A 57,671-nucleotide genomic window follows, 5' to 3' on the forward strand; every position below is an offset into this window, starting at 1 on the left:
ACCAAATTACCGGAGAGTCGAGGATCAGATCCCGTAAAGTGCCGCCTCCTATGGCTGTCACAGTGGCCAGCACTATCACGCCAAAGCCATCCATTTGTTTTCGCCAGGCAGCCAAAGTGCCAGATATAGCAAATACAGCTATACCTAATAAATCAAACCAATGGAAATAGAGTTCCATAGCACACCAAGAAATGAGATGAATAACGTTAAATTAACAGGCTTTTACATTGAATCACAGGTTCAGGCAGGTGTTTTATTTTCTGCTCATGCTAGTATGACGTCGTTAGTTTTGTTGAAGGAAAAGGGAATATGGGTAAAAAGGTTTGGCTAGGGGCTGCGTTATTTGTATCGGCCAGTGCTTTGGCAGGTTTTTTTTATGCCAACCATCATGCGGAAGAACTGATGGCAGGACATATAGAGCGCAGTAATCAGCAGTACCTGCAATTGGCTGAATATGGCGATATGCCGCCTATTCATATGAGTTACAGCAAACTGTCCGCTAACGTCATTACCTCAAGCTATAAAATCCAGGATTTGCATATTGGTATTGCCGGTATGGGGGATTTAGTCACTATAGGTCAGGTCGAGCTTATTGGTTTACAGCGTGATGGTTTACCTGAAGACGGAGCTGCCCGACTCAAAGACTTAAAGCTGGCACCACAGGCTTTGGCTTCTTTGCCTCCTGAATTAGCGACTTATCTGGGTACTTTGTTGATGGAGCTGAGTTATCAGTACAAATACAAAGCGAAAACAGGTGAGTTGTCTTTTCAGCAAGAATTGCGTGTTAATCACCATTTTAACCTGAACTACCGTTTTGCTTTAACTGGGGTCACGGATCTGTGGCATTTCGCTGAAGAAGTGAAACAGCAGACTCCTGAACAGCAGCAGCAGCGGTCTGAGCAGCCTGAGTATTTACCTGATCTGATGAAAAAGGTGGGGTTGATAGCTATAGCCAATGGTTCGGTTGAAGTGGAAAACAAAGCCTTTTTACAGCAATTCTTTGATCAACTGGCTAAGTCACAAATCACCGCAGATTACACTGGCATGCAACAGCAATTAACTGCTGCTTTGCAACAGAATCCACAAATTCCGGCTCAAATTAGCGAGCCTGTGCTGGATTTTCTGCAGCAACCGGAACGCTTAAAACTCAGCTTTGAGTTTCAACAACCCCCTACTTTCTCCCAGATGCAGGATGGCTCGGCAATGGCGGGAATTGATACGGCGGAAGATTTTATCAGCTTTGCCAGTTTAACCCTGAAAGCAAATTCAAACTAAAACCTGACTAGTGTTTCATTCGGCACGTGACTAAAACGGCTCCTCAAGGAGCTGTTTTAGTCAATGATACTCTTGATAGTACAAGTCACTTAGGGGCTGGGGTTATTTCAGCCCAATAAGCTTCTATTGCGAAGAGGCTCTATTAATCCTGGCCGATACGGGCTTTAATATCGTTAATCAGTGGAGATGCGGCTAAACCGTTAGCTGCAGCCCAGGCTTCCAGGTCTTCTGCTACTAAAGCTTTAGCTGGCATCTGTTTTACAAAAAACGAACCAGTTTCATAAGCGTCACTGCGCATCGCAAATTTAATCAATGAATCACCATTGCATTGAATCGCGTCATAGACTTTACGAACGTTCACTTTGTTATCTGATAATACTTTACGTACGCGGTTTTTATCGTCTGCTTTAGTGTATTCACATAAAGAAGTGGCCCATTGGTCTTGTGCTAACGCCGCTGGCGCCGCTGCGAAATAAGCAGTTGCTACTACTGCTAATGTAACGAGCTTTTTCATAAAAATACCCCTTAGAGGTTTATAGGTGAACTGGTAAATTTGATAATAATGAAACTATATACTGTCGGGTACTACTTTGCCAAGTATTACCTGTATTTTCTGAGAAGCAAGTAGTCGATATAAATCAGTAGTTTATGGCTAGATGGCTGGCAGGTGAAGGCACTGTATTGGTTATGTCAATATTGGGTTATGAAACAAGGTGTTGTATAGGGAGGGGCTTGTCTCCTCCCGTCTATAGGGTACCGAGGTGCCCATAGACGGGCCGGGACAAACCGCGGCCCCTAAAGCCTGCACTAAAACCTGGTTAACCTAACCAGGGTTGTGCTGTGGCACGTTGTGTTTCATAGCTGGATATTTGTGGTTCAAACTGTTCGCTGGCACCGATAAAATCCAGGCCACTTAATAAACGCTGCTTAATGTCAGGGTCTATCTGAAAACCTACGGCAGCATTATTACCCAGAATAATCTGCTGGCCTGCCAAATCAATTTTCCATTCCTGCGTACCTTGCTGGCATCGACTGAATAAAAACTCGATATTGGATGCGCTTAGGCTGATCAGTAACATGCCGTTGTTAATGCTGTTATTAAAGAAAATATCGGCAAAACTCTCGGCAATCACCACGTTAAAACCATACTGCTGAATAGCCCAAGGCGCATGTTCACGGCTTGAACCGCAACCAAAGTTAGCCCGGGTCAGCAGAATAGAAGCTCCTTTGTATTGAGGCTCGTTTAACACAAAATCCGGGTTAGGTTGTTCATTGGCCAGATAACGCCAGTCATAAAACAAAGCTTCGGCAAAACCGTCGCGGCTGACCGAAGTTAAAAACTGCTTCGGAATAATCTGGTCGGTATCGACATTATTTTTATCTAAAGGGCAGACCAGCCCTTGTGCAAAAATCTGGCTCATGAGTAACTCCCTTCAGCGCGCTCTACATAAGAAATATCGACAAAATGACCGGCAATAGCTGCAGCTGCTGCCATAGCGGGGCTGACCAAATGAGTGCGGCTGCCACGGCCCTGACGGCCTTCAAAGTTGCGGTTTGAGGTGGAAGCACAACGCTGACCTGCTTCAACACGATCGTCGTTCATGCCTAAGCACATAGAGCAGCCTGGCTCACGCCATTCAAAACCAGAAGCTTTAAAAATATCAGCCAAACCTTCAGCTTCGGCCTGACGTTTCACCTGACCTGAGCCTGGTACTATTAAAGCGCGAACACCGGACGCTACTTGTTTGCCTTGCACCACAGCGGCGGCCTGGCGCAAATCTTCAATCCGGCTGTTGGTACAGGAACCAATAAAGACCACATCGACTTTCAGGTCGGTTAACTTCTGGCCCGCTTCAATACCCATATAAGCTAAAGCACGGCGCGCCGCGTCGGCCTTAATTAAATCGCTGAACGACTCAGGGGACGGAATAGGTTGATCTACAGCTATGACCTGCTCTGGGTTCGTCCCCCAGGTCACTTGTGGTCTGATGTTTTCTGCGGCAATAGTCACTGTTTTATCAAACACAGCATCAGCATCTGAATACAGGCTTTGCCAATACTGCACTGCGGCGTCCCAATGTTCTGCTTGTGGTGCGTGAGGTTTGCCTTTTAAATAGCTAAAAGTGACGTCATCCGGTGCTATTAAACCTGCTTTAGCACCCATTTCAATGCTCATATTACACAGCGTCATACGGCCTTCCATGCTCATGCCACGAATAGCAGAGCCACAGAATTCAGCCACATAACCATTACCACCAGCTGTACCTAACTGGCCTATCACTGCCATAATCACATCTTTGGGTGTAACAAAAGGCGATAAAGAACCTGTGACTTCCACTTTTAAGGTTTTTGCCACTTGCTGCTGCAAAGTTTGGGTCGCCAGCACGTGTTCTACTTCAGAAGTACCAATACCAAAGGCGATAGCGCCAAAAGCACCATGAGTGGAGGTGTGAGAATCACCACAAACAATAATCATACCCGGCTGAGTTAAACCCAGTTCAGGGCCAATCACATGCACTATGCCTTGATCCGGGTGCATTAAATCCAGCAAAGGCACATTAAATTCTTTGCAGTTGGTCGCCAATGCTTCCAGCTGTTTACGTGAGGTTTCCCCTGCCGCATCTATGCTACGCAGCTGAGTCGAGACGTTATGGTCCATAGTGGCATAAGTTAAATCAGGACGGCGTACAGTGCGGCCAGCCTGACGCAAACCAGCAAAAGCCTGAGGGCTGGTGACTTCATGTATTAAATGCCGGTCAACAAACAACAAATCTGTGCTGCCATTCACTGGAGCCACCACATGGCTTTGGTAAATTTTCTGATATAAGGTTTTGGCCATCATTAAGCTCTCTTTGTATCAATAGCGTTTAAGGCGGCAATCACTGCAGCGCCTACATCTGCTGTGCCATAACTGGATGCTGAGTTAATATCGCGCGTCACTATGCCTTGCTCTAAGGTACTGGCAACGGCCTGCTCAATGGCACGGGCTGCTGCTTCTTCGGCAAAACTGTACCGCAGCATTAAAGCCGCACTTAAAATCTGAGCTATAGGGTTGGCAATACCTTTGCCTGCGATATCGGGAGCTGTGCCACCCGCTGGCTCGTACAAACCAAAGTTAGAACCGTTTAAGCTGGCAGACGGCAATAAACCTAAAGAGCCGGCAATGGCGGCAATTTCGTCTGACAAAATATCGCCAAACAGGTTGTCGCATAACAACACATCAAAATGCTGCGGCGCCCGAATAAGCTGCATAGCCGCGTTGTCGATATACATGTGCTCCAACTGCACTTGTGGGTAGTCTTTGGCGACACGTTCTACTACTTCACGCCATAACACACTGGTCGCCAGTACATTGGCTTTGTCGATGGACGTCACTTTATTACGGCGTTTAGTCGCGGCTTCAAAGGCTACCCGGCTGATGCGTTCAATTTCGCTGACACTGTATTTTTGTGTATCAAAAGCTGCGTCTTCAGTACGGCCTTTTTCACCAAAATAAATACCACCTGTCAGTTCACGCACACATAAAATATCCATGCCCTGGCTGCTGATTTTTGGATGCAAAGGTGATAACTCGGCAAAAGCCGGGTAAATCTGACCTGGGCGTAAGTTACAGAACAAATCAAAGGTTTTACGAAGTGGCAATAACGAAGCGCGTTCTGGCTGCTGAGCCGGTGGCAGGCTGGTCCACTTAGGGCCGCCTACTGAACCAAATAAAATAGCATCACTGCTTTTGCATAAATCCAGTGTCGCGTCCGGCAAAGCCACGCCCGTTGCATCAATAGCAGCGCCACCAATTAAAGCTTCAGTGCTTTGAATGTTGAAACCAAATTTATCTGACACTACAGCCAGTACTTTTAACGCCTGAACCATCACTTCAGGGCCTATACCATCTCCGGCCAATACGGCAATTTTATAGTTTTTCATTGTTACTTCTCTGTCTGTGATTCAGATAAACGTCTGGCCTGCTTGGCGGCGTCTACCTGTTTACTACGTTCAATTAAATTTAAGACGTGCACATAAGCTAAAACTGAAGATCGCACTATGTCAGTGGCTAAGCCTGCACCGTGATAACGGCGGCCCTGATGTTCGGCAATAATATCCACTTGCCCCAAAGCATCTTCACCGCTGCCTTTAGCCTGTAAGTTAAAGTCGACCATTGTGACTTCTGTGCCAACAATACGCTGAATGGCCTGAAACGACGCTTCAACAGGGCCATTTCCTGTGGCTGCTTCAGTATGGGTTTCGCCATTAATGCTGATGCCCACAGTAGCGCTGGCCACATGGCCGGTATGGGTGGAAGAACTTAAAAACTCCAGTTTATACGGCTCGTTGGTGTCCTGTAAGTTCTGGAAAAACACCAGCGCTTCTAAGTCGTAATCAAAGACACGGCCTTTTTGATCAGCTAAGGTAACAAAAGCTTGGTAGATTTCGTCTAAGTTGTAATCTTCGTTGGTGTAACCCATTTCGCTTAAACGATGCTGGATCACAGCGCGGCCAGAGCGGGAGGTCAGGTTTAATTCGTTCTGACGAATACCAACCTGCTCAGGCGACATAATTTCGTAGGTGTTTTGCGCCTTTAATACGCCATCCTGGTGAATACCTGAGGAGTGGGCAAAAGCGTTTTCACCGACAATAGCTTTGTTTGGCTGAATCGGCATATGGCAAATCTGGCTAACCAAATGACTGCTGCGGTAAATTTCAGTGCTTTTAATGTCGGTGTAAAACGGCAGAATGTCCGGGCGGGTTTTGATAATCATCGCCACTTCTTCTAACGAACAGTTACCTGCGCGTTCGCCGATACCGTTGACCGTACATTCAATCTGACGGGCACCGGCCTGAACTGCTGTAATACTGTTCGCCACAGCTAAACCTAAATCGTTATGGCAGTGCACACTTAAAATGGCCTGATCAATATTGGGCACTTTATTGCGCAGGTCAGTAATGATGCGGGCAAATTCATTCGGAATGGTGTAGCCCACAGTGTCTGGAATATTAATGGTGCGGGCACCGGCCTTAATAGCGGCTTCGACAATACGGCATAAATCATCAATAGGAGTGCGGCCTGCATCTTCACAGGAAAACTCGACATCATCTGTGTAACGACGCGCCAGTTGAATAGCTGCAACCGCCTGTTCAGTGGCTTGTTCTAAAGTGCGGCGTAATTTGTACTGTAAATGCAAAGGCGAGGTGGCGATAAAGGTGTGAATACGGCGACGTTCTGCATTAGCCAAGGCCTGACCACAGGCTTCAATATCAGCGCTGACAGCGCGGGCCAGACCACAAATAATAGGGCCCTTGACCTGGGTTGCTATGCTTTGCACCGATTCAAAGTCACCTGGCGATGACACAGGAAAACCCACTTCCATCACATCAACATTTAAGCGGGCAATAGCATGAGCCAGCTGAATTTTTTGCTTGTGGCTTAAACTGGCACGCAACGCCTGCTCGCCGTCTCTTAAGGTAGTATCAAAAATCCAGATTTTGTCCTGACCACTCATCACATTTTCCTCATTCATTGATTAAAACCCGTTTTGGTGGCCTTGGTTAAAACAAAAAACCCCGGCCTGTGGCACGGGGTTTTTGGTTTACTGGTACAGTCGTTTTACCAATGCACAAAGCCCCGTGGCCTGTTGAGGAGCACGAGGAGAGTGAGCAGGTTAGCGAAACGCTGATTTAAATTCATTGTTGTTGGGTCTTCATTGGGTTTAATTTATACAACTGCTATTAGTAATATCACGGCACTTTTGGCTTTGCAACAGTATAGACGGCTAAATATCTAAGTATTTTTGTTCGGTGTTGCTTGGCGAGGCGGTGTTTTTTGCAGCAACAGCAGAGAAATACAGTTGTTTTTGTTGAAAAATTAGGCGGTTGATGCGTTTTTTTAGTTTTTTTATGAAAAACACATGACGAATGCCTGTTATTCAGCATAAAATGCGCCCCGTTCTGCCAGTGTTATCAAACACGCTCTGCTCATGCCCGGGTGGTGAAATCGGTAGACACAAGGGATTTAAAATCCCTCGCTCGAAAGGGCGTGCCGGTTCAAGTCCGGCCCCGGGCACCATTTCTTCTCTGTAATACCTTGCTCATTCCCTTTTAAATTCCTGTTCTACCACTAAACTGCTATAACTAAAACACCTTGTTAATTTACAGGTTTATTCTGTTATGCATTTTTACTCTATTGATTTTATTAAAGAAATGCCAAAGTCCGATCTGCATTTGCATTTAGACGGCAGCTTACGTTTAGACAGCCTGATTGAGATGGCCGCCAAAGCCGGTGTGAAACTACCCAGTCAGACAGTGGAAGGTTTAAAAGAGCTGGTGTTTAAAGACAGCTATCAGAACCTGGGTGAATACCTGCATTGTTTCCAATACACTTGTGCAGTGCTGCGCGACATGGACAATCTGGAGCGCGCAGCTTACGAGCTTGCCATCGACAACCAGCTTGAAGGCGTAAACTACATCGAAGTGCGTTTTGCGCCTCAGTTATTAATCGACCTGCCAACAGGCATAGATTTTGACCGGGTTATGCATGCGGTCAACAATGGTCTGAAACGAGCGCAGCAGGAATACAACAGTCAGGCTGCGATTCTGAACGGCGACAAACCACCTTTTGCTTACGGCATCATTAACTGCGCTATGCGGATGTTTGGCGACAAAGGCTTTTCTCCTTATTACACCAATTTATTCCAGTTGATGCGCGATTTCAGCCCTATTGAAGTTATTAAGCTGGCGGCTATGGAATTAGTGCGCGCCAGTGTGCGGCTGCGGGATGAAGCTGGCATTCCAATAGTGGCTTTGGACTTAGCAGGGCAGGAGTCTGGTTATCCGGCCAGTAAATTTAAAGAAGTGTATGAGTTTGCTCATCAGCACTTTTTACTGAAAACCTTACATGCCGGCGAAGCTTATGGCGCTGAAAGTGTGTTTGAGGCTATTACCGAATGCTACGCCGACCGCATAGGCCACGGTTATTCGTTGTTTGTGCCGGAAATGATCCAGGATCCGGCCATCAAAGATAAACAAAAGTACATTCGTGAATTGGCTTCTTATATAGCCGACAAACGTATCGCTATTGAAGTCTGTTTAACCAGCAACCTGCAAACCAACCCAGGCATCAGCGACATCAAAGCGCATAAACTCGGCGATATGCTGGATCACCGTATTGTCACTGTAATTTGCACTGACAACAGATTGGTGTCGAACACCACAGTCAGCCGTGAATACAAACTGGCGCTAGATAACTTTGATATTCCACTGAAGCGCTTAAAAGATATGGTGGCCTATGGCTTTAAGAAAAGCTTTTTCCCAGGCAGCTATGTAGAAAAGCGCCAGTACGCTAAACAATGTTTAGAGTACTTCGATAAAGTTGCGCAAAAATACGGCTTTATTAACTAACCTGAAAATGGGGTCATATCACATTGTTAACAGTTAACAATGTGATATGACCCCAAAGTCCCTTAGCTAGTCTCAAATGCCCTCATTTTTTCTAATTTTAAGTTATTGAATTAATAAAGAATTATCACTTCTTAATAAATCCAGGCAAAACTGTCGCAAAAAGCATACATCCTAAGTTATTGAAATATATAGATATTAAATTAACCCTTGTTTTGCTGTTGCTAATTAGCGACAGATCTTTTGGGGTTTCTGTTCAGTTTCAAAAGAAAGTGAAAATAAAATTACTTAAGTTATTGATATTTAATGGTTAAAAAATAATTTTCAAACTTGGCACGGACTCTGCATTTATTGGTTCGTAACGGTAAATTAGGTAAGAGGTACGATGTTGTTACTCTTACCTAATTTACCGGCAGGCTCAGCAAAACGCTGAAATGAACAGTAGTAAAGACGGGGTGAATTATGGACTTATTTTTAATCGCAGCTATCGCATTCTTTATGGTTAACGCTTTTGTATTCGTAACCTACATGCGCAAAATTGATTTAAACGGCAATGCAGTTTTAGAGTTAGAGCGTGTTCAAGCCGCTGATGCTTATGCCCGCACTGCTGCTAAAGTACGTAAAGCACGCACTGCAGTTGCATTGGAACAAGCCACTAACTAATTAGTTGCTTTGAATTGATGAAAGCCAGTCTCCGACTGGCTTTTTTTATTCGCTGCCATCCATGGCGCTCACCCACATTGGATTGGAATTTGAGACGGGCGGGGACAAGCCCACGCCCCTACGGGTTAAAAATCGTTCCAGACGATTTTTTTACCTGCCTGTTTAAATCCGTTATGATAAGCGCCTGATTTTTCGTGGAACCCTGTCCTGATGCGAATGCCTGTTCAGCCCGCTTCCCTGCGGCAGTTTGTTTTACTCAGCTTTTTTATGGCGTTAATTCCACTTGGGGTTTTGTTGTGGCAAAGTCATAGCGCCTTATCTGATGTCAGCCGTTATGCCATAGCTGAAGCCGAAAGTTCGGTTGCTAATGTACGGCGTGCTGAAAATATGCAAAAGCTGGTGAATGACATTGAACGTTCAGTGTTGCAGTTCAGCATTCTGAAAACCGATGCCTTGTCACAGCTGGCTGCCACTCACTTAACTAACTATCAACAGAATCTGGCTTCTGTTTGCCTGAATTTGGCTCAGCCTGTGCTTTGTGCGCAACAACAGCAACTCCTGGAATTGTTGTTTAATAGTTATCTGCTTGAAAGTAATGAAGAACTAAGCCCTATTCTGCAAAAGATCCGTCAGCAGCAAGTGCAATTAACCCAAGTGATCTGGGCTTTACTGGAACAACGATTACAGCAGCAGCAAGTCTATGCCGAAAAAGCGCAAAGCCATCTCGCCTGGCAAACAGTGGCTTTAGTGGTACTGACCTTATTGATGGTACTTTGGGCTTCGGCCCGTATTACAGCTCCGGTGAAAATGCTCGATACCATGATCCGTTCTATTGGCCAGGCAAGTCATCATTTCCCACATGATAAAGTGGATGGCCCACGTGAACTGACCGAACTGGGTGAGCAGTTGCGTTGGCTGGCATCACGTTTACAGCAATTAGAAGCGCTACGACTGATTTTATTACGTCATGCATCCCATGAATTAAAAACGCCTTTGTCCAGTATTCGCGAAGGCTGTGCGTTATTGAGTGAACAGTTAGTCGGGCCTTTGAACCCTCAGCAAAAGGAAGTGGTCAGTTTACTCAATGGCAGTGCGGACAGATTAAGTGTGCTGACCGAGCAATTACTGGATTACAACAAGTTATTGCAACAAGCCAAGCCTGAGTTTGGCTGGCACGACAGCGAAACTCTGCTACAAAACTGCTTTAATGACCATGCGTTATCTTTGCAGCAGCGAGAGCAAAAAATAGTGCTGGATTGTCAGTTAGCCCGTATTTACACCGACTCTATGTTGTTCAGACGTATTCTGGACAATTTGATCAACAATGCGCAGGCTTATGGTGCTGAGGGCAGTAATGTCTGGGTCAATTTACGCCAGCATGACAAATTTATGCTATTGGATGTGGCGAATAACGGCACCCCTATTCCTGCTGAATTGCGGGCTAAATTGTTTGAGCCCTTCCAGCGTGGTAAAGCCCCTCGTTTTGATGCGGTGCAAGGTTCTGGTTTAGGTTTATCTATTGTTGCCGACTGCGCCCGTTTATTAGGCGGTCTGGCAGAAATTATCGATGTCAGTTACGCCGATGTGTGTATTCAGGTGCGTTTGCCTTTAGTTGAGGATGCGGTATGAAAGTTTGGTTAAGTCTTGGCCTTTGTCTGGTATTAACAGCCTGTCAGGGTGTTAAACCTGTGACTCCAGTGGTTAATAAAACTATTCCAAAAGTGGAACCAGCACAAACTCAACTGGTGGAAGCGCCTAAACCAGTGAAAGCGGAACTGGCTATTGCCGATGATGCATTAACCTTGCAGGCTTGGCGTGATTTCCGCGCACAATTACTGTTGATGCCTGTAGCGGAGCGGGATTTATTGTTACGGAGTTTCAAAACCAGTCCTGTCACTACCTTACAAACCTTATTGATCAAACTGCATCCGGACAGCCCTTATGCTGTGCGTTTTGCTGCTCAAACTCAGTTGAACGACAAACTGACCACTTTACCTAAAGGCCTGGCTGATCTATTGCGTTGGGATTTAGCCTACAACCAAAAGCTATTAGAAAGTGAGTCCGCAGTCACAGCCTTATCTCGTCTGAATGCCCAGCAGCAAGAACAGTTAGATAAGCTGCGAAAGCAAAGCAAAGACTTACAAAAGAAAATTGATGCACTGACTCAAATTGAAGCCAAACTAAACCAGACAGGAAACTAAATCATGAGCAATGGCGCCCGGTTATTGCTGGTGGATGATGATCCCAGCTTATTACGTTTACTGACGTTACGGCTTGAAGGGGAAGGTTATCAGGTGATCAGTGCAGACTGTGCTGAAACTGCCTTGGTATTGCTTGGCAAAAATAAAGTGGATGTGGTGCTGAGTGACCTGCGTATGCCGGGTTTAGATGGCATGGCCTTGTTTGATGAAATCGCTAAGAGGCATCAGGGGTTGCCTGTGGTGTTAATGACAGCACATGGTTCTATTCCGGAAGCCGTAGCAGCCACTCAGCGTGGTGTTTTTGGTTTCTTAACCAAGCCACTGAACAACAACGACTTACGTGATATTTTAGCTCAGGCTGTCCATCAATCTCATGTGCCAAGTAAAGATGAATGGCGCACTGACATCATTACTCGCAGCAAAGTGATGGAACAGGTGCTGGATCAGGCGTACCGCGTTGCACAACGTGACGTCAGTGTACTGATCACAGGTGCCAGCGGTACAGGTAAAGAAATGCTGGCCAAAGCCATTCATAAAGCCAGCCCTCGTGCCAAAGGCCATTTTGTCGCTATTAACTGTGGCGCTTTACCGGAGCATTTGTTGGAATCCGAACTTTTTGGTCATACCAAAGGGGCTTTCACCGGTGCTGTGACTGAGCATTTAGGTTTGTTCCGCGAAGCAGATGGTGGCACTTTATTCCTTGATGAAATTGGCGATATGCCGATGCCATTGCAGGTGAAGTTATTGCGGGCTTTGCAGGAGCGGCAAATTCGTCCTGTCGGCAGCACTAAAACCATTGCTATAGATGTGCGGGTATTGTCGGCAACTCACCGGGATTTAAAGCAGGCAATGCAGGAACAAAGTTTCCGCGAAGATTTGTATTACCGCTTAAACGTGGTGAATTTGCAGTTACCGACTTTAAGAGAGCGGGCTGAAGATATTCCGTTATTAGCCCGTCATGTGCTGCAACAAAATGCAGAACGTCATGGTGTGCAGGTCAACCGCTTTTCCGAAGATGCTATGCAAGCATTGGTCACAGCTCAGTGGCCTGGCAATGTGCGTCAACTGGTGAATGTGGTTGAACAATGTGTGGCTTTAACTCACAGCCCTGTGCTGAGCGTTGCTTTAGTGGAGCAGGCGTTATCACAGAACCGCAGTTTTTGGCCCACCTTAAGCGAAGCCCGGGATCAGTTTGAGCGTCAGTATTTAATACGTGTATTAAAAATGGCGGAAGGCAACGTCACCCGGGCTGCGGAATTAGCCGGACGCAACAGAACAGACTTTCATAAACTGCTGAAGAAACATGAACTCAGCGCTTCTCAGGTGTCAGAGCAAAGCGACGAACTTGAATAGCAAAGCGATGAATTGGAATAACGAAGAGATTGATTGATGCACGAAAATTTTGAAGTAGAACCCGATGTACTGAAAGCTAAAATCATCAGTGAAACCGCGCGGATCCACTGGCTGGAGCTGCAGAAGTTTTATGCCGCAGGCTCTGTGGTTCAGGTTTCTGCACAACTGGATTTGGTCGATGTGGCTTTTGCTTTTAGTCAGGATGATAAAGCCGCTGTGCAACACTGGTTGCAGGCAGGTTTGGTAGACAGAGTCAATGATACACAAGCTCAGCTGTGGGTAGAGCAACAGGCCGAGCTTTGGGCTGTGGTAATTTCTCCCTGGATTTTGGTGCAGGATAAAGCTGCTCAAGCTACTCATTAATCAGGCAGGTCACAGCTTATGTTCGCAGAAAATTTCCAGTTAGAGCCTTACCTGAAACGTATTGGCTATCAGGGGCCTTTGGATCAAAACGCCGAGACGTTAAAACAACTGATGCGCGCCCAGCTTTTTAACGTTGCCTTTGAAAACCTCGATGTGCAGGCCGGTAAGATTGTCTCCTTAGTGCCAGAACAGATTGTCGATAAAATAATTGGGCAAGGCCGTGGTGGTTATTGTTATGAGGTGAATGGCCTCTTTGCCATGGCACTGCAGGCTTTAGGGTTCAGCTATAAGTTTGTGGCTTGTCGTCCTATGTTTTATCCGGTGCGCCGACCTAAAACTCATATGGTGTTATTGGTTGAAGCCGATGGCGATGAATGGATCTGTGATTTAGGCTTCGGCAGCTACGGTATTCGCGCTCCCATCGCTTTATCCTCTTTGGAACAAATCCAGCAACAAGACTTCGACCAGTTCCGTTTAACCACTGAACAGAGCGGTGCTTATGTAGTGCAGGCGATGGTGGATGGCCAGTGGTTAAGTCAGTTTGGCTTTGAACCTTATGCCAGCGAGTGGGTGGACTTTATGCCAGCTAACTATCTGAACAGCACCCATCCGGATACGATTTTTGTGCAGAAGTTATTGGTGATTAAACACCATGCACAAGGTCGCGATATTCTGCTCGGCGATCAACTGAAACAAATACGAGCTGAAGGCACAGTGGTGCAGCAGTTGAGCATTGAGCAGCGGGAAGATGTGCTAAAGCAGTTGTTGAAGTAAAATTGGAGTTGCAACGAGGCGCAACGTAGGGGCGGGTCTTGTACCCGCCCGTCTTATGATACCGCCGACCCCAATTTAAAAGTTAATACCCTGCGGCCTGACCGTCTTTACGAGACTCTGAAGCACCGTAATAAACGCCGGTTTTTGGGTCTTTCATAATGGCCTGATAACCGCCAAATTCACCTAAAGCGTAACGCACGTCATGGCCTTTTTTCATCAGCTCGCGGGCTGTTTCATAAGGCACACCTTTTTCCAACTGTACATAACCGCCATTGGTTAAGTAAGTCGCCTGATCGTCTGTAGGTTCAGTGCTGCCCAGATGTTGCCAGCGTGCAGCATCCCCAGCTTCTTGCAGGTTCATGCCGTAATCAATCATATTCACCACAATTTGCACGTGACCCTGAGGCTGCATAGCGCCACCCATCACACCAAAGCTGGTCAGTGGTTTGCCGTCTTTACTGATAAAGGCTGGAATTATCGTCTGGAAAGGGCGTTTACCCGGCTCATAGGCATTGGCATGTTTTTTATCCATCGAAAACATTTGGCCCCTGTCCTGGAACACAAAACCTGTGCCAGGCGCGACCACACCTGAACCCATACCCCTGTAGTTACTTTGAATAAGCGAAACCATAGTGCCGTTTTTATCGGCCGTGGTCATATAAATGGTGTCCCCTTCGTAAGCTGCCGGATTACCTGCGTCCACCCGTTTTGCAGCGGTAGCACCGATCAGTTTGGCGCGCTCTTTACCATAAGCTTCAGAAATCAGGCCTTTGATGGGCAGCTTGTTAAAGTCGGTATCCGCATAAAACTTTGCTCTGTCTTCAAAAGCCAGTTTTTTAGCTTCCACTAAGGTATGAATACTCTCGACACTGTTGTAACCCATAGCTTTTAAGTCAAAGTTTTTCAAAATTTGCAGCATCTGCAAAGCGGCTATGCCCTGGCCGTTAGGGGGTAACTCCCACACATCATAACCACGGTAATTGACTGATACAGGTTCTACCCAGTCTGAGCTGTGGTTGGCGAAATCTTCATAACGCAGGTAACCACCATTGGCTTTCATAAAGCCGTCGATACTTTTGGCGATGTCGCCTTTATAAAACGCATCACGGCCGCCTGTGGCTATGGCTTTATAAGTGGCGGCTAAGTCAGGGTTTTTAAACATTTCGCCTTTGGCGGGTGCTTTGCCATTGATAGTAAAAGTACCAACAAAATCACCTGGCTGATCTTTTAAACGGGGTACAGATCTGTCCCAGTAATAAGCAATCAGCTCGCTGACCGGGAAACCTTGTTCGGCATAGGTAATAGCAGGTTGCAGAATTTGGGTCATAGGCAATTTGCCAAACTTCTGGTGCATTTCAAACCATCCGTCTATAGCACCAGGTACGCTGATGGGCAGCATGCCATAAGGGGGGAGGTCCTTCAGGCCAAGTTTTTTCAGCTCTTTAGACAGTTGTGTATGGCTCAAGCCTTTAGGGGAACGGCCCGAAGCATTTAAGCCATAAATTTTATTGGTTTTACCGTCCCAGATAATAGCGTACAAGTCGCCGCCTATGCCGTTGCCTGTAGGTTCCATTAAACCCAAAGCGGCGTTAGCTGCTATGGCTGCATCTACTGCTGTGCCGCCTTGTTTCATAATATCTAAAGCGATTTGGGTGGCTAATGGCTGACTGGTGGCTGCCATAGCATGAGGTGCTATCACTTCAGAGCGGCTGGCAAAGTCAGCGCCAGTAATGCGGTCATAGGCCATCAGTTGAGGTGATAACGCAATCAGGCTACAGAGTAAGATTTTTTTCATTGTGGTTGGTTCTCTGAAATACAGGAGCACTCAACCTAATCAGCGCAGGCTGAAATTACCAGCAGCACGCGACCAAAAGCCAGATTAGCTGGCTGAAACCAAATGTTCGGTCAAGGCGGCTTTTTGTTCGAGGCTTAGCAACAGTTTTTGTTTAGCGCCGAAATCGTATTGCACCAACACTGCTTTTCCGACCGCACAGCACTGATTGTTTTGCCAGGCTTCCTGATGCACTTCAAACGAACTGTTGCCAATCATGCTGATGCCAGTGCGTAATTCCACTGGCAGGCCATAAAACAGCTCCGCTTTAAACTGCACACTGATACTGGCGAGGATCAGCTTCCATTGTCTGGTATCGAGATCAGGTGTAAATATTTTGAAAATAGGATCGCGAGCCCCTTCAAACCACGCCGTTAGCACTGTATTGTTGATATGACCCAGAGCGTCCGTTTCATTAAAGCGGGGCTGAATAATTTCTTTAAACATAACAATAACCTGAAAACTATGACTGATTTTATTGAAGTATACGATGATGTATTATCCGCCGAATTTTGTCAGCAACTGATCGGCTTATTTGCACAAAGCCCTCACACCACAGCGGGGCGCACCGGCGGAGGTGTCGATACCAGTAAAAAGCTCAGCACTGACTTGTATTTAAATCAGTATCCTGAGTATCACCCAGCTCTGGCCGAGATCATCCGCCACACTACCACTTATGTGGCTGATTACTTTCGCAAGTACCATTTTGCCTTGATTGGCCCTGTCAGCATGACTGTGCCTCATCCGGCTGAAAACCGTATGGTGGCTATTACGGCCGATAACTACCCGCAATTGGGAGCACCTCAGGCTGACAACTTTATGCGCACTTTGTACCGGCTTGGTCCTGTGCAAATGCAAAAGTATCAGCAGGGTAAAGGCAATTACGGCTATTGGCACTCAGAGGTTTATCCACAGTTACCTCACAATGAGCCACTGCATCGCACTTTGTTATTTATGTTTTATTTAAACGATGTGGCAGAGGGTGGTCAGACGGAGTTTTATTATCAGAATAAAGCCATTCAGCCCAAAGCCGGGCGTATGGTGATAGCACCAGCTTACTTTACCCACACCCACAGAGGTTGTGTGCCGGTGTCTGATGATAAATACATTCTGACCAGTTGGGTGTTGTTTAACCGGGCTGAACAGCTATACGGTCAGGCGCCAGAAAGCTGAAATCATGCTTTTGTATAGCTGTTGAATCACTACAGAGTGGCTGCACCTAAAGGTGTTGCCGGGCGCGCCATTTCCAGATGTGGAATGTCATCTTCCAGATAAGGTTCGCTGCAAGCGATAAAACCAAACGACTCGTAAAAACGTTGCAGATAACACTGAGCCGAAATCCGGATCTCTGAATCAGGCCAGCAACTGCTGGCTACATCCAGAGCTTTATCCATCAAGCCACGGCCCAAGGCCAGACGACGTGCGGTTTGCGACACACAAATACGACCCAAAGCCGGACTGTTTTCATAGCTAACACCGGGCGCCAGAACGCGGGCGTAGGCTAAAATTTTGTCACCTTTTTTCAGCAGAATATGTCGGGTTTGTGGGTGCAAATCTTTGTTATCCAGCTCCGGATAAGGGCAGTTTTGTTCAACAACAAACACATCTACCCTTAATTGCAGCATGGCGTATACCGTATACGAATCCAACTGACTAAAGCCTGCAACTTGCCATTCCATATCTTTGTCCTGTGATTTTTCTAATGATTCTGGCTTTACTATATCAAAGTCGCCGTTTTTTTGTCTGCTGGCCATATCGCAGCTTAAGGCGTTGCAGAAAAAAATCGGCATCACAGTGAAACTTGACTCACACTTAGTACATTCGTTTGATGAAGGCAAAAGGAGTTGTAATGTGGTTAAGCCAGATAATCCAAAAGAAACGCCATTGGCAGCAGTTGCTCAGTGTAGTGGTGTTACTGCTGGTCAATATCAGCTTTTATAGTATAGGCGAGTTGCAACTGCAGCATCGCCAGCAGCAATGGCAACAATGGCTTGTGTTACAGCCATTGCCGCAACAGTCATGGCTGGTGAGTGAACAAGGTCAGCTGCAGCTTTTATCCAGCCCACCTTCAGCTGCTGTTGACTTTGTGGCTTTAGACGGCTCAAACCCAGTGTTACATCTGTCGCCTGAACTGGTGACAAGCTGGACTGCATTGGATTATCTGTTACTGAATTCTCCTTTTGTGATCTGGCTGGGCTGGTTGTTATGGATCCGGCCTTATCAGCAGCAATTCAGGCAGGAGTTACAACAACTGGAGCAGCAAACCCAATTGTTACTCACTCATTTGGATTTACCTTTTCACCGAGAAACTAACCCTGCCACCCAATTACAGCGGGTGTTGTTAAAGCTACAAAACTGGCAAAAACGTGATAGCGAAATTCGGCAACTGGTGCGGGTGCAAGGTTTAGTGGATCACGAGCTGGCGATAGGCAACAGAGTATTTTTTGAAAGCCGCTTAAATCATTATTTAACTGAAGGTGGAGAGGCGGCAAGCGGGGCTGTGTTTTTGGTGCAGTTGTCACACCCTGAATCTAATCTGTCCAATCTAATCAAATTGCAGCGCTTAAGGGGCTGTGTTGAGCTGATTGCTGAATTGGCATCTGGCTGGCCTGAGGCTGTAATGGCGAGGTTGGCTGATAATGACTTGTCATTATTGATCCCAGGATTATCGGGAAAGGAAGCCGAACAATTGGGCGACCGCATGGCCCAGGTATTAAGTCAGGCTAACTTCTTTGATGAATGCCAGGATTTTGATCTGATCCATATAGGCTTCGTGCTGTATCAACAAGGGCAAAGCTCCTATCAGCTCATGGCTGAAGCAGATATGGCGTTAAAAACAGCTCAGTTGCAGGGGCCTAATGCAGCTTATGGTTTTAATGATCCACAAAAACCAAAAATAAAAGGCTCAGTCTGGTGGAGAACTGAGTTGCATAATGCGTTAAAGGAAAACAGATTTCTGCTGAGTTTTCAGCCGGTGTTTTCCTGGCAGGACAATGATGTTTTACAGCACGAAGTGCTGGTGCGGCTGGCCAGCAGCGATGGCGACAAATTAGCTGCCGCCTTATTTTTACCTATGGCGGCTAACTGTGGTTTAGTCAGTGCGATCGATCAGTATGTACTGCTGAAGGTGGCTAAACTTAGCGAAACTGAAGCTTTGGAGCATTGCCGTTGCAGTGTGAACTTAAATACTCAGTCTTTGCTGGACGACGGCTGGTGGCATTGGTTGCAACAGCAGGTGAACAACGGAACTATAGTGCCGTCAGATTTGGCATTGGAATTTCATGAACATCATTTAATTAAACACTACAAAAACCTGAAACCAAAATTGCTGCAGCTGCAGCAGTGGGGCTTTGAACTGATAGTTGACCATGTGGGCTTAAGCCTGGATGCCGCTCCTTATAGCGATGAGTTGCCAATACGAATGTTAAAAATTCATCCGGCCGTGGTGCGGGGTATCGACCATCAACTGGAACAGCAGCTGTTTATCCGCGGTTTATTAGCTTCTTGTGTTGGTAAAGATATTAAAGTGATAGCCACAGGGGTAGAGCAAGACCCTGAATGGCAGTGTCTGAAAAAACTGGGGGTTGTTGGTGCCCAGGGTTATTACTTCAGTCAACCACTGGCGCGACTTATAGCCCAGAATCAGTTGTCGGGCTGATAGCTGATTTTATTGGCCGGGACTCAGTGGTAGGAATAAGACCTCTGTAAGCAAGCCCCTTTAATCCTTGTAATCCGCCTGTGTGAAAAAAACTCAGGCGGCTGCCTTTTGGGATAATCCCAGCTTTAATCAGCTCAAATACAGAGTACAAGGCTTTTCCTGTATACACAGGTTCGAGCTGCACGTCCTGCTCTGCAAAAGACTGACAAAACTGCCATAACTGGGGATCAAAGCGACCGTAACGGGGCTGATGTAAGGCCTGAATTAACTGCCATTCTGGCCAGTTACGATCAGCAGGCAAAAAAGCTCTGATTTTTTCCGGCAGGCTCTGATCCTGCACCACTGCAATACCTACTACAGGCGTCGTTTTCGATCCCCGGATCAAACCTGCTACTGTTCCACCGCTGCCTACGGCACAAATAAGCAAAGACGCAGGGCCTGCAGGTGTAGTGCACATACCCAGTTCACTGACGCCCTGAACAGCGGCCTCACAAGTTCCTCCTTCGGGAATATGCAGGTAACCAGGGAATTGTTCACTTAACTGCTGCAGAGTTTCCTGTTGATGGCGGGTCCTGTAAAAAGCCCTGCTGACCCGGATCAGTTGCATGCCATAAGAGCGGCATAAAGCCAAAGTTGGGTTGTTTAAATCAACTTCTTCACCGCGCACTATGCCGACACTTTGCAGCTTATTTTCGGCAGCCACCGCTGCTGCTGCGACCAAATGATTAGAAAAAGCGCCACCAAAGGTTAACAAGCCCTGAGATTTTTGTTGCAGTGCTAGCTCCAACTGGTATTTTAGTTTCAGTATTTTGTTTCCGGATATGTCCGGATTATTACCTGGGGCATAACGCAGCCAGAGCTCCGTCTGATGATCATTCAGAACTGGATGCTGAAGCTTTTGCCACTGCAAATAAGAAGTTAGTTTCATAGTTTGTTGTCATTCTGGAACGAAAGTTTTATCATTTTTATCGTTTTCATGATAATTTACAGTTACAATAATTGAGAAAGCACAGTAGGTAGTATTTGCCGTTATGTTAACAAAGCTATTGGCGCAATTAAAATTCACCAAAAAATCAGGCAATGTATTTGCTGGCGTTCATCTGTCTGCTAATAGTGTAAAGGTTGTTGTGGTCACTCAACAATCAGCAACAGAGCAGCGGGTGGAGCAAATGTTCCAGGAACAGTTTGGTTCTGCGTCACAATTGTCTGCTGCTTTTAAAACCATAGCGACAAAATTACCATCAGATTGTCAGTGTACTTTAGTGATCCCTCCCGAACGTTATATGGTGTTGCAGATTGATAAACCTGCAGTGCCTGATGAAGAGATTTCATTAGCTTTACCCTGGACTATCAAAGATTTAGTTACTCTGCCTGATCATGATATGGTGCTGGACTATTTGGATTTACCTTTGCAAAATCAATTGCAGGGCATCAAAGTGAATGTGGTGGTCAGCTCGAAAAGCTGGTTAGCAGATATTGTGGCCTTATTTACACAGAACAAATTGCAATTGGTAGGCATTCAGCCGGAAGAATGGCTGGCGCGAAACTTATTACCTCCTAAACAGCATGCAGTGATGCTGGTTTCTCATCAGTCGGGTCAGGATTTGGCGGTACAAATTCTGCAGCAAGGTAATTTATGTTTCTCCCGCCGTTTGCGAGGTTTTAACCGTCTCGATCAATACAGCCTTGATGAATTACAACAAGGTGTGTTTGATAATTTATTACTGGAGCTTCAACGTTCAATAGATTACTTCGAGGGCCAGCTCAAACAAGCGCCGGTAAAGGAAATTGCTTTGTTATTAGCCAATTCGGATCAAGCCGGGGTAGTGCAGTTGTTTGCACAAAATGGGTTTTCTCAGGTATTTGCCCTGTCAGCCAAGGAGGCCGGGGTAAAGATGTCTGCTGAACAGTTCAGTCTGTACTGGTTAGCCCTTGCTGGTGCTATCGAACCTTTGTGTGCTCAAAGGGAGGTGAACCTTGAAGCTGCGGGTTAACCTTTATGTGCAGGCCTTACAGCCTGTTAAAGAAAAAATCAGCTTAAAGTTACTGGTCAACAGTACAGTCGGGCTTTCTGCTGTGTTGTTAATTGCGGGTTTGGTGATTAATCTGCAAACCGACTCAAAAAAAGCTGAGTTAGCTGTGTTGCAGCAGCAAGTCAAAGCTCAGGAGCAGCAATTAACCCAGCTGCAACAAAGCCTTGGTAATCGTCAGCCGTCAGCAGTTTTGGTGAAGCAACATACTGAACTGAATCAGATTATTGCCCAGAAACAGAAATTACTGCGCTTTGTGCAAGGTGAACAGCTGAAAACCTCAGTGCAATACTCTCCTGTATTTCAGTACCTGGCCAGTATAGATCCGCAAGGCCTATGGTTAGATGGCTTTAGTTTGAATGCAAGTTCCAGCCAGTTTAGTGGTTATGTCACAGAGCCTGAATTGTTGCCGCAATGGCTTACTCAACTCAGTGGTACAGCATTTTTTAAAGGCCATACTTTCTCTCAGTTTGAAATAAAGCAGGCAGAAAATACCGAAGCTTTAACTTTTAAAGTCACGTCCTCTGCAACAGGTGCGACAGCAGAGGAGGCGAGTTTATGAATACATGGCAGCAGTGGTCTGCACGTTTTAGCGCGCTAAAAGAGCGCGAAAAATACACCGCCTTTATTGGCGCTTTGTTGTTATGCCTGTGGCTTTTTATGTTGCAATTTTTAGTGCCAGCTTTTGAAGAGCTGAGAAAAGTGGAACTGCAAATTAAAAGTGCCACTATGACCACAGAGCAACAAAGCAACACTTTAACTTCCTTACAGCAACAAGCGGGTACAGACGTAGACGCCAGCTATAAACAGGAGGTTGAGAAACTACAACGTCAGGAACAGCAGTTGCAGCAACAGATTGCTCAGCTCACCAGTTACTTTATAGGCTCAGAGCGCATGGCGCTGGTGCTGCAAGATGTGTTGAAAAGTAGCAATAATGTAAAATTGAAATCAATTATTGCCAACCCACCAGTGCCTTTAACTTTCGCAGATCAAGGTTCGGATAATAAAGCTGTTATTTATCAACATTCTACAGTAGTAGTTTTAACTGGTAACTATTTTGCATTAACTGCTGTTTTAGAAAAGCTGGATGCGTTGTCCTGGTCTTTAGGCTGGCAAAGTATTGATTACAAGGTAACTGAACACCCTGATGCGGAACTAACTCTGCAATTACTGACTGTGAGTGATAATGAAAGTTATATTAAGTTGTAGCCTGTGTTTAGTTCTGAGTGTCGTGGCTGTCGCCTCCTCAGATCCAACCAAACCGGATATAGCGAAGGCTGTGCCTGTCAGTACAGCTGATTCAGGGCTGGTTGCAGCACAAGTTGGGTCTAAATTTAAACTGGGCCTGATCAAAAATGTGCAGGGACAACATATGGCGTTGATTAATGGTCAGTCGGTTAAACAAGGCGACGAAATAGATGGCTATAAAGTGCTGAGTATTAACCGGCAGCAGGTCGTGTTACAGCAAGCGAATGAACGTTTAACCTTAAGTTTGTTTAAAGCGATGAAAACTCAATGAATTATTTTAAGAAAAACTATTTCACATTAGCTTTGATCAGCCTGGGGTTAGCTGGGTGTCAGGGCATGCAGGAGACAAAAGTACCTCATGCAGCTCAGGCAGCTTTGGCTGAACAACAAAAACAGCCACAACCTGCAACTCTGGCAGTACCTGACAGTGTGACTCAGGATTTATTAGCGCTGGCCAGTCCTATGCAACAGGCCCAACCTATGCAGCAACGTTTTAATGTGGCGGCTGCCAATGTGGATGTAGCAGATTTCTTTACTTCACTAGTGGCTGACACTGACTACAGCGTTGCTATTCATCCTGCTGTATCGGGCCAAATCACACTGGATTTAAAACAAGTTACGTTAAACGAAGCTTTTGCTGTGATAGAGCAACTCTATGGCTACCATATTCAGCAGGTCGGCTCCATTTATAAAGTGATGCCTGGTGGCTTGCGTACCGAAACCATACCGGTGAATTATTTGCTGATGCAGCGTTCCGGCAGTTCTTCTATTTCTGTGACAGCAGGTGGTATTTCTTCGTCGCAAGGCGGCAACAACAGTGGTAATTCAGGCAACAATAACCAGAATAATAACCGCCAGAATAACAACAATCAGAATAACAACAACCAGAACGGTGGCCAGAATAGTCAGGGTGGCCAGGGTAATGGCAGTTCAGTGCAAAGCACCAGCCAGACTGATTTCTGGAAAGATTTAAAAGAAGCTATTACCGGTGTGATGGGCTCAGGGCCGGATCGTGCTGTGGTGATTAGCCCACAGGCTGGTTTAGTCACAGTGCGGGGGTTACCTTCAGAAATAGAAGCTGTGCGTGCTTATCTGGGGCAAACTGAAGAAAGCTTGCAACGTCAGGTCATACTGGAAGTCAAAATTATTGAAGTCACCCTGAACGATGATTATCAGCAAGGTATTAATTGGAGCCAGATAGCGGGCACCATTGGCTCGACAGACATAAACTTCAGCAATAACACTTTTAGTCTGGGCAATAATGTCACAGCGCAGATAGGCGGTCTGGGCAGTATTGGTTTTGACGGCGACGATTTTAGCGGTGTCATTAACCTGCTGGAAACCCAAGGCAATGCACAAGTGTTATCTAGCCCTCGTGTGACCGCTATTAACAATCAGAAAGCTGTGATTAAAGTGGGATCGGACGAATATTATGTGACAGGGGTCAGCAGTAGTTCAAACCTGACTGATACGACAGGCACTGGTACAGGCATCACTCGCGATGTCCCTATCCCGGAGCTGGAACCCTTTTTCTCTGGTATAGCGCTGGATGTGACGCCGCAAATCAATGTGGATGGCGATGTCATTTTGCATGTGCATCCTTCAGTTTCTGAAACGACTGAACTGAATAAATCCATTAATCTGGGTGGCACTAGTGCCTATACCTTGCCATCTGCCCAAACCAATATCCGCGAGTCTGATACTATTATTAAGGCCCGCAACGGTGAAATTGTGGTGATCGGTGGTTTAATGCAGTCCACCATCAGCGACAGCGAGTCCAAAGTGCCGGTGCTTGGCTCCGTGCCTTTACTTGGCAAGTTGTTTACCAATATCAGCAAAATAGAGCGGAAAAAAGAACTGATTATTCTTATTAAACCTACTGTATCGTCAGGCAATGCTATGCAGCAACAGCTGAAGCAATCTGCTGATTTGATTGATCAGTGGTATCCGAAGAACTGATTATGTTGTATTTACGCCACTTTGGTTTACAGCAAACCCCTTTTAGTTTGACTCCAAACACGGCGTTTTATGTCGATTTACCCCAACATCATGAAGCCTTAGAAGTCTTAACCACAGCCTTGAATGTAGGCGAAGGTTTTATCAAAGTGACAGGTGAAGTGGGGACAGGCAAAACCATGTTATGCCGTAAGCTGATGAACGAAGCAGCGGACGACTGGGTTATTGCCTATATTCCGGATCCTTATTTGTCTCCACTTGAATTACGCTGGGCTTTTGCTACCGAGTTGGGATTAAAACAATCCGACACCATCGATAATCAGCAATTAGTGCAATTGGTGCAGCATTGCCTGGTTGCATTTGCAGCTGAAGGCAAAAGAGTGGTGCTGATTATTGATGAAGCCCAAGCTTTGCCGGACGATACGCTGGAAGCCCTGCGCTTGCTGACCAATCTTGAAACTGAACAACGTAAACTGTTGCAGGTGGTGTTGTTTGGCCAACCCGAGCTGGATAAACGTTTAGCCAGTTACAAATTTCGCCAATTACGTCAGCGTGTGAGTTTTTCCTATTTTTTACGGGGAATGTCTTATTACGAAGTGCAGGCCTATGTAAGTGCCCGCATCGATATAGCTGGTGTACGCCAGCCATTGTTTTCGCCCGGCGCATTAAAAGCGATTTGGAAATACAGCAGAGGGATCCCACGTTTAGTGAATGTATTAAGTCATAAGGGCCTGATGCTGGCTTTTGGTGAAAATAAGCTGCAGGTTGATACCAGGCATATACGTTATGCCGCAAAAGATACCGAAGATGTCAGAGATCATATGTCAGGCCTTAATCCTATATGGCAGGGAGTGCTGGTGTCTTTACTGATGATTACCGTCGCCACAGCCTGGCATTTCAGGGAGCTGTGGTTATGAGCGTGATCAATAAAATGTTGCGTGATTTAGACAAGCAGCAACAACAGCAGCAGCACAGAGGTTTTGCCAGTTTCAAACCTCAACGCAAAACACATTTACTGTTGTGGGGCGCAGTGCCTCTCGCTTTATTCGCAGGCTGGTGTGGTCAGGCCTGGTATATGGAACGCTTTTCTATTAAAACCGAGCAGACGGTTACAGCTGCTGAAGTGCAAAAAGGGCAAGTGCATCCGTTAGCTGCTGTCAATCAGTTGGTTCCTGCAGCTCAGAACCTTGCCGCTGTATCAACACCCACCGAGCAAGTTGTTACTTTGCAGGATGTAGTCGCCAGCCGAATTTCACCAGAATTGGCAGCAGAGCTGGGTAAGTCAAAGGCCGATACGCCCGAGGTTGTAGCTGAGCCTAAACTGAAACCCTTTGCCAGTCAGCCGGTAGCAGAAGAACGGGTAGTGCAAGTAGTTTTAGCTGAGCCTGTTGCTGCCAGCAGCACTGATTTTTTAGCTGATACTGTTGCGACGGATGAAGTTCAGATCTCCGAATTTGATCAAAGCAGTGACTTTGCCGCAGAGTCAGAGACTGTTATTGAACCTGACTGGAATGAGGCGCCGCAGTCGTCAGACAAACCCCGTTCTCTGGCGATTGAAAAAGTACAACTCAGCCCTGAGCAACAAAAAGATTTGCTGCAGCAAAAAGCAAAAAAGGCGGAGTCTGTCGGTAATCTGAATCAGGCTGTCAGTCACTGGCAGCAAATTCGGCAGTTGGAACCTGCATCAAGTCATGCTTATTTAGAGTTATCGCGTTTGGCGCAAATTCAGCGCAATGATGCTGGCGCGGTACAGATACTTGAACAGGCTAACGCTGCGGGCGTGCAGGATCCTAAAGTATCTATGGCATTGGCTGCATTGGCGATTAAGCAACAAGATTGGGTTAAAGCCCTGACTTACTTGCAGTACGAACCTGATATTTTTAATTACACCGACTTTTATGCGTTAAAGGCTGCAGCACTGCAGAAAACGAATCAGCATGCGCAATCTGTGCAAGTGTTTCAGCAACTGGCCAGACAGCAACCAGAGCAGGCACGCTGGTGGTTAGGTATGGCGTTAAGTTACGACGCGCTGCAGCAACAGGAACAAGCATTGCTGGCGTATCGGCAGGTTGCAGTGAATGGTTTTGGCTTGTCGTCAGCCAGCCTGGACTATGTAAAAAAACGCATCGCGGCGTTAGAGTGATTTTATGTTAAAACCCAGACTAAAAATGCGGCTTGGCGATCTGTTGGTGCATGAAAACATCATCAGTGAGCAACAACTGCAGCAAGCATTAGCGCAGCAGCAAAAAACCGGCCGTAAGCTGGGTAGCAGCCTTATTGATATGCAGTTTTTAACTGAGGATCAATTACTACAGTTTTTGTCACAACAGCTGAAAGTAGATTTACTGGATATAGGCCAGCAGCAAATTGACCCCAAAGCTGTGGCCCTGTTGCCCGAAGTTCATGCCCGTCGTTTCCGGGCTTTAGTGCTGGAAGACAGAGGCAGTTCTGTACTGCTTGGCATGAGCGATCCTGCTGATTTGTCGGTTTTGGACCAGATAGCGCCTATGCTGGCGCCTAAAGAAATTTCAATTGCGATAGTCCGTGAAAGCCAACTGATCAGTGCTTTTGATCGTTTGTACCGTCGAACCAAACAAATCGAAAGCTTTGCCACTCAGCTCAAAGAAGAGTACGCCGAAACCGATATTCTGGATTTTGGTGCTTTAAGCGACCCAACAGATAACGACAATACCATCGTTAAACTACTGCAATCTATTTTTGAGGATGCAGTACAGGTGCGGGCTTCGGATATTCATATCGAACCTGACGAAAAACTGTTGCGAATTCGCCAGCGTGTCGATGGTGTATTGCAGGAAAACGTACTGAAAGAAGTCAGCATAGTACCGGCTCTGGTATTGCGGTTAAAGTTGATGGCTCAGTTGGATATATCGGAAAAACGTTTACCCCAGGATGGCCGTTTCCAAATCAAAATTAAAGGCCGTACCATAGATGTGCGTATGTCGACCATGCCGGTGCAGTATGGCGAATCCGTGGTGATGCGTTTGTTGGATCAGTCGGCAGGTTTACTGACGATGGAACAAACAGGTATGCCGGATGCGTTGCTCAAACGTTTACGTCGTATTTTAAAAACACCTCATGGCATGATTCTGGTGACTGGTCCTACAGGTTCAGGTAAAACCACCAGTTTGTATGGCATGCTCAGTGAACTGAATAAAGAGGGTAATAAAATTATTACCGTCGAAGATCCGGTCGAATACCGTTTACCCCGCATTAATCAGGTGCAGGTGAACCATAAAATTGGCCTGACGTTCAGTAGCGTGTTAAGAACCAGCTTACGTCAGGATCCGGATATCATCATGGTCGGTGAGATGCGGGATCAGGAAACCGCAGAAATTGGTTTGCGTGGTGCTTTAACAGGTCACTTAGTGTTATCCACTTTACACACCAACGATGCCATCAGCAGTACCTTACGTTTGATTGATATGGGGGCAGCTGAGTATTTGGTTGCCAGCGCGTTAAGAGCTATTCTGGCACAGCGGCTGGTTCGGCGTTTATGCTCTCATTGTAAAAAGCCTTACACGCCGGATTCTTCCGAAATCAGCTGGTTGCAGCATAAACATATAGCGCCGGGCCAGCAATTCTGGGCTGGCGAAGGTTGTCAGAATTGCAATCACACTGGCTATTCAGGCCGTATTGGTGTGTTTGAATTACTGGTCATGAACCGTGAAATGGCTGATGCATTGCGTCGCAGTGATGCTGAAGGTTTTGCTATAGCGGCCCGCACTAACGAAGGCTTCCGTCCTTTGGGAGATATGGCGCTGGATTATGCGATGCAGGGCCTGACCAGCATAGAGGAAGTCATTAAGGTTTCAGAATACCTTGAACTGGAAGAACCTGTCAGCACAGTGGCCGCAGAGCAGGTACTTAACTAATGGCCACCTTCAGCTACACAGCCAGAGACAGACAAGGTCAGTCCGTCAGCGGCAGCATTGAAGCCAGCAGTGAAACCGCAGTGGCTGATATGTTGCTGCAACGCAGTCAGATCCCTATCAAAATACAAATGCAGGATGAAAAGCAGGCCAGCTCCGCTATTGTCTGGCCCTGGCAACGAGTTAGTGTCACTGAGCTGATTATTTTTTCCCGCCAGATGTATTCTCTGATGAAAGCTGGTATTCCCATTATTCGGGCTATTGTCGGGTTAGCGGAAAGCACCAGCTCTACAGCGTTAAATACAGTGCTGCTGGATTTAGCTGATCAGCTGGAGAAAGGCCGTACTTTGTCTGCTGCAATGGCGCTGCATCCTCAAATATTCAGTCGTTTGGTTGTGTCTATAGTGCATGTTGGCGAAAACACAGGTCGTTTAGACGAGTCTTTTTTACAACTTTCCGGCTATTTCGAGCAGGAGATGGAAACCAGAAAGCAAATCAAACAAGCCACCCGTTACCCTACTTTTGTACTCATTGCCATCAGCATCGCTATGGTGATTATGAATATTATGGTGATCCCACAGTTTGCCTCAATGTTTGCTAAATTTAATACAGAGTTGCCTTGGGCAACCAAGCTTTTACTGGCCAGCTCCAACTTGTTTGTGAATCATTGGCAACTGATGCTCACTGTATTAATAGGAGCTGTCTGGGCTTTGAAACTCTATTTGCAAACAGATAAAGGCCGTCATCAATGGAGTTACTGGAAGCTACAAATGCCACTGATGGGGTCTATTTTAGTCAGAGCTACTTTAGGGCGTTTTAGTCGTAGTTTCTCTATGATGCTCAGAGCCGGAGTGCCTTTAACTTCAGCTTTAACTCTGGTTGCTGAGGCTGTAGACAACGACTATATGGCAGAAAAAATCCGTGAAATGAGGAAAAACATTGAACGGGGGGAAAGCTTGCTGAGGGTGGCAGTACAAAGTGAGTTGTTTACCCCTTTAGTGCTGCAAATGTTGGCTGTGGGTGAAGAAACAGGCCAGGTTGACGAAATGTTGACGGAAGTCGCTTCATTTTATGAGCGAGAAGTGGCATACGACTTGAAAGCACTTACCGCAAAGATAGAACCGATCCTGATTTCAATTGTTTCTGTTATGGTACTTGTTTTAGCTTTGGGTATATTTACACCTATGTGGGATATGTTAAATGCCTACAAAGGTGGTTAGCAAATAATCGGTAAAAATGAAAAAAACAGAAGACAACTTGGCAATAGTGGGTAAAATGAGCGCAATTAGCGATAGACTAACAAATAAAGATGTGGAGTTAACAAAATGAGACGACAAAGTGGTTTCACTATTATCGAAATTATCATTGTAGTGATAATTTTAGGTTTATTGGCAGCAACAGCTTTGCCACGGTTTTTAAATGTGACAGAACAGGCTGAAGACGCTTCTATTGATGGCATAGCAGGTGGTTTTGCGTCTGCTGTTGGTTTAGTTCGCGGGCAGTGGGAAGTAGAAGGTCGGCCAAGAGCTAACTTCTTAACAGGCGTTGCTAATGCAGATATGAGTATCGTCACTGTTGATGGCACCCAAATTGGTGTGAATGCAACAGGCACGCTAGATGCTGGCGAAGCTTTTGGTTTCCCAACTATGGCGCCAATAGCAGCAGGGAATTCACAAGACAACGCGATGACAGATGCGAAATGCCGTGAAGTATTGAACCTGATTTTACAAAACGCTCCAAGTTCAATAGCTCAAAATACTACAACTCCGATTAATAATGTAAACCAATTGGCAGGTAATACTTTGTTTGTGCAAGCTAATACAGCTACAGCTGCAACCCAGTGCTTCTACTACCAGGCCAGCGGTTTGACCGCTATTCCTGCACGGGCCGCCGATGATGTATTCAATGGCTTTAGTTACAGTCCTGTAAATGGTGCTGTGTCCGTATTCAAAAATAAACCAAACTAACCAATTTATTTTATAAACAGAGGTAAGAAGTATGAAAACTATTAATAAAACTCAACAAGGTTTTACCTTGGTTGAACTGATCATCGTGATCGTAATTTTAGGTATTCTGGCCGTTACAGCAGCGCCACGTTTTCTGAATTTCCAGGGTGACGCCAAGTTGTCGGTGTTGCGTGGCATAGAGGGCAGTCTGCGAGCAGGTATGAGTTTGATTGAAGGCAAAGCTATCATTACTGGGCAAAACACTGCTGCTTTATCGTGTTTTGATAATAATGTTGTGCGTGCCGCAACAGCTATTGAAATTGCTGCAACAACGGCTACTCGCTGTGCAACTGGCGTTGATGTAGTGTTCGGCGCTCCAGCAGCGTCAGTAGCATCGTTGCAGGCAATCGCTGCACTAGATGGCGGTATTGTGGTGCATGATAATGCATCAGGAGCAGCATTAACGCCTGCTTTAACCGTTGCTGCCGGAACTGCATTGCTGGGAAATAACTTACAGGACTTACGCGCTGCTACCGCTACATGTCGTGTCACTTACACTGCAGCTACTGGCATAACAGCAGCAACTCGCCCAACAATTGCTGTTGAGCCAACCTGTAGTTAATATTCAGGTATTGAGGAGATTCTATGCCGGATAGGGCTTCGGGATTTACCTTAATAGAACTGATTATTGTAGTTATTCTACTTGGTATCATCTCTGTCACCGCTTTGCCCAGATTTTTGGGCAAAAGTGGTGTTGAAGAAGCAACGGTGCAGGACCAGATGATTTCTATCCTGCGCCGTATGCAAACTCAAGCTATGCAGCAGACCAATAGTATCTTTTTAGATACTGAAGACGCTGCCCAAAGAATTACTCGTTGTCACCAGCTAATTTTGACCAGCACCCAGTTGGGGCGGCCAGATGTGAACCCATGCCTTTCTGACCCTGCGTCTTTCCCTGCTGCTGGTGTTCCTGCTTTAACAGCGACCGCTGCTGAATCTTCCTTGAATTTTCGTCTTCCAGCCGGCACCAACATCATTTTTTCTATTTATGATTCTGCGACTGGCCCAGGTAATGTATTGTCGCTGCCTTTTTTGTTTAGATTTAACTCCTTAGGCCAGGCGGTCAACAATTCGCGGGTGCGTTTCCCGAATGGGCTACGAATACAGATATCCGACGCAATGACCTACAGCATCTGTATTGAATCCGAAGGTTACATACATCCATGTTAAAACCCTCAGGAGTTGCCTCACCACAACAACAAGCTGCTTTTACGTTGATTGAGTTAGTGATCGGCATAGTAATACTGGCGATCGCCTTAACAATAATTACTGGTGTTTTAGGTCCTTTGTATCAGCGCAGCACCGATCCATGGCACCAAGTCAGAGCTGCTGAGCTTGGCCAGAGTTTTATGAATGAAATTATGGCACGCTCTTTTGATGAAAACTCAGACAAGGCTGGGGGAGATTATCGTTGTGGTGCTACACCCAGCATAGAACCTGGCGCAACTTCTTGTACTGTCATGCCTAATATTGCAGAGCCAATTGCGTGCAAAGATCAAGTCGCTCAAGGGCGTATGTGTTCAGGTGGTAGCTGCTGGGGACCTGAATTAAATGAAACTGCTCGTGATGATTATGACGATGTGGATGATTTTCATGGCTTTGTCGGTACAGGTTTGTCCTTGCTAAACATTTTGGGCACTTCACTGCAGGACGAATATCTTAATTATAAGGTATGCATAGATGTGCGCTATGCAGGAGATGAGTTGACCGGAAATACCACTGATATAAATACAGCTAAAAAAATCACTGTTAGTGTGGTTGTGCCTTCTGGTCAGCAAATTGATTTCAGCGCCTACCGGAGTAATTGGTAATGAGCTTAAGTCGCTCTGTATCGCAGGGTTTTACTCTGGTTGAACTTATTATGGTGATTGTGGTTTTAACAATTATTGCCACTGCGACCAGCAGCTATCTCGGTGTTGGCGCTAAGATGTATGCAGAAGCCTCCGATCGTGACCGTTTATTAAGCCAAAGCCGCTTTGCGTTGGAGCGCTTAACCAGAGAATTACGTAGCGCGTTGCCTAATAGTGTCAGAATTCATACGTCAACGACCCAAAAGTGTGTAGAGTTTACTCCTGTTTTGGTTGCCACCCGATACGCAAGTCTACCACTGCTCAGTGCTCAACCAGATCTACAACTTTTCGGTTTGACAGAGCAATGGGCTGATCTGGAACTTTATAAATCCCGATATGCTGCCGAAGGGCTCAGAGTTTATGTTTATGCGACTGACTCAACTCAAATATATCAGGCATTGGAAATTAGTCCTGGTGTTTTTTTTGCGTTGGATAGCGACGATCCATACGGCATTGAAGCACTTAGCGAAGGTTTTGATATTAGTTTAAATTTTTCCAGTAGCGCATGGTTTAGCCGATCCTCTCCCAGTAAAAGACTATATATAGTGCGTCAGCCTGTTACCTTTTGTGTGCAATCCAGTGGTCAGCTTCGAAGGTATAGCCACTATGGTTTTAGTAGCACAACTCCGGCTTTTTCGTCAGGCGTATTAATGGCAGAAGGTCTTAACTTTAATCTGTCTGCATTCAGTGTGGATGAAGCAGTGCTCAACCGGAGCTCGGTGGTGCATCTGAACTTAACTTTTAGTTCTTCTTTTGGCGACGAGTTGTTTTTTAACCAAGAGGTTCATGTTCCGAATGTGCCCTAATCGAAAATCGTCATATAAACAGCAAGGCAGCATGTTGGTTATCGCTTTATTTATTATTGTGGTAATGACTCTGTTGGTCGGCTCTATGAGTAAGCTGCTACAAAGCTCGTCAGAGTCTGTTTCGCTGGAAGTGTTGGGGACACGTGCATTTTTCGCAGCTCAAACCGGTATGGAACGTGCTGTCGCATCCATTTATCCATTGGATATTCAGGATGTTAATGATTCAATCGCTGCCTGTACCAGCCCTATTTTTGCGACTACCTTTAGTCAGGCTCAAGGGCTGCTGAATTGTAATGTAACTGTCAGTTGCTCTTCTCGTGAAAGTACAATAGAGCCTGGTGTTTATCACTTCTGGTTAAGTAGTACTGGTAGTTGCAGTGGGGGCGAAACAAACACTCTAAGAACTATAGAAATGGAAGTATGGCAATAGCGGGTTGTATGAAGGCAGTGAACTATGAAATGTAATGCAACAATGATTTCTGTCCGACTGTTTTTTCTGTTGATTGTTTTAACTCTGCTGACAATGGCGCAGGCAAATGCGGCTACCTATAGCCTTATTCCTCCAAACCGCCCCGCAATATGTAGCGGTAATCAGGGATTCTGGAGTGGAAATGTGTATGTTTGCACCTGGGGGCAGCCACTTTCTGTTGCCTCTGGTGACCGAATCACATCGAATACCAACATCAGAATTTTGTCTTACAATGGCTTTAATTTAACGAACGTTATCCTCGGAGGCACGGGCTATACCATTGACCTTGAGGCTCAGGGGGGCAATGAGACCCGGCTAACAGGTTCGACTCTGTATGGCTCCATCTATGGATCAAGTAATAATGTTCGGTTGATGACAGGAACAGTCGTCAATGGTAGTGTGGCTGTGACTGGAAATTTTCAGTCAAACAATGCAACGATAACAGGGAGTGTTAATGCATATAATGGTATCACTTCAATTAATACCACCTTTGGCTCTACTCTAACGGCAAACAGTGATATTGCTTTAACCGGTGGCAGTGTGGCTGGCCTTGTAACCTCTACAGCGAATAGCCTAACTACTAGCGGTACTAACCTCAATGGAGGCGCGACCACTCAGGGCAATATGACCATCACTGGAGGTACTATTCAAGGGGACTTTACGTTTACCTCGCGAAATACCTTTAGACTGGAAGATGCTACTTTTACTTCTGGGACTGTTGCAGGTGGCAATTTTGCCTATATCACTAATAGCATTATAGGTTCGCCATCATCCCAGTTAGAAGTTACTGTGCAGTCCAATGACATCACAGTGACCAACAGTACAGTTTATGCGGATATGAGTTCTCAGCAAGGTAATATTCATCTGAACGATTCAACGGTTTTTGGTGATTTAAATGCATCCAATGTTTCTGGGCATTATGTTTATGTGAATGGTTCCAGCCAGGTTTATGGTAACTGCTTACCAGTGGAAGTGCCGGCTCAAGCTTGTGGTGGAAGTAACTCAAGCTCTGCAACGCCCTACTGGAAATTTGATGAGGTGTTATGGAATGGTAGCAACAATCAAGTACTGGATTCCTCTGTAAACCTAAGACATGGCCGCTCCCGTAATGGCGCAAATACTGCCATTACCAGCCCTTCTCCAGCGTCTTGTACTTATGGCGATTTTCAACGTGGTACTTCTTCATCGAATAATCCCTATGTTGATATAGGAAGAAATAGTTATTTTCATGGTGCTGATGATTTTAGCTTTTCCCTATGGATCCGGATGAATGGCGCAGATCAACCCGGAACTCGTCAGGTCATCTTAGCCTATGGTGCAGACGATGGCGTGAATGACGAAGATGACGGGCGTTTTGAGCTGCTGAGGACCTCCGCTGGAGCGCTGCGTTTCGCTGTTCGCATGCAAAATGAAGATTTACGTTACGTGGAAACTGTGGGCAACGTATTTAACGGCCAATGGCATCATGTCGCTGTCAGCTATTCTAAAGCTAACATGCGTATGCGGCTTTACGTCGACAATGTGCTCTTAGATAACATACCCAATCAATCTATTGGCAATGGAAACCCAGCCAAAACTCCTAACGATGGTAATAGAGGATTATCTATTGGTGCATTACCAAATGGATCAAATGGTATTAGAGGCCAAATCGACGAAGTCCGGTTTTTTACTTCTGAGCTAACCGCTGCACAAGTTGCAGGTTATGCCGCGCAAACGGCTAGTTGTAGTGTTCCGGAGCAATGTTTTTTAGAAAATTTTTCGAATGATGTCAACTGGTATCAAACAAATCTCAATAGTACCCCTCCTTCACTACAAAGCAGCCCAAGTCGTTTACGTTTAACTACGAATGCACAAAATCAATCTACTTCTATTACCTTTAAACGTAGTTTCCCGGCAGCAGGTAATCGCTTAACTGTGGAGTTTGATCACTATGCTTATGGTGGTAATGGGGCAGATGGTATTTCTCTTGTGCTCTCTGATGCGACACAAGTGCCTTTCCCTGGTAGCTTTGGAGGTAGTCTTGGTTATGCTCAGCGTGATAATGGCAACCAAGGGTTTCGCGGCGGCTGGTTGGGAGTCGGTTTTGATGAATATGGTAATTACTCTCTTGCAAACGAAGGCCGTGTCGGCGGTTTTATTGGCAATCTTAGGCCTAATACTATTGGTGTGAGAGGCGCCGCCTCATCGAACTACAGGTGGCTGGCAGGCACAGCGACCTTAAGTCCTATTTTACAGAATGGCGCAAGCTTTGGTCGTGGTGATAGGTACAGAATCACTATAGACTCCACTTCAGTCCCGGGTGGACTATTTAGACTAGAGCGTCGAGTCAGTGGGCAAGCTACTTACAGTACTTTGATTAATAACCAGAACTTACAGAGCCTGGGGCAGGCTGCAGCCCCAGCCAACCTATTGTTGTCGTTTACCGGCTCTACTGGCTCCAATACCAATTTTCATGAACTGACCAATGTGCAGGTCTGTTCTGTTTTGCCTTCGGTGCCCATTGAAATTGGCAACCCTATCCATCATTTTAGATTTAACTACAACTCAGGTGTTACCTGTCAAAGTAACAGTGTTGAAGTCAGGGCTTGTCTGAATGCAGATTGCTCTCAGTTGTATACCCAGCCAGTGTCTGTCACTGTTGCGGCAAACAATAGTGCAAGCTGGCCTGCAGGAAATACAGTCAATCTTACCAATGGTATTGGTACCTTAGCCTTGGCAAAAACGTCGACCGGCTCCACCACTTTAAGTCTGGCCAGTTCCAGTGTGCTGCCGGCAAACCCTGTGCAATGCCGTGATACTGGCGTTGCTGATAGCAGTTGTGGTGTTCAGTTTAATGATGCGGCCCTGCGATTTTCTGCCATCGCAAATCAAATTGCAGGCGTCTGGAGCGCGGAAACAAATAAACTACAAATCATTGAGACAATACCGCAGACAGGCGCTTGTGCAGCGCGTGTTGTTCCCTCTGCTACCGTAGGTCTTGGTTATAAGTGTGTAGACCCTAAGAGTTGCATTGATGGACAGGAGTTAAGAGTTCGGGATACCAGCTTGACTCCTAATACCAACATTGCTATTCAGAGAAATGATTCAGAAGACAGTTGGTCGTATCAAAGTACGCCTTTGGCTTTTGCCTCAGCAGAAAGTGATTTTGCATTAAAGTATACCGATGTTGGCAAAGTACAGCTCAAAGCTCGTCTCGTTTTAGCTGCAACATCAACCCAGCCTGAAGTTCCTCTGGAAGCACTAAGTAATGAGTTTGTGGTGCGGCCGGATCGTATTGTGGTGCAGTCTGTAAGCCGTACAGATGGTTCGTCGAATCCTGCGACTACGAATACTGGCGAAGGTTTTGTTGCTGCGGGTGAGAACTTTAAAGTGGTGCTGGATGTTCTGAACCGGGATGGGGACAGAACGCCAAATTTCGGCAACGAGGATACAGAAGAAACTTTGGCATTGAACTCGGTACTGGTTTACCCAATCATTACAGGAGCTGGCTGTGCTGAAGCAACCAGCAACTGTATTTCAAATCCTGCTATAAGCAGTGGAGCAGGTTTTGTTGCAGACCAGGATTTTGCAGGACGTTTTGAAACCAGCACAGCAAGTTGGACGCAAGTAGGTAGTATTCAGCTAAATGGCAAAATAGCGGATGATAATTATCTGGGGGCTGGCAATACTGCTTCCACCAACCCTTCTGTTGTGGTTGGCAGGTTTTATCCTCATCATTTTGCGCTAAGCTCAACGGGCAGTTCAGTGGAGGACTCATGCACCGCAGGTGATTTTAGTTATATGGGCTCTGATTCGATCAGTGTGCGGGCAACACTAGAAGCAAAAGCTGCGGATGGAACTACAGTACTGACCAATTACAATTCACTACCTAATAAAGTCTATAGTGGTGCAGCAAGTATTAGTTTGGTTGCAGAAAATAATAATGCAGGAATTGACTTAGGCACCAGGGTGAGCACTGACTCTGTGGCATGGATTGACGGACGCAGAGTGTTAAGCAGTACAACAGCTGTCTTTGAAAAGCTGCCAAATTTAACTCCTGATGGACCCTATTCGGCGTTGCAGTTGGGCTTGAGAGTAGCAACCGAGATAGATAATCGTAATTTTGAGTCATCTGCTTTGAATATGGATGCTACAGCAGCGACAGATTGTTCTGTCTTAACAAATTGTAACGCTGTGCAATTTGGTAATACGCTTGATATTCGTTATGGCCGTTTGGCATTAATAAATACCGGTGGCCCTGAAGATCAGGATTTGCCTGTGACTTTACAAAGTCAGTACTGGCGTGGCGGTCGATTTGAGCGCAATCAGAATGACGGGTGCACTGGCTATGATGTAGCAAACTTAAATGTGACAGGCATAACAACATTAAAAGGCGGCGCCTCAGGAACTGTGGTCGTTGGGCAGAATCCGCATATGGACATCTTTATTCCTGCCCCTGGCGTTGCTGGCACTGCAGTGATGGAATATCAAATCCCGCCGGCTCTGAACTATCTGAAGTTTCCATGGGGGGGAGGTGTAATTCTCACAGATCCGACAGCTGAAGCTCAATTTGGCAGATATCAAGGCAATAAACGCCAAATTTTCTGGCAGGAAAGGCTGAATTAATGAAAGTGGCGTCTGGGTAAGTCTGTCTTGCATTGGATTCTGATGTGAGGCATGCGAAGACAAGCCCGCGCCCCAGCAATTTTATATTCTCAACGCAACAAAACTTAACTTCATTTGCCTTGTCTGACTACGAAACATTTGGCTTTTCAATGGCTTTGGTTTAATTTGGTAAAAACTAAAGATAAAGCTATTTTCTTGGCGTTTTGTTACTTAAAATAAGCGACATTTTCTTGGGCACCTTGTGTCACCACCTCTTAGTTAAAAGGATTAGTCTGTTCCATGTTAAATAAACTGCGTGGTCTGTTTTCAAATGATCTGTCGATCGACCTGGGGACAGCCAATACACTCATCTATGTAAAAGATCAGGGCATAGTCCTGAACGAGCCTTCAGTAGTTGCTATTCGTCAGGAAAGAACTGGCGGACCTAAGAGTGTTGCGGCCGTCGGCCACGCCGCCAAGCGTATGCTTGGCCGTACTCCTGGCAATATTAAAGCCATTCGTCCAATGAAAGACGGTGTTATTGCCGACTTCTATGTAACTGAAAAAATGCTGCAGCACTTTATCAAACAAGCGCACAGCAACAGTTTCCTGCGTCCAAGCCCTCGTGTACTGGTCTGTGTGCCTTGTGGATCTACACAAGTAGAACGCCGTGCTATCCGTGAATCAGCTCAGGGTGCTGGCGCGCGTGAAGTGTATTTAATCGACGAGCCTATGGCCGCTGCTATTGGTGCAGGTTTACCTGTATCTGAAGCGACAGGTTCTATGGTGGTGGATATCGGTGGTGGTACTACTGAAGTTGCCATTATTTCTCTGAACGGTGTGGTGTATTCCTCATCTGTTCGTATTGGTGGTGACAAGTTTGACGACGCCATCATCAACTATATCCGTCGTAACTACGGCATCTTGATTGGTGAAGCCACAGCTGAACGTATCAAAACAGAAATAGGTTCTGCTTACCCAAGCGATGAAATTCTGGAAATTGAAGTACGTGGCCGTAACCTGGCTGAAGGTGTACCTCGCAGCTTCACTATGACCAGCAACGAAATTTTAGAAGCTTTACAAGAGCCTTTGGCTGGTATCGTTTCTGCTGTTATGGTTGCACTGGAACAGTCTCCGCCAGAACTGGCGTCAGATATTTCTGAACGCGGCATGGTATTAACTGGTGGTGGCGCTTTATTGCGTGACTTAGACCGCCTGCTGATGGAAGAAACCGGTATTCCGGTGGTTGTAGCTGATGACCCGCTGACCTGCGTAGCTCGTGGTGGTGGTAAAGCTTTAGAAATGATCGACATGCATGGCGGTGATGTGTTTAGTTACGACTAACAAGTCAGTCCTGAATGAAACCTATCTTTGAGCGTGGCCCATCTCTGCCAATACGGCTGTTTTTTGCAGTCTTATGCAGCGTTGGGCTGATGACGCTGGACAGATTTACCGACAGCTCCACACAGTTGCGTAGTTATTTAACTGCAACTGTGAGTCCTTTGTATTATCTGGCCAATTTACCCCAGGCCATGATGTCTGATGCCTCCGAACAATTTATGTCTCACCAGCGTTTACTGGAGCAAAACCAGAAGCTGCGTGAAACTTTGCTGCGGCAAAATACCCAAATGCAGCGCCTGCAGTTTTTGCAGCAGGAAAACGACAAACTACGTTCCCTGTTAGGTTCTGTGCCTGTGGCCGAAAGCAAACGTTTGGTGGCTGAAGTATTGGCGGTGTACAGCCATCCATTCAGTAATCAAATCGTTCTGAACAAAGGCAGCAACGACGGTGTAGTGGCGCAGCAGCCTTTGATTGATGATTTAGGTGTATTGGGGCAGATTGTCAGCGTCGGGCCTACCAGCAGCCGGGCTTTATTAATTTCTGATACCACTCATGCTATTTCGATGCGGGTTGAACGCAATGGCGATCATGTGGTGGCTGAAGGTTTAGGGCAGTCCGATGAAGTACGGCTGATGCATATTCCGCACAGCGCTGATATTCAACAAGGCGATAAACTCATTACTTCTGGTCTGGATGGTATTTTCCCTGAAGGCTATCCTGTGGCGGAAGTGGTGCGAATTACTCGTAATGCACAGCAACCGTTTTTACAGGTGTATGCAAGGCCTTATGCTCAGTTGGATCGCATTCGTTATGTGTTGTTAGTCTGGCCTAAAGCTAAACCGGAAATTGACGAGCAAATAGCACCGCCTGATGCCGAAGCTGCTGCTGTGGCAGGAGATTTCTGATGGAAAAGTCGCATCGTTTAATTCTGGTGTATTTGTCCCTGATGTTTGCGCTGGTGCTGGCTGTAGTGCCACTGCCAGCCATTGTGAAGTTATTCCGGCCTGACTGGCCTTTGCTGGTGTTGTTTTACTGGGCTTTGGCTTTGCCATTTCGGGTCAGTATAGGCACAGCTTTTGTCACAGGTTTTTTACTGGATGTATTAGTCGGCACTGTGCTTGGTGTGAATGCACTGGCTTATTCAGTCATTATTTATTTCTGCTCGGCGCATCATTTAAAAATCCGTAACTTCTCTATTTTGCAGCAAAGCTTAGTCACAGCGTTGTTTTTAGCTTTTTATCACTATTTTATCTTTTGGCTCAGTCATTTCTTAACAGGGGTAGTCTTTACTATGGCGTATTTATGGCCAGTAGTAACAGGTGCTGCGGTCTGGCCATGGATCTTCTGGTTACTACGTCGTATCCGCCGCCAGTTTAAAATTCATTGAGTATAGCTATGATAGCCCTTGCCTCTGCTTCACCTCGTCGCCGCGAATTATTAGCTCAGTTACAGCAGGATTTTGTACTGGTCAAAGGCGACATAGATGAAACTCAACTGGACGGCGAAACTGCTGATCAGTACGTGTTGCGTTTAGCAGAGCAAAAAGCTCAGGCAGGTTTTGCCAGTCAAAATACTCCACTTCCCACCTTAGGTGCCGATACCATAGTGCAGGTGGATGAATTAGTTTTAGGTAAACCTGTTGATCTGGCTGATTTTCAGCGCATGATGAGGTTATTATCGGGCCGTAGCCATTGGGTAAAAACCGCAGTGGCTATTGCAACTGCACAGGGGCTGCTTAGCACCACTGTCGCGACTAAAGTCTGGTTTAAACAGCTGTCCGAACAGGAAATACTCTGGTACTGGACTACAGGTGAACCTGCTGATAAAGCCGGTGGTTATGGTATTCAGGGCCTGGCAGGTCAGTTTGTTCAGCGTATAGATGGCAGTTATTTTGCTGTGGTAGGTTTGCCTTTGTATGAAACCGCACAGCTGTTACAGACTCTGAAGGATAGGCCATGAGCGCAGAATTACTGATCAACGTCACCCCAAGTGAAACCCGGGTGGCTTTGATTGAAAACGGTGTATTGCAGGAAGTGCATATTGAGCGCCAGGCCAAACATGGACTGGTTGGCAATATTTATATGGGCAAAATCAGTCGTGTCTTGCCTGGTATGCAAGCCGCTTTTGTCGATATAGGTTTAGATAAAGCCGCCTTTTTACATGCCTCTGATATTGTCACTGCAGGCTTAAACATAGCGGACGCTGAACTCAAAGCCGGTCCGGTGAAAGATATTCGCCTGCTGGTGCATGAAGGTCAGTTTCTGCTGGTGCAAGTGGTGAAAGACCCGCTGGGCACCAAAGGTGCACGTTTAACCACTGATATCACCTTGCCAAGCCGCCATCTGGTGTTTATGCCGGGTTCTGCTCATGTCGGCGTATCGCAGCGCATTGAAAGTGAAACCGAACGTCAGCGCTTAAAAGATATTGTCAGCACTTGTCTGGATGAAAGCGGTGGTTACATAGTTCGTACAGCGGCTGAAGGCGCTGGTGAAGACGAGCTGCTGCACGATGGCAAGTTTTTACAAAAACTCTGGGCCAAAGTACAAAAACGTAAAAAAAATGCCCGCAAAGAAACCATGTTGTATGAAGAGCTGACATTGGCCTACCGTATTTTGCGTGATTTTGTCGGCTCTGATTTAGAACGAGTGCGCATTGACAGCAAGCTGACTTATCAGCAATTGCATGCTTTTACCGAAGAATTTGTGCCTGAGATGACAGCCCGGCTGGAGTATTATCCGGGCGAGCGTCCAGTGTTTGATTTATTTGATGTTGAAAACGAAATTCAGCGTGCGCTGGAACGCCGCGTCATGCTGAAAAGCGGTGGTTATCTGATGATCGACCAAACCGAAGCCATGACCACTATAGACGTCAATACCGGTGCTTTTGTTGGCCATCGTAACTTAGAAGAAACCATTTTTAATACCAATATTGAAGCCACTCAGGCCATAGCCCGTCAGTTGCGATTACGAAACCTCGGCGGCATTATTATTATCGACTTTATCGACATGCAAAGCGAAGAGCATCAAAAGCGTGTGTTGCATAGTTTAGAAGTGGCATTGGGCCGGGATAAAACCAAAACCAATATTCATGGTTTCTCAGCTTTGGGTTTAGTTGAAATGACCCGTAAACGTACCCGCGAAAGTCTGGAACATGTGCTTTGTGGTGAATGTCCTATTTGTGCTGGTCGCGGCAGTTTAAAAACAGTAGAAACCGTATGTTTTGAAATTTTACGCGAAATAGTGCGGGTAAACCGGGCTTATGTGGCAGATAAATTTGTGGTGTATGCTTCACCTGCGGTAAAAGATGCCTTAATTAATGACGAATTTCACAGCATGGCTGAACTCGAAGTCTTTATTGGAAAACAAATCAGTGTCGTGATCGAACCTCAATACGGTCAGGAACAATTTGATGTGGTGATGATGTAGTGCGGACTGTAAAACAGGCCTGGTTTTATTGCTTACACAAAATCTGGATTTTTTTTGCTATCTTCGTCGTGTTGATGGCCACATTAGTCTCAGCTCTGCGTTTTGGCCTGCCGTACGCCCCTGGTTATAAAACCGACATCGAACACTGGATTAAAGCTGAATACGGCACTGAAGTGCGGATTGGCGCTTTGTCAGCGGGCTGGCAGGGCACTGGTCCGGCTTTGGTATTGCAGCAACTGCAAGTACTGGACAGCAATTTTCAGCCGCAATTAACCATAGAGGAAACCGGCATTCGGCTGGATTTCTGGCGATCATTACGCACTATGAAACTCAGTGCTGCTCATTTTGAACTGACAGGTTTAACTTACAGAGTCGATGCGCAGCGTTGGTTAGGTACTGGTGTCGCCGCTCCTTCCGATAATCAGCCGTTATTTAACGCCTTGCAGGATCTGTTTTTTAAGCAGCTACAGCATTTTTCCGTACTTGATAGCCAACTGGTGTTTAACAATGCCCAGGATGAAGATATCCGGCTGGATATTAAAGCGCTGAACTGGCAAAACGAAGGCGAAAGGCATCAGGGCTGGGGTGAAGTATCTGTCGCCGATGTGACGGCCAATACCTTGTCTTTTATTATTGATTTAACAGGTGAGCCGTCTAAAGCCAATGGTCAACTGTATCTGGCCAGTCAGCAACTGGATCTATTGCCCTGGTTCCAACAGTTACTGCCTCAAACCCGTAAGCTCAATAGTGCCAAATTAAACTTTGCCGCCTGGGGTGATATTAAAGCCGGTAAGTTGCAACAAATTGATGTGGCGTTGTCGGATAACAACGTGGGTTGGTTAAAAGACGGGGTCTGGAACAAAGTGGCTTTGTCGGATGGTTATTTGCGCTGGTTGCCCAGAGCAAAAGGCTGGAGTTTAAGTTCAAGCCCTATGACGCTGAGTAACAGCACTCAAAGCTGGCCTGGTTTGCAATTGCAGCTCAACCAGAATGAGCTGGGTTATCAGGCGTCACTGCAAAACCTGCAATTGGGCATTGCCCGGCCTTTATTGGAATTATTTTCTGATGGCTCTGAACAATTACAGTCGCTGTTAGCCTATCAGTTGGATGGCAAAATCGAACGACTGGATTTATTAACGGAAGACGATCAGTGGTATTTAGCCGGTCAGTTTAATGAGTTGTCTTCTGCTCCTGTGGCTGATGTGCCGGGTGTCAAAGGCTTTACTGGCTCTTTTGTGGCTTCGCCGCATTTTGGCTGGCTGGGTTTAAAAGCCAAAGACGGTGCACTGGAGTGGGGCCAGGCTTTTAGTCAGGACTGGAGCTACAAAGGTGCTGAATTAGAACTGGCCTGGCGCAAAAGGTCTGGTCACTGGCAAATTCTGGTGCCTTACCTGAGCTTATGGCAGGATGCTTTTAGCCTGGAAGCTGAGCTGGTGGTCAATCTGGACGATAAGCCCAATATGGATTTAGTCGCAGAGCTGCATGGTGTGCCGGTGCAAAATGCCGAACATTTTTTCCCGAAATTCTATATGCCAGAATCTGTGATCAACTACCTCAAACCTGCACTGGTCTCTGGTGATGTCAGTTCAGGCAAAGTGCTGTGGTCTGGCGATTTTTCCGCTTATCCTTATGCTGAAAAAGAAGGGGTATTTCAGGCGCTGGCTGATGTAACCAATGCTGAGTTTTTATTTGATCAAAACTGGCCAAGCTTAACTGAATTGTCAGCTGAACTGTTTTTTGAAAATGCGTCTATGCTGATCAGCAGCACATCAGGTTATCTGGTCGACGCCCCTGTTGAGCAAGGGGTACAAGTCGGAATTCCTGATTTGTATAACGCCGACAACTTAATTATTGATATTAAACAACAACTGCTGGCAGAGCAGGTGACCACCCTGATGCAGGCTTCACCTTTACACGACTCAGTGGGCGAAACCTTGGCCTATTTAGGGGTGACGGGGCCGGTGAAGGGCGATGTGCGTCTGACCATAGGGCTGAACGAACCCACAGTAGATGTAAAAGGGGCCATCGACTTTGAACGCAATGGCTTGTCTTTGTCCGCCCCTGTTTTAGTGGGCGAGAATCTGACTGGCCGTCTGGAGTTTCATAACGACATACTGACCGCCGATGATTTACAGCTTTTTATCAGCAATATTCCGCTGCAGTTTGGCTTTCGTGGCGAACAGCAGCAAGACAACTACAAAGTATCCTTATTGAGTCAGGGCTTACAAAACAGCAACGAGCTGCTGCTGAATTTAGCACCGCAACTGGAACACTTTGCCAGTGGCCCGCTGAACTGGCAGTTTAAACTTGATCTAGTGCTGGCGGGAGAAGGTTATACCTATCAGGCTGATTTAGCATTGGATTTAACCGACACTGAATTAATGTTACCCCAACCGCTGGCGAAAAAGCCTGGCCAGGCTGGTACTGTATTCTGGTCCTCCAGTGGCAGTCAGGATAATTCGGTGATAGCTCTGACTTATCAGGACCTGGTGTTTTTTGATGCCAGTTATGTGCATGCGCAGGGTCAGATTGGCCGGGCTCATCTAAGTTTGGGGTCTAAGGAAAATTCCGGTTTTGCCGACGGTTTTACTATTAGCGCTAATCTGGATAAAACCGACTTTTTGCCCTGGTTTGAACTGGTCCAGCAGCAAGTTAGTCAGCAGTCTGATGAAGCAGGCTTGCTTCCCGCTTTAACCTCGGTCAAGGCTAGTGTAAATACACTGACTGTGACGGAGGATATTCAGTTTGACCAGGTACAACTGCAGATAAAACCAGAAGCTGATATTTGGCTGGCGGACATTGCAGCGACTCAAACCAAAGGTCAGTTAAAACTGCCAAGAGATTTGATGGCTCAGGGGATAGAGGCCAATCTGGAGTTTTTAACCTTATTTCCGTATGACCCACAACAGGCTGAAGCCGAAGCTTTAACTGCCGAAGAGGCCATGGCCAAACTGACCAAAGAGCAGCAAATTTCCAAAGCTCTGGCAGAGGTCGTCAAACCAGAACCTATGCCATGGCTGGCTGATTTGCCGCCATTAAAGCTGGAGTGTAAAAGTTGTGTGTTTGGGCCTTTTGATTTAGGCCAACTGAGTATGCAAACCGAATCTGACGGCGAGCGTTTAACTATTCACAGCTTTGAATCCCGTTACAAAAAGCATCAGTTAAGTATCAAAGGTCTGTGGCAAAAAGATGCAGAAGCAGGTGTCACTACCTTATCGGCAAAGTTAACCAGCCCTGATTTTGGTCAGTTAATGAAAGACTACCATTTAAGTTCAGCTATAGCTGGCAGTCCGGCCGAAGTGCAAATAGATAACTTAAGCTGGGCCGGTGGTCCGACTCAGTTTAACTACGCTACTTTAGGCGGCAAACTGAACTGGAAATTAGGCGAAGGCTCCTTGTCTGAAGTCAGCGACAAAGGTGCCCGCTTGTTGTCTGTGTTCAGCCTGGGTTCTTTAGTGCGCAAGCTAAAACTGGATTTCAGGGATATATTCTCCAAAGGTTTTTTCTACACTGAAATGAAAGGTGATTTACAGCTGGATAAAGGCGTAGTGCACACCAATAATACGCTGGTTGATGGTGCTGCCGGAAAAATCGAAATTCAGGGTTATGCTGATTTGGTTACCCGTCAGCTGGATTATCAGATGGCGTTTTTGCCAAAAATTACCTCTAGTTTGCCTGTGCTGGTGGCTTTATTGCAGTTTAATCCGGCGACAGGCTTAGCGGCTTTGGCTCTGGATGAAATTGTAGAATCTGCTGAAGTGGTCTCCAAAGTGAATTTTGTAGTCACTGGTAATTTTGATCAGCCGGAAGTAGTGGAAGTGGCGCGTCATACCACAGAGATTGAAGTGCCACGTTCAGAGCTGTTAAAAGCTGAGCAGGAAAAACGTTTACGTTTGCAGCAGGACCAAGAGTTACAAAAGAACCCTGTCAAACCATCGGCTAACCGACCCAACAAGGAAAAAGCCAATGGCTAAGCTCTGGCGTTTATCCGCTGTGCAGCTGACCAGTGGTCCTGATCCTTTGGCTAATCTGACTAAAGTTGAGCAGTTACTGGCGCAGCTACCGCAATCCGCGCAACACCTTGTCGTATTGCCAGAGGGTGTGGCTGTGTTTGCCGGGCCTGATGGGCTAAATCTACAATTGGCCGAATCTTTAGGTGCCGGTCCGTTGCAGAGCGCTTATGCGGCTTTAGCGAAAAAATATCAGTTGTATTTACTGGTCGGCACTTTACCAACCTGTAGTTCTGATCCAACACGTTTTGCCGCCAGTAGTCTGTTGTATAACCCTGAAGGTGAGCGGATAGCTGACTATCAGAAAATCCATTTATTTGATGCCTTAGTCAATGACAGCAGCAAGCAGTATCTGGAATCGGCCACTACTATGCCGGGTGAGAAGTTAACACTGGTTCAGGCGCAGCAGTTAAAACTGGGTATGCTGATTTGTTACGATATGCGTTTTCCAGGTTTAAGCCAGGCTTTAGCGGCTCGGGGTATGAATGTCATGGCTGTGCCTTCGGCTTTTACTACAGTGACAGGGGAGGCGCATTGGCATACCTTGTTAAGAGCACGTGCCATAGAAACCCAGAGTTTTGTTATAGCGCCAGCTCAAGTGGGCACACACATCAATGGCCGTCAGACTTATGGCCATAGTTTAATTATCGACCCATGGGGCCGTATTCTGGCCGAAGCCGATGGCAGCAGCGAAATGGTGCTGAGTGTCGAAACAGATTTAGATCTTTGCCAGCAGCTGGCAGAGAAAATGCCGGTAAGGCACCACAACAGATTTCAAAGTGAGTTCAAGCATGAGTAACGTCGAACACAACCTGTTAAGCGCCAGTGACCTAAGCGCCAGTGATTTACAGCAAAGCTTAGGCTTTTTATTTGCGCACAAGCTGGATTACGCCGACCTGTATTTTCAATCCAGTGTGCATGAATCCTGGGGTTTGGAAGATGGTTTAGTCAAAGACGGCTCTTTTAATATCGAACGTGGTGTAGGTGTTCGCGCCATCAGCGGCGAAAAAACCGGTTTTGCTTATGCCGATTCTATTTCTGCAGCAGCTTTAAAACAGGCGGCAGAAGCGGCCCGTGGTATAGCTGGTGCTGGCAAACAAGGTTCAGTGCAGGTATTTAAGCAGCAAACTCAACCACAAATTTATTTGCCTTGTGAGCCACTGCAAAGTTTAGACAATACCGCCAAGGTTGAACTGCTCAAGCAGATGGAAGTTTATATCCGCAGCCTCGATAGTCGCGCTGAACAAGTGGCTGTCAGCTTATCCGGCGTGTACGAAGAAGTATTAGTGGCTGCATCAGACGGTACTTTTGCTACAGATATTCGTCCTTTAGTACGGTTAAACTGTTCTGTGCTGCTGCAACACAATGGTCGTCGTGAACGCGGCGGCAGTGGTGGTGGTGCCCGTACCAACTATCAGTATTTCCTTGAAGACGTCAATGGTTCACCGCGCTGGCAGGGTTATGCCCGTGAAGCTGTGCGTATGGCTCAGGTCAACTTAACTGCTGTTGATGCACCAGCAGGTACCATGCCTGTGGTGTTAGGTTCTGGCTGGCCTGGCGTGTTATTACACGAAGCTGTAGGCCATGGCCTGGAAGGTGACTTTAACCGTAAAGGTTCTTCTACTTTCGCTGGCCGTGTTGGCGAGCAGGTTGCATCTAAACACTGCACTATTGTCGATGACGGCACTCTGGCCCATCGTCGTGGTTCGCTGAATATCGATGACGAAGGCACGGCCAGTCAATACAACGTATTGATCGAAAACGGTATTCTGAAAGGCTATATTCAGGATAAACACAACGCCATGCTGATGAATGTTGCACCAACTGGCAACGGCCGTCGTGAGTCTTTTGCCCATTTGCCTATGCCTCGTATGACCAATACCTACATGCTGGCTGGTGAATACGACCCGCAGGAAATTATTGGCAGTGTGAAAAAAGGTATTTATGCACCGAATTTTGGCGGTGGTCAGGTAGATATCACTTCAGGCAAATTTGTGTTTTCAGCCTCGGAAGCTTATCTGATTGAAGATGGAAAAATTACCACACCAATTAAAGGTGCAACCCTTATTGGTAATGGCCCTGAAGCTATGCAGCAGGTGTCTATGGTGGGTAATGATTTAGCGCTGGATGCAGGTGTTGGGGTCTGTGGTAAACAAGGTCAAAGCCTGCCTGTAGGGGTGGGACAGCCGACATTAAAACTGGATGCCATGACGGTTGGTGGCACTGCTTAAACTGAGTTCAGACGAAAAACACTAGGACTTTGTGCCGTTTTACGGCAAGATCCAGTCCATTAAAATTAAGCTCTTAGAATGGGGTCAGATCACAGGGTTAACAGTTAACCCTGTGATCTGACCCCACTTTAACCGACTGAGAATTTCGCCTGTTATGTTACAAACGTTGTTAAACAGACGTCGTCTGGCCAAATTGCCAAAAACAGATCTGGTGGCAGAAACCGTTTCTGTGTTGTGGTCGGCCGCTGAATACAAAAGCACTGTGCTGGATCTGATCCAGCGCGCGCAACATCGTATTGTGATCACAGCTTTGTATCTGCAGGCTGATGAAGCAGGTGAACAAATTCTGCGGGCTTTATTTGCCGCGAAACAGCAAAAACCTGATTTGCAGGTGACTGTCTATGTTGATTTTCATCGTGCCCGTCGTGGTCTGATTGGTCAGGAAGGCGCTCGCACCAACAACGATTTTTACCGTGAAATTGCCAAAGACTACGACCTGCCTATTCAAATTATCGGCGTGCCGGTAAAAAAGCGTGAGCTGTTTGGTGTCTTGCACTTAAAAGGTTTTGTGTTTGATCAAACCCTGCTCTACAGCGGCGCTTCACTGAATAATGTCTATCTGGCGGAACAAAACCGTTACCGTGCCGACCGTTATTTGGTGCTGCAAAATCAGGTGATGACAGATGCCATAGTGCAGGCCCATCAGCAGTTATTTGGTGATGAAGAGCAAACACCAGAGCTGTTGGATGACGAAGACTATGTCAGTCAGGCGGTGAAACGTCAGTCACGTTTATGGTTAAAACACGCCAAAGCCACCCGTTATCAGTATGCAGATAAAAACGACTCTGCTTTAAGAGCGTCATTGCTGATAGGCTTGGGCCGTCGTAATAACGAGCTCAACAGTACAGTGCTGGCGTTGCTTTCTGTGGCACAGCAGGATGTATTGATTTACACCCCTTATTTTAACCCGCCAGTGGCTTTAGCCAGAGCGCTGCGTAAGTGTTTAAAACGTGGCGTCACGGTGACTGTGGTAGTAGGGGATAAAACTGCCAATGACTTTTATATTCCACCAGGCCAGCGCTTTAGCAAAATTGGTGGTTTGCCTTATTTCTACGAAACTATTTTGCGTAAGTTTGTACGGGCGAATCAGAAGTTTATCGACGCTGGTTTGCTGCATGTCAAACTATGGAAACACGAAGATAACAGCTATCACCTCAAAGGCTTAAGTGTCGATGGCGTCAAGCATCTGTTTACCGGTCACAATCTGAACCCACGGGCTTTTGCTTTGGATTTTGAAAACGGCATTTATGTCGAAGACGATCTGCAGCAATTGAAGCTTTTACTGGAGCAGGAAAAACAGGTGATCACAGCCCATAGTAGTGAAATTGTGCATTATTCAGAAATTGAGACGGTGCGGGATTATCCGGAAGTGGTGCAAAAGCTGTTAAGTCAGTTGCGTCGTATAGGTGCGGATTTAGTGGTGAAACGCCTGATATAAAAATGGGGTCAAATCTGACCCCCATTTTTTAGTCTTCTAAAATAGCTGGTTTAATCAGCTGGAACAGTTCACGGAAAGCCTTAGGTGGCAGATCCTTTTCTTGTTCTCTTTTTGCATTACGAATCAGTGCCCGTAACTGCTGTACGTCCACATCAGGGAAAGCAGCAACAAATTCAGTTAATGCATCTGGGTTGGCAATCAGTTTATCGCGCCAGGTTTCCACTAAGTGAAACTTACGGGTCGCCGCCTGATTGGTGTTCCTCAGCACAGCTAAAGCACGTTCAATTGGCTCCAGATCACGGGTACGCATTAAACGACCAATAAACTGGATATGGCGGCGCAGCGCTTCATGTTTTTTCGACAGCTTATCAGCCAAAGCCAAAGCGTCTTTTAATTCATCATCTAAATCTAACTTAGCACGTGCGGCAGGGCTTAAAGCCACCAGGTCTTCACCCAGTTTCTGCAGCGCAGTCATCTCTTTTTTGACTTGGGTTTTACTTTTACCATGCTCAACATCCCAGTCGTCGCCATGGGTAAAGTCGGTCATATCGGCCATACGATTCTCTTACCATCTTGTTTAATGTGGCAAGTATACCCGATCTGCCGCCTAATAGCAGCGCTCGCTAATGATGCTTGCGACGGCAGGATGCACGATAGACTTGCCTCCGTTGGGCAAAAAGAACTAAGGTCGGTCATTGCTTTGTCAAAATGAACAGCCCGAGGCCAATTTGTTTAAACTATTTACACTATTTTGCAGCATCAGCCTGTTAAGCACCGCAGCTTTTGCTGCGCAGTTCACCGTAAATGATCATGATAAGTTTGTTATAGGCTATGTGTTTCCATCCGACAACAGGTTGGACCCCGATAGCATTGCTGCAGAAAAAATGACGCATATCAATTATGCATTTTCCACTATCGAACACGGTAAACTCGTGGAAGGTTTCGCTTTTGACCGCGACAATTATATGGCTCTACAACGCCTGAAAAAGCGTAATCCGCAGCTTAAAATTCTTACCTCAGTTGGCGGCTGGACCTGGTCTGGCGCTTTTTCTGAAATGGTACTGACGCAAAGCAGCAGGCAAGTTTTTATCGAAAGCGCTGTCGCCTTTGTGACACGGCATCAATTAGACGGTATTGATATCGATTGGGAATACCCCGGATTAGCTGGGGCTGGTAACCCACACCGCGCAGAGGACGGTAGAAATTTCACCTTACTGCTCAAGGATCTTAGACAGGCGCTTACTCAATTATCTACTCAACTGCAACGGCCGATACTGTTAACAATTGCCAGTGGAGGTTTTCCTGCCTACATAGCAAAAAGTGATATAGCAAACTGGCACCCTTATCTGGATTTTATCAATATCATGGCATACGACTTTAACTTTCCGGCTGATGGTGCCATCACCGGCCACCATGCTGCTTTGTACAGCAACCCACAGGACCGCAGCGGTTTATCGGCTGATGCGGCTGTACAAGACCATGTAGCTGCTGGAGTACCCGCCAGCAAATTGGTTATAGGAGTTGCCTTTTATGGCCGCAGTTGGTTCAACGTAACGACTAAAGAGCGGGGGCTTTATCAGCAGGGTTATACAGGTGAAACCGACTTAGGCGGCAGTTATCACGATTTAGTCACTAAGCTGATTGATAAGCAAGGGTTTGAGCGACATTGGGACCCTATCGCCAAAGCCCCTTGGTTATGGCATGCCAAACGTCAGATTTTCATTAGTTATGATGACCCTGAATCCATCAGTGCCAAAAGCCAGTATGTAAAACAACAAGGTCTGCGCGGTATTATGTTTTGGCAATACAACTCTGATCATAAGAATGAGTTATTGGATAGCATCAATCAGAGTTTGGCAGCACCAGTGCCCACGCCCGCTACTGCGGACCATTGAGCTAAACAAAGCGCTTTTGCTTGCCTTGTGGCAACTCCAATTCGTTGAGAACTATGATAAGCTGGCGCCAAATCTTGGCAGTCAAAACAGAGCATTCTGACAGGTACACAGATGAGTCAAACCGAAGTTACAATCTGGCAAGAAATCGCCGAAGTAAAAGATGCGGTCAGCCAGGTGCTGGCGCATGCAAAACAATTAGGTGCCAGCAGCGCCGAAGCCTCAATGAACCGCACCCGTGGTTTAAGTGTCGAAACCCGCCATGGTGAAGTGGAAACTGTCGAGTTTAATCAGGACGGTGGTTTAGGCATCAGCATTTATGTCGGTCAGCGTAAAGGATCTGCTTCTACAGCTGATTTAAGCCCGGCCGCTTTAAAGCGCACAGTCGAAGCTGCTATTGATATAGCCCGTTATACCTCTGAAGACCCGCATGCGGGTTTAGCTGATGCGGCCTGGCTGGAATTATCGCCGCCGGATCTGGATTTGTTCCACCCAGCTTCGGTGTCTACCGAACAAGCTATTGAATGGTGTAAAGCCTCTGAAGAAGCAGCTTTTGCTTATGATGCCCGTATCACTAACTCTGAAGGCGCATCGTTTTCCTCACATCAGGGCTTAAAAGTCTATGGCAACAGCCATGGTCAACTGGTCGGTTACCCAAGCAGCCGTCACAGCCTCAGCTGTGTAGTCATTGGTGAAGACGGCGAGGATATGCAGCGCGACTACAGCTACACAGTAGCCCGTGAATTAGGTGCTTTATTGGACCCGGCTCAGATTGGCCGCGAAGCTGCACTGGAAACAGTGCAACGATTAAATGGCCGTAAACTCGGCACGCAAAAAGTGCCGGTGATTTTCCGTGCTGATATTGCCAGTAGTATATTTGGTCATTTGGTGTCTGCGATCAGTGGTGGCAGTATTTACCGTAAATCCAGTTTCCTGCTGGATAAAGTAGGTCAACCTGTGATGTCCGACAAAGTGACTATTATTGAGCGCCCGCATTTAAAACAAGCGTTAGCCTCCAGTCCTTTTGATGGCGAAGGTGTGAAAACCCGCGATTTAACAGTACTGGATAAAGGTGTATTAAATACCTACCTGACCACTAGCTATTCAGGCCGCAAGTTAGGGTTGCCAAGTACAGGTCATGCCGGTGGTATTCATAACTGGTTAGTGCAACATGGTGATGCTGATTTAGCTCAGCTGTGCCGCGATATGGGCACTGGTTTGTTGGTGACAGAGCTGATGGGGCAGGGCGTCAATACAGTCACAGGTGACTACTCACGTGGTGCTGCTGGTTTCTGGGTTGAAAACGGCCAAATTCAGTTCCCGGTTTCTGAAATCACCATAGCTGGTACTTTGCAGCAAATGTTTATGGATATTCAGGCCATAGGCAAAGACGTGGACCCTCGTGGTGGCGTGCTGACAGGTTCTGTATTGATAGGCCAGATGCAAATCGCAGGTCATTAAAAATAAAAAGGGGTGGCTCACATTGTTCACAATGTGAGCCACCCCTTTTTTAGTTGTTAGTTAATACCGGTTTTTAAACCACGGCGGATTAACAGTGCATCTGTAGTTGGTTCCTGACCACGGAAGGCTTTGTAGGCTTCCATTGGGTCTTTACTGTTACCAATAGACAGAATGTTTTTACGGAAGTTAATACCGTTTTCCAGCTTCAGACCACCCTGGTTTTGCACATGGGCATAAGCGTCAGCCGCCAGAATTTCACTCCACATATAAGCGTAGTAACTGGCAGAGTAACCGCCTGAGAACACGTGAGCGAAGAAGGTTGATTTGTAACGTGGCGGCACAGCCGTCAGATCCACACCGTGTTTTTTCAGTGCTTCAGCTTCAAACTTCTTTACATCCTGCAACGGCGCGTCGGCTGGCAGAGAATGCCATTCCATATCTAACAGCGCAGCAGACATATACTCCAGAGTGTCAAAACCCTGGTTGAAGCTGCGTGACTTCATGATTTTTGCCAACAGTTCAGCCGGAATAGCTTCGCCTGTTTTGTAGTGTTTGGCGTAGTTGCCAATCACATCAGGGTGAGCAGCCCAATCTTCCTGGAAGGTAGATGGGAATTCAACGAAGTCACGTGATACTGAAGTACCTGACAAGGATGGGTAAGTTACGTCAGAGAATAAACCATGCACAGCGTGACCAAATTCGTGGAACATAGTGGTCACATTGTCATAGCTCACCAGTGTAGGTTCGCCAGCTGGGCCTTTAGGAATGTTCATCACGTTTACGACAACAGGCTTCTGATTTAACAGCTCACTTTGTCTGACAAAAGAACTCATCCAGGCACCACCACGTTTGCCGTCACGGGCGAAGTAGTCTGCATAAAACAGCGCAATGCTGCTGCCGTCAGCGTCAAAGACTTCATAAGCTTTTACATCCGGGTGATACACAGGTAAGTCCGGACGTTCTTTCATCGTAATACCAAACAGCTTGTTCATGGTGTAGAACATACCGTCTGTTAATACACGTTCAAATTCAAAGTACTCACGCACTTGAGCTTCGTCTAAATCGTATTTGGCTTTACGTACTTTCTCAGCGTAGAACTCCCAGTCCCATGGCTGCAATTCAAAATCACCGCCAGTTTCTTTGATCATTGCCTGAATAGCTTCAGCTTCTTTGTTGGTGTTTTCGACCACTGCCGGCACCATAGAGGCGAACATATCCATCACTGCTTTTGGTGTTTTAGCCATAGTAGGTTCTAACTGGTACGTAGCCCAGTTGTCATAACCCAACAAACCAGCACGTTCAGCACGTAACTGCGCCAGACGTGCAACTATAGGCTGGTTGTCTGTTTCGCCTGAAGTACCGCGGTTCGCTGATGCTTCCCATACTTTTTTACGTATTTCACGGTTTTCCAGTGAAGCCAATGCAGGCTGACGGGTGGTGTTGGTAATTTCAATCAGGAATTTACCTTCTTTGCCTTTGGCTTTTGCACCTTCGGCTGCAGCAGTAATTTCTGCTTCAGATAAACCTGCTAATTCTTCTTTGGTGTCGACATAAACAGCGATCTGATCTTTCATTGCCATCAGGTTTTGCTGATATTTGTTGGTCAGAGTGGACTGTTCTTCGTTTAACGCACGGATCTTCGTTTTTTGTTCTTCCGTTAAGTTAGCGCCGGCACGAACAAAACGCTCGTAATAATCTTCCACTAAACGAGTGGCTTCACCGTCTAAACCTAAGGTGGCGCGAGTGTCGTATAAAGCTTTGATACGGGCAAACAATTCCGGGTTCAGGTTGATGTTATCTGAATGCGCAGCAAATTTAGGTGCCATTTCAGCCTGAATTTTCTGAATGGTTGGGTTGCTGATAGTGCCCGTCATGTTATAGAAAGTCGTAGAAGCACGGCCTAACAGCTCTCCGCTTTTTTCCATAGCGACAATGGTATTGTCAAACGTGGCTGCTTCGGTATTACCTGCAATAGCCAGGATCTCAGCTATATGCTGTTTGATACCTTCTTCCATGGCTGGTTGGTAATGTTCAACTTTAATTTTATCGAATTCTGGGGCTTCGTATTGCAGAGTACTTTTTACGAATAATGGATTGCTCACAGCTCCTTGCTCCGCTGCTGGTGCTGCAGTTTGTGTTTGCTCAACTGCTGCAGTGGTTTTAGCTTCTTCGGCTGGCTTGGAGCAGGCGCTTAAAGCGACGGCTGCGCCAATAGCGCTGGCTATTAAGGTCTTACGCATGGATCTTTCCCTCTGGGTATTTTGGTTGCTTTTTTGTTATGGATTTACACTAAAAATCATCAACTTTTAACTGGTCGAGTATGCCAAAAGCAGGGCTGAAAGAACAGGTTTTGCAGTAAATGGCCTGTTTAGTGGGATGAGTGGCATTCAGAGGAATGTTTTGTTTCTGAGTCAGATATTTATGCTCTGGCGCAAACATAAAAATAATCACTCTGGCAGTGTGCTGGAGCTGCCGCCAGAGTGCTCTTTGTTTACTGTGATGCTGCTTGCTTACATCAGACCGCTTTTAAAAACCGGATTAAATCCCGGCTTAAGCGGTCTTTTTCTGTGGCAAATAAGCCATGAGGTGCGCCATCGTATTCAATCAGTTCAGCGTCCGGAATAAAGTTATGGATTAAGCGTGACGAACTTTGAATGGGTACTGTGGCATCTTCAGTGCCATGGATCACTAGCACAGGTACCTGTATGGCTGCTAAATCTGCCCTGAAGTCAGTGGACGAAAAAGAGTTCAGGCACTGCAAGGCGGAACGTAAACTGCCTTGCATAGCTATGCCTTGCATCCAGTCTAAATAGGCGGAGCTAACCGGGTTGGATAAGATGCTGACGCCAAAAAACTTTTGAAAAAACGCAGTGTAAAAGTGCGGCCTGTCGGTTTTTAATGCCAAAGCGGTTTGTTCAAAGGTGGCTGCATCCGTGCCACTTGGATTGTCCGGTGTCAGTAAGCGAAAAGGTAAGACGGAGGAAATCAGCGCAATTTTAGTGACTCTCTTGCCTTCAAACCGTGACATATAACGCGCTACTTCGCCACCGCCCATCGAAAAACCAACCAGTACCACATCGTTGACTGCGGTGTGATTGATCAGTGCAGCTAAATCGTCGGCCAGCGTATTGTAATCGTAACCATGCCAGGGTTGGGAAGAACGGCCAAAACCTCGTCTGTCGTAAGCAATGACTCTGTGGCCGGCATTGACCAGCGCTATGGCCTGGTCTTCCCAGCTGTCGGAAGATAAAGGCCAGCCATGGATCAAAATCACAGTGCTGCCACTGCCCCAGTCTTTGTAATAAAGCCGCGTATTGTCTTTGGTGGTGAAATAGCTCATGTCGTACTCCGTGTATTGGGCTGATTTATGAGCATGGACTGATTTTAACCACAGATCTGTGGGCTAAGGCACACAGTGCCAAAGCAGGACTGGGCTTTGAGTTTTGCTACCAAATGGGATATGGTGT

The 57,671-nt window shown here is 46.4% G+C and carries 50 protein-coding genes and 1 tRNA gene (1 of these 51 only partly in view); 38 read left to right on the top strand and 13 right to left on the bottom strand.

The window, feature by feature from the left end:
* On the bottom strand, positions 1-178 hold the start of the coding sequence (locus LSG37_RS10230) for a trimeric intracellular cation channel family protein (protein WP_233079778.1). 449 nt of this gene lie to the left of the window's left edge; only the first 178 of its 627 coding nucleotides appear in the window; it begins with the start codon at positions 176-178; its stop codon lies beyond the left edge, outside the window.
* A 131-nt stretch (positions 179-309) separates the two neighbouring features.
* Between LSG37_RS10230 and LSG37_RS10235 the strand changes: the two genes are divergently transcribed.
* Positions 310-1,275, top strand: a complete 966-nt coding sequence (locus LSG37_RS10235) for an aq_1923 C-terminal domain (protein WP_233079779.1) — start codon at positions 310-312, stop codon at positions 1,273-1,275.
* Positions 1,276-1,417: 142 nt separating this feature from the next.
* Here LSG37_RS10235 and LSG37_RS10240 read toward each other — a convergent pair whose 3' ends face one another.
* The 5 genes from LSG37_RS10240 to leuA all read right to left on the bottom strand — a co-directional run bounded on the left by LSG37_RS10240 (position 1,418) and on the right by leuA (position 6,773).
* Positions 1,418-1,789: a DUF3718 domain-containing protein gene (locus tag LSG37_RS10240; RefSeq protein ID WP_233079780.1), complete on the bottom strand. Its 372-nt coding sequence runs from the start codon at positions 1,787-1,789 to the stop codon at positions 1,418-1,420.
* A 304-nt stretch (positions 1,790-2,093) separates the two neighbouring features.
* A complete protein-coding gene (gene leuD / locus LSG37_RS10245) occupies positions 2,094-2,696 on the bottom strand; it encodes a 3-isopropylmalate dehydratase small subunit (protein WP_233079781.1) in 603 nt (200 codons plus the stop codon).
* On the bottom strand, positions 2,693-4,117 hold the full coding sequence (gene leuC / locus LSG37_RS10250) for a 3-isopropylmalate dehydratase large subunit (RefSeq protein ID WP_233079782.1): 1,425 nt from the start codon (positions 4,115-4,117) through the stop codon (positions 2,693-2,695). The genes leuD and leuC overlap by 4 nt, the downstream gene beginning before the upstream one ends.
* Positions 4,117-5,199: a 3-isopropylmalate dehydrogenase gene (leuB, locus tag LSG37_RS10255; protein ID WP_233079783.1), complete on the bottom strand. Its 1,083-nt coding sequence runs from the start codon at positions 5,197-5,199 to the stop codon at positions 4,117-4,119. Before leuB ends, leuC begins: the two co-directional genes overlap by 1 nt.
* A 2-nt stretch (positions 5,200-5,201) precedes the next feature.
* Complete coding sequence (gene leuA, locus LSG37_RS10260; protein WP_233079838.1) at positions 5,202-6,773, bottom strand: 2-isopropylmalate synthase; 1,572 nt, start codon at positions 6,771-6,773, stop codon at positions 5,202-5,204.
* Positions 6,774-7,249: 476 nt separating this feature from the next.
* Here leuA and LSG37_RS10265 point away from each other — a divergent pair.
* From LSG37_RS10265 to LSG37_RS10300, 8 genes are all read left to right on the top strand, one after another.
* A tRNA-Leu gene (locus LSG37_RS10265) sits at positions 7,250-7,336 on the top strand.
* 101 nt (positions 7,337-7,437) lie between these two features.
* Positions 7,438-8,667, top strand: a complete 1,230-nt coding sequence (locus LSG37_RS10270) for an adenosine deaminase family protein (protein WP_233079784.1) — start codon at positions 7,438-7,440, stop codon at positions 8,665-8,667.
* 459 nt (positions 8,668-9,126) lie between these two features.
* Complete coding sequence (locus tag LSG37_RS10275) at positions 9,127-9,327, top strand: hypothetical protein (protein WP_233009248.1); 201 nt, start codon at positions 9,127-9,129, stop codon at positions 9,325-9,327.
* Positions 9,328-9,537: 210 nt separating this feature from the next.
* On the top strand, positions 9,538-10,956 hold the full coding sequence (locus tag LSG37_RS10280) for a sensor histidine kinase (protein ID WP_233079785.1): 1,419 nt from the start codon (positions 9,538-9,540) through the stop codon (positions 10,954-10,956).
* Entirely contained in the window at positions 10,953-11,528 is a 576-nt protein-coding gene (locus LSG37_RS10285) for a YtzC family protein (RefSeq protein ID WP_233079786.1), read from the top strand. Before LSG37_RS10280 ends, LSG37_RS10285 begins: the two co-directional genes overlap by 4 nt.
* Before the next feature lie 3 nt (positions 11,529-11,531).
* Positions 11,532-12,881 (top strand): sigma 54-interacting transcriptional regulator, encoded by a 1,350-nt coding sequence (locus LSG37_RS10290; RefSeq protein WP_233079787.1) that lies wholly within the window; start codon positions 11,532-11,534, stop codon positions 12,879-12,881.
* A 36-nt stretch (positions 12,882-12,917) separates the two neighbouring features.
* The gene (locus LSG37_RS10295; protein WP_233079788.1) at positions 12,918-13,244 is read left to right on the top strand and encodes a DUF2288 domain-containing protein; all 327 of its coding nucleotides are present in this window, start codon (positions 12,918-12,920) and stop codon (positions 13,242-13,244) included.
* 18 nt (positions 13,245-13,262) lie between these two features.
* The gene (locus LSG37_RS10300) at positions 13,263-14,018 is read left to right on the top strand and encodes an arylamine N-acetyltransferase family protein (protein WP_233079789.1); all 756 of its coding nucleotides are present in this window, start codon (positions 13,263-13,265) and stop codon (positions 14,016-14,018) included.
* An 82-nt stretch (positions 14,019-14,100) separates the two neighbouring features.
* Here the strand turns inward: LSG37_RS10300 and ggt are convergent, their stop codons facing one another.
* Together ggt and LSG37_RS10310 are read right to left on the bottom strand one after the other, a co-directional pair.
* Positions 14,101-15,813 carry a gamma-glutamyltransferase gene (gene ggt / locus LSG37_RS10305; protein ID WP_233079790.1) on the bottom strand — a complete coding sequence of 571 codons (1,713 nt, stop codon included), beginning with the start codon at positions 15,811-15,813 and terminating at the stop codon, positions 14,101-14,103.
* A gap of 84 nt (positions 15,814-15,897) precedes the next feature.
* Complete coding sequence (locus tag LSG37_RS10310; protein ID WP_233079791.1) at positions 15,898-16,296, bottom strand: acyl-CoA thioesterase; 399 nt, start codon at positions 16,294-16,296, stop codon at positions 15,898-15,900.
* 18 nt (positions 16,297-16,314) lie between these two features.
* Between LSG37_RS10310 and LSG37_RS10315 the strand changes: the two genes are divergently transcribed.
* Positions 16,315-17,022, top strand: coding sequence for a 2OG-Fe(II) oxygenase (locus LSG37_RS10315; protein ID WP_233079792.1), 708 nt, complete (start codon positions 16,315-16,317; stop codon positions 17,020-17,022).
* Positions 17,023-17,051: 29 nt separating this feature from the next.
* Here the strand turns inward: LSG37_RS10315 and LSG37_RS10320 are convergent, their stop codons facing one another.
* Positions 17,052-17,603 carry a GNAT family N-acetyltransferase gene (locus LSG37_RS10320; RefSeq protein WP_233079793.1) on the bottom strand — a complete coding sequence of 184 codons (552 nt, stop codon included), beginning with the start codon at positions 17,601-17,603 and terminating at the stop codon, positions 17,052-17,054.
* A 95-nt stretch (positions 17,604-17,698) separates the two neighbouring features.
* Between LSG37_RS10320 and LSG37_RS10325 the strand changes: the two genes are divergently transcribed.
* Positions 17,699-19,507, top strand: coding sequence for an EAL domain-containing protein (locus tag LSG37_RS10325; protein ID WP_233079794.1), 1,809 nt, complete (start codon positions 17,699-17,701; stop codon positions 19,505-19,507).
* On the opposite strand, the gene LSG37_RS10330 is transcribed toward LSG37_RS10325, so the two are convergent.
* Positions 19,479-20,435: a 1-aminocyclopropane-1-carboxylate deaminase/D-cysteine desulfhydrase gene (locus LSG37_RS10330; protein WP_233079795.1), complete on the bottom strand. Its 957-nt coding sequence runs from the start codon at positions 20,433-20,435 to the stop codon at positions 19,479-19,481. The two genes, LSG37_RS10325 and LSG37_RS10330, sit on opposite strands and share 29 nt — an antisense overlap.
* 103 nt (positions 20,436-20,538) lie before the next feature.
* Here LSG37_RS10330 and LSG37_RS10335 point away from each other — a divergent pair, with 103 nt between their 5' ends.
* The 25 genes from LSG37_RS10335 (at position 20,539) to pssA (ending at position 50,851) form a co-directional block, all read left to right on the top strand.
* Positions 20,539-21,501 (top strand): hypothetical protein, encoded by a 963-nt coding sequence (locus LSG37_RS10335; protein ID WP_233079796.1) that lies wholly within the window; start codon positions 20,539-20,541, stop codon positions 21,499-21,501.
* On the top strand, positions 21,485-22,099 hold the full coding sequence (locus tag LSG37_RS10340; protein WP_233079797.1) for a PilN domain-containing protein: 615 nt from the start codon (positions 21,485-21,487) through the stop codon (positions 22,097-22,099). Before LSG37_RS10335 ends, LSG37_RS10340 begins: the two co-directional genes overlap by 17 nt.
* On the top strand, positions 22,096-22,746 hold the full coding sequence (locus LSG37_RS10345) for a hypothetical protein (protein WP_233079798.1): 651 nt from the start codon (positions 22,096-22,098) through the stop codon (positions 22,744-22,746). The genes LSG37_RS10340 and LSG37_RS10345 overlap by 4 nt, the downstream gene beginning before the upstream one ends.
* Positions 22,724-23,056, top strand: coding sequence for a hypothetical protein (locus LSG37_RS10350; RefSeq protein ID WP_233079799.1), 333 nt, complete (start codon positions 22,724-22,726; stop codon positions 23,054-23,056). The genes LSG37_RS10345 and LSG37_RS10350 overlap by 23 nt, the downstream gene beginning before the upstream one ends.
* The gene (gene mshL, locus LSG37_RS10355; protein WP_233079800.1) at positions 23,053-24,744 is read left to right on the top strand and encodes a pilus (MSHA type) biogenesis protein MshL; all 1,692 of its coding nucleotides are present in this window, start codon (positions 23,053-23,055) and stop codon (positions 24,742-24,744) included. The genes LSG37_RS10350 and mshL overlap by 4 nt, the downstream gene beginning before the upstream one ends.
* A 2-nt stretch (positions 24,745-24,746) precedes the next feature.
* A complete protein-coding gene (locus LSG37_RS10360; RefSeq protein WP_233079801.1) occupies positions 24,747-25,658 on the top strand; it encodes an ExeA family protein in 912 nt (303 codons plus the stop codon).
* Positions 25,655-26,884 (top strand): tetratricopeptide repeat protein, encoded by a 1,230-nt coding sequence (locus tag LSG37_RS10365; protein ID WP_233079802.1) that lies wholly within the window; start codon positions 25,655-25,657, stop codon positions 26,882-26,884. Before LSG37_RS10360 ends, LSG37_RS10365 begins: the two co-directional genes overlap by 4 nt.
* 4 nt (positions 26,885-26,888) lie before the next feature.
* Positions 26,889-28,634 carry a GspE/PulE family protein gene (locus LSG37_RS10370; RefSeq protein WP_233079803.1) on the top strand — a complete coding sequence of 582 codons (1,746 nt, stop codon included), beginning with the start codon at positions 26,889-26,891 and terminating at the stop codon, positions 28,632-28,634.
* Positions 28,634-29,851, top strand: a complete 1,218-nt coding sequence (locus tag LSG37_RS10375) for a type II secretion system F family protein (RefSeq protein ID WP_233079804.1) — start codon at positions 28,634-28,636, stop codon at positions 29,849-29,851. Before LSG37_RS10370 ends, LSG37_RS10375 begins: the two co-directional genes overlap by 1 nt.
* 105 nt (positions 29,852-29,956) lie before the next feature.
* Positions 29,957-30,598: a prepilin-type N-terminal cleavage/methylation domain-containing protein gene (locus LSG37_RS10380; protein WP_233079805.1), complete on the top strand. Its 642-nt coding sequence runs from the start codon at positions 29,957-29,959 to the stop codon at positions 30,596-30,598.
* 31 nt (positions 30,599-30,629) lie between these two features.
* The gene (locus tag LSG37_RS21240) at positions 30,630-31,199 is read left to right on the top strand and encodes a prepilin-type N-terminal cleavage/methylation domain-containing protein (protein ID WP_269836548.1); all 570 of its coding nucleotides are present in this window, start codon (positions 30,630-30,632) and stop codon (positions 31,197-31,199) included.
* A 23-nt stretch (positions 31,200-31,222) separates the two neighbouring features.
* Positions 31,223-31,807 carry a prepilin-type N-terminal cleavage/methylation domain-containing protein gene (locus LSG37_RS10390; RefSeq protein ID WP_233079806.1) on the top strand — a complete coding sequence of 195 codons (585 nt, stop codon included), beginning with the start codon at positions 31,223-31,225 and terminating at the stop codon, positions 31,805-31,807.
* Positions 31,801-32,448: a type IV pilus modification PilV family protein gene (locus LSG37_RS10395; RefSeq protein ID WP_233079807.1), complete on the top strand. Its 648-nt coding sequence runs from the start codon at positions 31,801-31,803 to the stop codon at positions 32,446-32,448. Before LSG37_RS10390 ends, LSG37_RS10395 begins: the two co-directional genes overlap by 7 nt.
* Positions 32,448-33,293, top strand: a complete 846-nt coding sequence (locus tag LSG37_RS10400; protein WP_233079808.1) for a PilW family protein — start codon at positions 32,448-32,450, stop codon at positions 33,291-33,293. Before LSG37_RS10395 ends, LSG37_RS10400 begins: the two co-directional genes overlap by 1 nt.
* 31 nt (positions 33,294-33,324) lie before the next feature.
* Entirely contained in the window at positions 33,325-33,723 is a 399-nt protein-coding gene (locus tag LSG37_RS10405) for a type II secretory pathway component (RefSeq protein WP_233079809.1), read from the top strand.
* Between the two features lie 24 nt (positions 33,724-33,747).
* A complete protein-coding gene (locus LSG37_RS10410) occupies positions 33,748-38,367 on the top strand; it encodes a LamG-like jellyroll fold domain-containing protein (protein ID WP_233079810.1) in 4,620 nt (1,539 codons plus the stop codon).
* Positions 38,368-38,646: 279 nt separating this feature from the next.
* The gene (locus tag LSG37_RS10415; RefSeq protein ID WP_046521342.1) at positions 38,647-39,690 is read left to right on the top strand and encodes a rod shape-determining protein; all 1,044 of its coding nucleotides are present in this window, start codon (positions 38,647-38,649) and stop codon (positions 39,688-39,690) included.
* Between the two features lie 14 nt (positions 39,691-39,704).
* Entirely contained in the window at positions 39,705-40,592 is an 888-nt protein-coding gene (gene mreC, locus LSG37_RS10420) for a rod shape-determining protein MreC (protein ID WP_233079811.1), read from the top strand.
* On the top strand, positions 40,592-41,074 hold the full coding sequence (gene mreD / locus LSG37_RS10425; protein ID WP_233079812.1) for a rod shape-determining protein MreD: 483 nt from the start codon (positions 40,592-40,594) through the stop codon (positions 41,072-41,074). The genes mreC and mreD overlap by 1 nt, the downstream gene beginning before the upstream one ends.
* An 8-nt stretch (positions 41,075-41,082) precedes the next feature.
* The gene (locus LSG37_RS10430; RefSeq protein ID WP_269836549.1) at positions 41,083-41,646 is read left to right on the top strand and encodes a Maf family protein; all 564 of its coding nucleotides are present in this window, start codon (positions 41,083-41,085) and stop codon (positions 41,644-41,646) included.
* Positions 41,643-43,112, top strand: coding sequence for a ribonuclease G (gene rng / locus LSG37_RS10435; protein WP_233079813.1), 1,470 nt, complete (start codon positions 41,643-41,645; stop codon positions 43,110-43,112). The genes LSG37_RS10430 and rng overlap by 4 nt, the downstream gene beginning before the upstream one ends.
* Complete coding sequence (locus LSG37_RS10440) at positions 43,112-47,086, top strand: YhdP family protein (protein ID WP_233079814.1); 3,975 nt, start codon at positions 43,112-43,114, stop codon at positions 47,084-47,086. Before rng ends, LSG37_RS10440 begins: the two co-directional genes overlap by 1 nt.
* A complete protein-coding gene (locus tag LSG37_RS10445; protein WP_233079815.1) occupies positions 47,079-47,921 on the top strand; it encodes a carbon-nitrogen hydrolase family protein in 843 nt (280 codons plus the stop codon). Before LSG37_RS10440 ends, LSG37_RS10445 begins: the two co-directional genes overlap by 8 nt.
* Positions 47,914-49,353 carry a metalloprotease TldD gene (gene tldD, locus LSG37_RS10450; RefSeq protein WP_233079816.1) on the top strand — a complete coding sequence of 480 codons (1,440 nt, stop codon included), beginning with the start codon at positions 47,914-47,916 and terminating at the stop codon, positions 49,351-49,353. The genes LSG37_RS10445 and tldD overlap by 8 nt, the downstream gene beginning before the upstream one ends.
* 154 nt (positions 49,354-49,507) lie before the next feature.
* On the top strand, positions 49,508-50,851 hold the full coding sequence (gene pssA / locus LSG37_RS10455) for a CDP-diacylglycerol--serine O-phosphatidyltransferase (protein WP_233079817.1): 1,344 nt from the start codon (positions 49,508-49,510) through the stop codon (positions 50,849-50,851).
* Positions 50,852-50,879: 28 nt separating this feature from the next.
* Here the strand turns inward: pssA and yjgA are convergent, their stop codons facing one another.
* Positions 50,880-51,407, bottom strand: a complete 528-nt coding sequence (gene yjgA / locus LSG37_RS10460; RefSeq protein ID WP_233009283.1) for a ribosome biogenesis factor YjgA — start codon at positions 51,405-51,407, stop codon at positions 50,880-50,882.
* A gap of 277 nt (positions 51,408-51,684) precedes the next feature.
* Between yjgA and LSG37_RS10465 the strand changes: the two genes are divergently transcribed.
* Positions 51,685-52,746, top strand: coding sequence for a glycoside hydrolase family 18 protein (locus LSG37_RS10465; RefSeq protein WP_233079840.1), 1,062 nt, complete (start codon positions 51,685-51,687; stop codon positions 52,744-52,746).
* A 111-nt stretch (positions 52,747-52,857) separates the two neighbouring features.
* Entirely contained in the window at positions 52,858-54,204 is a 1,347-nt protein-coding gene (pmbA, locus tag LSG37_RS10470) for a metalloprotease PmbA (RefSeq protein WP_233079818.1), read from the top strand.
* 56 nt (positions 54,205-54,260) lie between these two features.
* Here the strand turns inward: pmbA and LSG37_RS10475 are convergent, their stop codons facing one another.
* Positions 54,261-56,444 (bottom strand): M3 family metallopeptidase, encoded by a 2,184-nt coding sequence (locus LSG37_RS10475; protein ID WP_233079819.1) that lies wholly within the window; start codon positions 56,442-56,444, stop codon positions 54,261-54,263.
* 275 nt (positions 56,445-56,719) lie between these two features.
* The gene (locus tag LSG37_RS10480; protein ID WP_233079820.1) at positions 56,720-57,544 is read right to left on the bottom strand and encodes an alpha/beta fold hydrolase; all 825 of its coding nucleotides are present in this window, start codon (positions 57,542-57,544) and stop codon (positions 56,720-56,722) included.
* Positions 57,545-57,671: the final 127 nt, after the last annotated feature.

The sequence above is a fragment of the Rheinheimera soli genome, from assembly GCF_021290985.1.
Taxonomy (GTDB): Bacteria; Pseudomonadota; Gammaproteobacteria; order Enterobacterales; family Alteromonadaceae; genus Pararheinheimera; species Pararheinheimera soli.

What these genes read in the sequence shown, in the direction of transcription:
- LSG37_RS10235 (WP_233079779.1), top strand. Translation starts at nt 310, where the DNA reads ATGGGTAAAAAGGTTTGGCTAGGGGCTGCGTTATTTGTATCGGCCAGT.
- LSG37_RS10240 (WP_233079780.1), bottom strand. Translation starts at nt 1,789, where the DNA reads ATGAAAAAGCTCGTTACATTAGCAGTAGTAGCAACTGCTTATTTCGCA.
- leuD (WP_233079781.1), bottom strand. Translation starts at nt 2,696, where the DNA reads ATGAGCCAGATTTTTGCACAAGGGCTGGTCTGCCCTTTAGATAAAAAT.
- leuC (WP_233079782.1), bottom strand. Translation starts at nt 4,117, where the DNA reads ATGATGGCCAAAACCTTATATCAGAAAATTTACCAAAGCCATGTGGTG.
- leuB (WP_233079783.1), bottom strand. Translation starts at nt 5,199, where the DNA reads ATGAAAAACTATAAAATTGCCGTATTGGCCGGAGATGGTATAGGCCCT.
- leuA (WP_233079838.1), bottom strand. Translation starts at nt 6,773, where the DNA reads ATGAGTGGTCAGGACAAAATCTGGATTTTTGATACTACCTTAAGAGAC.
- LSG37_RS10270 (WP_233079784.1), top strand. Translation starts at nt 7,438, where the DNA reads ATGCATTTTTACTCTATTGATTTTATTAAAGAAATGCCAAAGTCCGAT.
- LSG37_RS10275 (WP_233009248.1), top strand. Translation starts at nt 9,127, where the DNA reads ATGGACTTATTTTTAATCGCAGCTATCGCATTCTTTATGGTTAACGCT.
- LSG37_RS10280 (WP_233079785.1), top strand. Translation starts at nt 9,538, where the DNA reads ATGCGAATGCCTGTTCAGCCCGCTTCCCTGCGGCAGTTTGTTTTACTC.
- LSG37_RS10285 (WP_233079786.1), top strand. Translation starts at nt 10,953, where the DNA reads ATGAAAGTTTGGTTAAGTCTTGGCCTTTGTCTGGTATTAACAGCCTGT.
- LSG37_RS10290 (WP_233079787.1), top strand. Translation starts at nt 11,532, where the DNA reads ATGAGCAATGGCGCCCGGTTATTGCTGGTGGATGATGATCCCAGCTTA.
- LSG37_RS10295 (WP_233079788.1), top strand. Translation starts at nt 12,918, where the DNA reads ATGCACGAAAATTTTGAAGTAGAACCCGATGTACTGAAAGCTAAAATC.
- LSG37_RS10300 (WP_233079789.1), top strand. Translation starts at nt 13,263, where the DNA reads ATGTTCGCAGAAAATTTCCAGTTAGAGCCTTACCTGAAACGTATTGGC.
- ggt (WP_233079790.1), bottom strand. Translation starts at nt 15,813, where the DNA reads ATGAAAAAAATCTTACTCTGTAGCCTGATTGCGTTATCACCTCAACTG.
- LSG37_RS10310 (WP_233079791.1), bottom strand. Translation starts at nt 16,296, where the DNA reads ATGTTTAAAGAAATTATTCAGCCCCGCTTTAATGAAACGGACGCTCTG.
- LSG37_RS10315 (WP_233079792.1), top strand. Translation starts at nt 16,315, where the DNA reads ATGACTGATTTTATTGAAGTATACGATGATGTATTATCCGCCGAATTT.
- LSG37_RS10320 (WP_233079793.1), bottom strand. Translation starts at nt 17,603, where the DNA reads ATGGCCAGCAGACAAAAAAACGGCGACTTTGATATAGTAAAGCCAGAA.
- LSG37_RS10325 (WP_233079794.1), top strand. Translation starts at nt 17,699, where the DNA reads ATGTGGTTAAGCCAGATAATCCAAAAGAAACGCCATTGGCAGCAGTTG.
- LSG37_RS10330 (WP_233079795.1), bottom strand. Translation starts at nt 20,435, where the DNA reads ATGAAACTAACTTCTTATTTGCAGTGGCAAAAGCTTCAGCATCCAGTT.
- LSG37_RS10335 (WP_233079796.1), top strand. Translation starts at nt 20,539, where the DNA reads ATGTTAACAAAGCTATTGGCGCAATTAAAATTCACCAAAAAATCAGGC.
- LSG37_RS10345 (WP_233079798.1), top strand. Translation starts at nt 22,096, where the DNA reads ATGAATACATGGCAGCAGTGGTCTGCACGTTTTAGCGCGCTAAAAGAG.
- LSG37_RS10350 (WP_233079799.1), top strand. Translation starts at nt 22,724, where the DNA reads ATGAAAGTTATATTAAGTTGTAGCCTGTGTTTAGTTCTGAGTGTCGTG.
- mshL (WP_233079800.1), top strand. Translation starts at nt 23,053, where the DNA reads ATGAATTATTTTAAGAAAAACTATTTCACATTAGCTTTGATCAGCCTG.
- LSG37_RS10360 (WP_233079801.1), top strand. Translation starts at nt 24,747, where the DNA reads ATGTTGTATTTACGCCACTTTGGTTTACAGCAAACCCCTTTTAGTTTG.
- LSG37_RS10365 (WP_233079802.1), top strand. Translation starts at nt 25,655, where the DNA reads ATGAGCGTGATCAATAAAATGTTGCGTGATTTAGACAAGCAGCAACAA.
- LSG37_RS10370 (WP_233079803.1), top strand. Translation starts at nt 26,889, where the DNA reads ATGTTAAAACCCAGACTAAAAATGCGGCTTGGCGATCTGTTGGTGCAT.
- LSG37_RS10375 (WP_233079804.1), top strand. Translation starts at nt 28,634, where the DNA reads ATGGCCACCTTCAGCTACACAGCCAGAGACAGACAAGGTCAGTCCGTC.
- LSG37_RS10380 (WP_233079805.1), top strand. Translation starts at nt 29,957, where the DNA reads ATGAGACGACAAAGTGGTTTCACTATTATCGAAATTATCATTGTAGTG.
- LSG37_RS21240 (WP_269836548.1), top strand. Translation starts at nt 30,630, where the DNA reads ATGAAAACTATTAATAAAACTCAACAAGGTTTTACCTTGGTTGAACTG.
- LSG37_RS10390 (WP_233079806.1), top strand. Translation starts at nt 31,223, where the DNA reads ATGCCGGATAGGGCTTCGGGATTTACCTTAATAGAACTGATTATTGTA.
- LSG37_RS10395 (WP_233079807.1), top strand. Translation starts at nt 31,801, where the DNA reads ATGTTAAAACCCTCAGGAGTTGCCTCACCACAACAACAAGCTGCTTTT.
- LSG37_RS10400 (WP_233079808.1), top strand. Translation starts at nt 32,448, where the DNA reads ATGAGCTTAAGTCGCTCTGTATCGCAGGGTTTTACTCTGGTTGAACTT.
- LSG37_RS10405 (WP_233079809.1), top strand. Translation starts at nt 33,325, where the DNA reads ATGTTGGTTATCGCTTTATTTATTATTGTGGTAATGACTCTGTTGGTC.
- LSG37_RS10410 (WP_233079810.1), top strand. Translation starts at nt 33,748, where the DNA reads ATGAAATGTAATGCAACAATGATTTCTGTCCGACTGTTTTTTCTGTTG.
- LSG37_RS10415 (WP_046521342.1), top strand. Translation starts at nt 38,647, where the DNA reads ATGTTAAATAAACTGCGTGGTCTGTTTTCAAATGATCTGTCGATCGAC.
- mreC (WP_233079811.1), top strand. Translation starts at nt 39,705, where the DNA reads ATGAAACCTATCTTTGAGCGTGGCCCATCTCTGCCAATACGGCTGTTT.
- mreD (WP_233079812.1), top strand. Translation starts at nt 40,592, where the DNA reads ATGGAAAAGTCGCATCGTTTAATTCTGGTGTATTTGTCCCTGATGTTT.
- LSG37_RS10430 (WP_269836549.1), top strand. Translation starts at nt 41,083, where the DNA reads ATGATAGCCCTTGCCTCTGCTTCACCTCGTCGCCGCGAATTATTAGCT.
- rng (WP_233079813.1), top strand. Translation starts at nt 41,643, where the DNA reads ATGAGCGCAGAATTACTGATCAACGTCACCCCAAGTGAAACCCGGGTG.
- LSG37_RS10445 (WP_233079815.1), top strand. Translation starts at nt 47,079, where the DNA reads ATGGCTAAGCTCTGGCGTTTATCCGCTGTGCAGCTGACCAGTGGTCCT.
- tldD (WP_233079816.1), top strand. Translation starts at nt 47,914, where the DNA reads ATGAGTAACGTCGAACACAACCTGTTAAGCGCCAGTGACCTAAGCGCC.
- pssA (WP_233079817.1), top strand. Translation starts at nt 49,508, where the DNA reads ATGTTACAAACGTTGTTAAACAGACGTCGTCTGGCCAAATTGCCAAAA.
- yjgA (WP_233009283.1), bottom strand. Translation starts at nt 51,407, where the DNA reads ATGGCCGATATGACCGACTTTACCCATGGCGACGACTGGGATGTTGAG.
- pmbA (WP_233079818.1), top strand. Translation starts at nt 52,858, where the DNA reads ATGAGTCAAACCGAAGTTACAATCTGGCAAGAAATCGCCGAAGTAAAA.
- LSG37_RS10475 (WP_233079819.1), bottom strand. Translation starts at nt 56,444, where the DNA reads ATGCGTAAGACCTTAATAGCCAGCGCTATTGGCGCAGCCGTCGCTTTA.
- LSG37_RS10480 (WP_233079820.1), bottom strand. Translation starts at nt 57,544, where the DNA reads ATGAGCTATTTCACCACCAAAGACAATACGCGGCTTTATTACAAAGAC.